Below are 56,643 nucleotides of genomic sequence, written 5' to 3' on the forward strand. Positions count from 1 at the left end.
GCGCTCCACAGGACGTCCAGATAGCGTGACAGGCCTTGGGCTAGATCGGTGGTGGCGTTGTCGTGCAGGCCGAAGATCAGCGCATCGGTCTTATGGCGGGCCTTGTCCAGCAGATAGATGTCCGGGCGCAGGCGCAGCTCTCGCGGCGTCGGCGCAGCGTCGGCGGCGCTTTCCGCCGGGATGTTTTCATAGATCTGGTAGGTAATGAAGCGGTAGGTCTCCACCCGCTGCTGTATTTGCCTGGCCACCGAGGCCAGCATATTCTGCTTGGCGCCGATATAGGCGTTCACATAGTTATAGCCATACAGCAGGTTGCCCAGCAGCAGCAGCAGCAGCAGCAGCAGCAGGAACAGCAGGTAGCTGCGGGTAATGCCGGAAAGGGACATGGTGTGTGAAGTCGGCTCCATAGCGCGCGGGCGATCCTGTCAGTCAAGAAAAACGCTGTGCGCAGTATAGCAAGGGGGACGGTCGCTGGCATCAGCCCCGCGCCGTCCTCAGGCTATCTTACGCCGGAACATGGCATAGGCGGCGCCGCCGGTGGTGATGGTGATCACCAGCAGCGGCCACAGACTGTGCCAGATCACGCTAAAGCCGACGTTTTTGAGGTACAGCTGCTTGGTGATGTCGGTAAAGTGGCGGATCGGGTTAATCCAGGTCACGCGCTGCAGCCAGAGCGGCATGTTCTCCACCGGGGAGACGTAGCCGGACAGCAGGATGGCCGGCATCATGAAGACGAAGACGCCGATAAACGCCTGCTGCTGGGTCGCACACAGCGAGGAGATAAACAGCCCAAAGCCGACCAGCGACAGGCCATACACTAACAGGGTGAAGTAAAACAGCCACAGGGAGCCGGCAAAGGGGATTTGATAACCAAAGATCCCGATCAGCAGCACCAGGGTCGCCTGGAAGGTGGCGACGATCATCGCCGGCACCGCTTTGCCGATGAAGATTTGTCCGGTGTTCAGCGGCGAAACCAGCAGCTGCTCCAGGGTTCCCTGCTCCCGCTCGCGCGCCACCGAAAGCGAGGTGACGATCATCACGCCGATGGTGGCGATCAGGGCGATCAGCGAGGGCACGACGAACCATTTGTAGTCCAGGTTGGGGTTATACCAGTTGCGGACGATCAGCGCGCTGTTGACCAAGGGGGGCTGGCTGCGCGCGCGCATCAGCGTCTGCTGGTAGTCGCTGACGATCTGCTGTACGTAGTTGGCGGCGATCTGGGCGCTGTTGGAGCTGCGGCCATCGAGGATCAGCTGCAGCGCGCTCGGCTTTCCGCTCAGCAGGTCGCGGCTGAAGTTAGCCGGAAAGCGCACCACCAGCAGCGCGCGCTGGTCGTTGATGGTCGGCGCGATCGCCTGCGGGCTGTGCAGCAGGATCACCTGGGAGAAGGCGCTGGCCTTGGCCAGCCGCTGGGTCAGCTCGACGGAGAGTTGGCCGCTGTCTTCGCTGTACACCGCGATGGTGGCGTTGGTGACGTTGAGGGTAGCGGCAAAGGGAAACAGCAGCACCTGCATCAGTACCGGAACCACCAGAATGGTCCGGGTCTGCGGGTCGCGCAGCAGGGACTGCAGCTCTTTGACGATCAGGGTCAGCAGGCGGTGCAGCATAGTCTTCTCCTCCTCAGTCCAGCCGCCGCCGGGTTTTCAGGGCCGTCAGGCCGATGAAAACCAGCGCTGATGCCAGCATAAAGGCCAGGTTAACCATCAGTACGCTGGTGATATTGCCCGCCAAAAACAGGGACTGCAGGGTACTGACGAAGTAGCGTGCCGGAATGACATAGGTCACCGCGCGCACGATGGCCGGCATGCTGTCGATTTCAAACACAAAGCCGGAGAGCATCACCGCCGGCAGGAAGGCCGCGTTAAGGGCGATCATCGCCGCGTTGAACTGATTGCGCGTGACGGTGGAGATCAGCAGTCCCATCCCCAGGGTACTGGCCATAAACAGGCTGGTCATGGCAAACAGAATCGGCAGCGAGCCGCGAAACGGCACGCCCATGATGAAGACCGCCACCACCATGCACAGCCCCATCGCCAGCATGCCCAGCACATAATAGGGCAGCAGCTTGGAGAGCAGCAGCTCGGTGCGGGTGACCTGGGTGGAGAGCAGGGCCTCCATGGTGCCGCGCTCCCATTCGCGAGCGATTACCAGCGACGTGAGGATCGCGCCGATCACGGTCATGATAATGGTGATCGCGCCGGGAATGATAAAGTGCTGGCTGATGGCGGCGGGGTTAAACCAGTAGCGCATTTGTATATCGATGGGCGGCTGGTAAGGCTGACCGCTTGCCAGGGCGTGCTGCTGCAGCCAGATCTGCCAGACCCCTTCGGTGTAGCCGCGGACAAAGTTGGCGGTGTTGGGCTCGCTGCCGTCGGTGATCACCTGGATCGGTGCGACATCCTGAGTGCGTAGCAGGCGCGCGGCGAAGTCGACCGGGATCACCACCGCGATTAGCAGGCTGCTGGGGTCGCGCACGATCTGGGCGCTCTCTTTTCGGCACAGGGCGCGCAGACGGCGCCAGGAGAAGTGGGTGGCGCTGTCAGGCATGGGTATGCTCCCGGTCGTAGGCCTGCACCAGCCCGATGAAGGCCTGCTCCATGGTCGGGTTGGGGTTCTCGTCGCCGGCGATGCGCGCCTTGAGGTCGTCCGGCGATCCGCTGGCGATGATCTGTCCGTGGTAGACTAATGCGATACGGTCGCAGTACTCCGCCTCGTCCATAAAATGGGTGGTGACCATCACGGTTACCCCTTTATCCACCATGCCGTTGATGTGCAGCCAGAATTCACGTCGGGTCAGCGGATCGACGCCGGAGGTGGGCTCATCCAGAAACAGGATATCCGGCTCATGCATCAGGGCGCAGGCGAGCGCTAGACGCTGTTTGAAGCCCAGCGGCAGTGCATCCGGCGTCTGGCTCAGGATCGGCGTGAAGTTGAACGCCCGGGTCATGTCGGCGATTTTGGCACGCTGGCGCCTGCCGCGCAGGCCGTAGACCCCGGAGAAGAAGGTCAGGTTCTGCGCGACGGTCAGATTGCCGTACAGTGAAAATTTTTGGGCCATATAGCCTAGGTGCTGGCGCGCCCGTCCGGAGTCCGTCTTCAGATCCATGTCGAGCACCAGCGCGTGGCCGCTGGTGGGCACCAACAGGCCGCACATCATCTTGAAGGTGGTGGACTTGCCCGCGCCGTTGGGGCCGAGCAGGCCGAAGATCTCACCGCGCCTGACCTGAAAGTCGACGTGGTCGGTGGCGGCGAAGCTGCCGAACTTCTTGGTCAGCGCCTGCGCCTCGATCACCGTCTGCGCGGGGTCGGCGTTGACCTGCGGCATGATGTCGGCCAGCGCCGAAGCCTGGTGCGGCCCGCCGCCCAGCAGATCGATAAAGGCATCCTCAAAGCGCGGCTCGGCCTCCTGCAGCTCGGCCTGAGCGAGGCCGAGCGCCGCGGGGATCTGCCGATGGTCGCAGCCCTCCTGCAGGATCAGGCGCAGATACCGCCCCTGGATCACGCCGTCGCTGACCATCGGCAGGGTGATGGCCCGCTGCAGCAGACGGCGGTGGGAGACGCCGGGCGCGCGCAGCAGGAGCGTACGCCCGGCCATGCGCTGGGTCAGCTGCTGCGGTGCGCCGCTGTACAGCAGGCGTCCTTCGTTGAGCAGGAGTACCTCCCGGCACTGTTCGGCCTCGTCCAGATAGGAGGTGCTCCACAGGATCAGCATTCCGTCGTCGGCCAGGCTGTGTACCATCCGCCATAGCTCTCGGCGCGAGATGGGATCGACCCCGACGCCCGGCTCGTCCAGCAGCAGCACCTGCGGCGATCCTATCAGGGTGCAGGCCAGCCCCAGCTTCTGCTTCATGCCGCCGGAGAGCTTGCCGGCCAGGCGATCCGTGAAGGGGGCCAGCGAGGTGAACGCCAGCAGCCGCTCAAAGGTACGCTGACGCTCGGCGCCGATGACGCCGCGCAGCGAGGCGTACAGGTTCAGATTCTCCATCACCGTTAAATCTTCATACAGGCCAAACTTCTGCGGCATATAGCCCAGGATGGCGTGCAGCTGGCGATCCTGGCGAAGGGGATCGAGCCCGACGACGCTGACGCGGCCAGCGCTGGGCTTCAGCAGCCCGGCCAGGATGCGCATCAGCGTGGTTTTTCCGGCGCCGTCCGGCCCGACCAGCCCCATGACGGCGCCGCTGGCGATGCGGATCGTCAGGCTGGCCACCGCCGGGCGATCCAGCCCGTCAAAGCGTTTCTCCAGCCCCTCCAGCGCGATATAGCGGCTCTCCATGATCGGCTCCGCTAGCGCTGCGTCGGGGCAAAGCGCAGGGTGACCGGCATTCCCTGGCGCAGCGCATCGTCGGCGTCGTTGACGATCACGCGCAGGCGATAGACCAGCGCGGTACGCAGCTCCGGGGTTTCCACGGTTTTGGGCGTAAACTCGGCGGTCGGGGAGACGAACCCGATGGTGCCATGGTAGGGCTGGCGGCGGCCGTCGATATACAGGTCGATTTGGGTGCCGGGAATGGCCTGGTTCAGGTGGGTCTCGTCGACATAGGCGCGTACCCAGACCGGGCGCGTCAGGGCGACGCTGAATACTGTATTTCCGGCGGCCAGCATGGTGCCTGGCTCGACGGCGCGGGTCATTACCGTACCGGCGGAGGGGGCGAATAGCGCGGCGTCGTGCAGGTTCAGCTCGGCCTGGGCCTGGGCGGCCTGGGCCTGCTGCAGCTGAGCCTGGGCCTGTTCTATCTGCTGCGGACGGTTACCGGCCTGGTACTGGGCCAGCTTGTCGCGCGCCTGCTGCAGCTGGGCGCGCGCCTGGTTGCGGTTGGTGCGCGCGTTGTCCAGTTCGTTGGCCGATACGGCGCGGCTGGCCCACAGCCCCTGCTGACGATCGAGGAAGCTCTGGGCATAGCGATAGTTGGCGTCGGCCTGGGCGACGGCCGCCTGAGCCTGGGCTATCTCTTCGCTGCGGTAGCCTGCCTGCAGCAGCGCGAGGTTGGCCTGTGCGGCGGCGGCGTTGGCGCGCGCTTCGTTCAGGGCATTGACATAGGGGGCGTCATCCAGCCGGCCCAGCAGCATACCCGGCTTAACCGCGGCGCCCTCATCGACGCTCAGGGACGCCAGACGGCCGCTGATGCGGAACCCGAGATCGACGGTGCGGATGTCGACGTTGCCGTACAGCGTCAGCGGCTGATCCTGCTGGCTGCGGTAGTAGTAATATCCCGCAGCGGCCAGGGCAATCAGTACGATGCCGGTGACCACGCCTGCGATGCGCCTTTTATTCATGATGGTTTCCTCACATTCCCGACGGCGCCGCGGTGACGCAGCCCGTTCATCAGCAGCTCGGTGTGCAGCTGCACGACCTCATGGATCGCCTGCGCCTGGGCCGGGCCTATCTGGGGCCAGCCGGTGCGGTTCAGTATGGTTTCTCGCGCCATGCGAAAGGCCAGTACCTGGCCGAGCAGCGCATGGGTGTGCAGCGCCGCCGCCGGCTGCGTCGCGTCTAGCCCGGCATAGCCGGCCACCAAACGGGTCATCAGGGTGTGCAGCGGCGAAATAAACTGATCGTGCAGAATGGGCGAGGCGGCGCTGGGCAGCATCTGCTCCCGTGAGATAATCTGGCTCAGGTGCAGGGTCTGCGGCTGGGTCATCAGATGACACAGGTGAGCGATGGCGCGCTGGATCAGCACCAGATAGGCCTGCGGCGTCGCCTCGGCCCGACTCAGAAAGCGTTCGCACTCTGTGCGCAGGGGGTGGAAGCTGGCGTTAAGGGTATCGGCAATCCACTGGGCGACGGCCAGATAGAGACCCTGCTTGGAGTGAAAGTAGTAGGTGATGGCGGCGATGTTCTGCCCAGAGGCCAGCGCGATATCGCGGGTGGTGGCACCCTCCAGCCCCCGCTGTGCAAACAGGGTCAGCCCGGCATCGATCAGGGCCTGACGCGCCTGTTCGCCGCGGGGCGTTGCGCTGGCCAGCGCCGCGTTGCCGCGGGGCGTCTTCATCGCGACCTCGTTAAAAGTCAATCATATGATTGATTAACTTTAGGCGCTTTTTTCGCCGCTGTAAAGCGGATGACGGAAGCGTAATAGGGGGCAGACAGCGCGGGCGCATGCTGTTACACTGTGCGCTAATTATGTACCTGCAGTTTGTGCCTGTCCTCGTGGTAATTCTTGCTTTGCCTCGTCTGATACGCCTGTCCGGAAACTGCATCCCTGTAGCACAGGGAGCGGGCGGGTCTGGAGTTTTTCATGTCTTTTGATTCCCTTGGCCTGTGTGCCGAACTGTTACGCGCTGTGGAAGAGCAGGGCTATCGTGAGCCGACCCCGATCCAGCAGCAGGCCATTCCCCTGGTGCTGCAGCGTCGCGATCTGATGGCCAGCGCCCAGACCGGCACCGGTAAGACCGCCGGCTTTACGCTGCCGCTGCTGCAGCTGCTGCACCAGAACCCCAAAAATGGTAAGGGACGCCGCCCGGTGCGGGCGCTGATCCTGACGCCGACCCGCGAGCTGGCGGCGCAGATCGGTGAAAACGTACGCGAGTACAGCCGTCATCTGCCGCTGCGGTCGCTGGTGGTGTTCGGCGGCGTGAGCATTAATCCGCAGATGATGAAGCTGCGCGGCGGCGTGGATGTGCTGGTGGCGACACCGGGGCGCCTGCTGGATCTGGCCCATCAGAATGCGGTGGATCTGTCTCAGGTCGAGATCCTGGTGCTGGATGAGGCCGACCGGATGCTGGATATGGGCTTTATTCACGACATTCGCCGCGTGCTGGCCCGTCTGCCGGCCAAGCGGCAAAACCTGCTGTTTTCCGCCACCTTCTCCGATGAGATCAAGGCGCTGGCGGCTTCGCTGCTGCATAACCCGGCCGAGGTGGAAGTGGCGCGCCGCAATACCGCGTCAGAGCTGGTGACTCAGCACGTGCATCTGGTGGATAAGAAGCGCAAGCGCGAGCTGCTCTCTTTCCTGATCGGCACCCGGGACTGGCGTCAGGTGTTGGTTTTCACCCGTACCAAGTACGGCGCCAACCACCTAGCGGAGCAGCTGAATAAAGACGGCATCAGCGCGGCGGCGATCCACGGCAACAAGAGCCAGGGCGCGCGTACCCGTGCGCTGGCGGACTTTAAGAGCGGTGATATTCGGGTGCTGGTGGCGACGGATATCGCCGCGCGCGGCCTGGATATCGATCAGCTGCCCTACGTGGTGAACTATGAGCTGCCCAACGTGCCGGAGGACTACGTGCACCGTATCGGCCGCACCGGGCGGGCCCAGGCGACCGGCGAGGCGCTGTCGCTGGTCTGCGTGGATGAGCACAAGCTGCTGCGCGACATCGAACGTCTGCTGAAGCGCCCGATTCCGCGCATGGCCATTGCGGGCTATGAGCCGGATCCGACCATTAAGGCTGAGCCGATTCAGAATGGCCGCCAGGGCGGGCGCCAGAACAGCGGTCGTTCGGAGCGTGCGGGGCAGGGGCGCCGCGCGGAGGGGCCGCGTAGTGCGGCGCCGCGTCAGGGGCAAAATCGCCGCCCGCGCCGTCCGGCCGAGCAGGGTAAGGGGCGTACCGAGGGGCGCTAAGCCATAGGGTATGTCAGGATAGCCCGTTGCGGAGACAGTGGTGAGACTGCGTCTGCGACGGGCCGATCGCCGCCGCCGTTCAGGCGGCGCGATCCAGCGGTTTCCCCGCCGTCACCTCTTTCTTCCATACGCCCGGCGTCACGTCAAAGCGCCGCTTGAAAGAGCGGGTAAAGGAGCGTTGGGAGTCAAAGCCCATCGACAGGGCGACGTCGAGAATCGACCCCTGGCAGACTTTTAGCCGGCGGGCCGACTCATCCAGCTTTTTATTGCGGATATACTCCCCCAGCCGAACGCCGGTGTGCGCTTTAAACATGCGCTGCAGGTGCCATTTGGAGTAACCGGCGCGCGCCGCCACGTCGTCAAGGGATGAGATAGCGGCAACGTTGCTGTCGATCCAGGTGCGCAGTGCGCTGATAAAATCGGTATTGTACATGGCAATCACCTTACTTTTTTGTGCGATGGTCGGTGACACGGCGCGCGCGGGAGTCGCCTGGGGACCTGAATGCGTTGACGTGTCATCACAGTTACGATCGCGGTGACGCTATGGGATACGGCGTCGTTTATCTATTATTTTAACGATCGCTAATTTAATGGTAATTCCGTCGCCGAAGCGGCGTCAATGTTTTTTATTAACGCTTATTAATAAAATTGTTAACTCTATGTTTGTTAACAAAAAGATATTGATGTCCGCGGCGGGCGTCCGCGTCCCTTTTTCCGCCTGCACCCCCGATGCGCCGCGGTTTGCATATTCAGGGGCGGAGGGCTACCTTTAGCGTGAGATCCAGTCAGTGAGGTGTAGGAAAGGGAATGACAACTGAACATACATCCTATAAGCGCGCCGGGCGCGGCCGTCCAAAGGTGTTTGACAGGGAGGTGGCGCTGCGTAAGGCGCTGGAGCTGTTTTGGCGTCAGGGCTATGAGGCCACCTCCCTTGCGGATCTGGTGGAGGCCACCGGTGCCAAGGCGCCGACGCTGTACGCCGAGTTTGAGAACAAAGAGGGGCTGTTCCGTGCCGTGGTGGAGTATTACACCGCCTGTAACGAGGACAAGTACGACCGCCTGCTGTTTAACGTGACGCTGCCGCTGGCCGAGACGATTCACAACTACCTGAGCGTGACGGCGAACTGCTTTACCAGCGGTGATACGCCCAGCGGCTGTTTTATCATCTGCGCCTCTATGGTGCAGACCCGCTGTTCGGATAAGGTCAGCCAGGTGCTGAAGAGCCGTCAGCCGGTACAGGAGGCGATGCTGGCCCGTTTTCTCCAGCTGCGTCAGGCGCAGGGGGAGCTGCCGGCATACAGCGACGCACAGGGGCTGGCACGCTACCTGTGCTGCGTGATCCAGGGGATGTCGGTGCGGGCTCGCGAGGGCGCTGACTGCGCCGATCTGCAGGCGGTTGTGGCCGCCACTATGGCGGTATGGCCTGCGCTGTGCGACGCCTGCCGGCTGCCGGAGCCCGCCGGCGGACACGCTTTGTAATACTCTCTCCCTTGCCATCGTTCGGGAAAACGGGTTAGCTAATCCCGGGTGATGGCGTGCCACCCCTATTCCAACCGCCGTAATCTGATTACGGATGATGACGCCTGATGACAACCGTTCCACGGGAACGGCGGCATCAGTGCTGCTTTTTTTTCTCTGCGCTTGTGCCTGAACTCCCCGTGGTTATTCGATCGTGACGGAGGAGAGATGATCTACGTTTTTGGCCATAAATATCCCGACAGTGACAGCATCTGCAGCGCGCTGGTGACCGCCCAGTGGCTGACGGCGCGCGGCCTGCCCGCGACGGCCTGGCGCCTGGGCGAGATAAACCATGAGACGGCCTATATCCTGCGGCAGGCCGGGTGTGATGCGCCGGCGCCGCTGACGGAGCCGCTGGATGGACGGGATGTTTGGCTGGTCGATTTCAGCGATGCCGAACAGGGGCCAGCGGGGCTGGCGGAGTGTCGCCTGCTGGGGCTAATCGACCACCACCGGCTAGGCTCACTGACCAGCGCCGAGCCGATCGATGCCTGGATCCGCCGGGTGGGCAGTACGGCGACCCTGCTGTGGCAGATCATGACCCAGGAGTACGTCATGGTGCCGGATCGGTGTCAGGCCACGCTGCTGCTGGGCGCCATTCTGAGCGATACCGTCGGCCTGATCTCCGCCACCGCGACCGAGGCGGATCGCCGGGCGGTCGCCGCGCTGAGCCCACTGTGCGGCGTCGATGACGCGGCGTTCCTGGATGGCCTGCTGGTGGCAAAGACCTGCCTGGATAGCTATACCCCCGCGGGACTGCTGGAAAAAGATCTCAAGCGCTTCGCCATCGGCGCCTACACCCTGGAGGTGGCGCAGCTGGAGGTCGCCTCGCCCACGCAGCTTTCCGATCGGCTGGCACCGCTGCTGGCCTGCATGCGACAGCGCTGCCGCGAGCAGGCGCTGGACTACGTGATGCTGGCGGTCAGCGATATCCGTCGCTGCCATACCGACCTTTATCGCGTTGCCCGCGACGGTACGTCGCTTCCCGTACAGGCGCTGCCCGGCATGCTGAGCCGTAAGAAAGAGATCCTTCCCTGGATCGGCGCCCATCTGATGTGAAATGAGGTTTCCCGATGAAGATATATCACCATGTTCTGGTTTTGATTCATGGCCGCCACGACGGCGAGCGGCTGCTGCCGCACGCCTGCCAGGTTGCCCGGCAAAATGATGCCCGGCTGACGCTGGGGCATATCCGCGGTGATCTGGCCGCGCTGCGCGGTATGTTGGATGTCAATCTGACGCGTATGGAGCAGCAAAGCCTTAATGACGCCCGCCAGGTGCTGATGTCACTGGTGCACCAGCAGGACTACCCTATCGATGCCGAGCAGATCGTTTCCATGGATGCGCTGGACGATCTGCGTGAGTTCGTTAGCGCTCAGCAGGTCGACTTATTGATGCTGGGTCACCATAACCGCGCGCTAGCCAAGTTTGTCTCTACCGCGTTTGATTTTATCAATGGCCTTGAGACCGACGTTCTGGTTAAACACCTTTAAGGGCTGGAGTGCAGCATGAGCTTTTTAATCGAGAGTATGGTGGCCCGGGAGATCCTGGATTCACGCGGAAACCCGACGGTAGAAGTGGATGTGACGTCGCAGGGCGGCGCGTGGGCGCGCGCCTCGGTGCCCTCCGGCGCCAGCACCGGATCGCGCGAGGCGGTAGAGCTGCGCGACGGCGATCCGGGACGCTTTGGCGGCCGCGGCGTGCAGCGGGCGATCGCGCACGTTAACGGCCCGATCCGCAGCGCCCTGCAAGGGATTGACGTGCGTGAGCAGGCGGCGCTGGACGCTCGTATGCTGGCGTTGGACGGCAGCGATAACAAATCGGCGCTGGGGGCCAACGCGATTTTGGGCGTCTCCCTGGCCTGCGCGCGCCTGGCGGCCCAGCTGACCCAGCAGCCGCTGTATCGCTATATCGGCGGTCTTGGGGCGACGCTGCTGCCGGTTCCCTGCATGAACATCATCAACGGCGGGGTACACGCGCGCTGGCAGGGGGCAGATTTTCAGGAGTATATGATCGCGCCGTGGGGCGCGTCATCGCTGCGCGAGGCGGTGCGCTGGGGAAGCGAGGTTTACCAGGCGCTGCGTCAGGTTCTGCTGGATGCCGGCCTGAGCATCGGCGTCGGCGATGAGGGTGGATTTGCACCGCACGTCAGCTCGAACCGTGAGCCTCTGGCGCTGATCGTCCAGGCCATTGAGCGCGCCGGCTACCGCCCGGGTGAGGATATTGTGATCTGCATGGATCCGGCGTCCAGCGAGTTCTATCAGGACGGGCGCTACCATCTGCGCAGCGAGGGGCGCCAGCTCGACGCGCAGGAGATGACCGACTATTATGCTGCGCTGCTGGATGCGTTCCCCATCGTGCTGCTGGAGGATGGGCTGGCGGAAAACGACTGGGAGGGGTGGCGTCACCTGAATGCCCGCCTGGGACAGCGGATTGAACTGGTGGGCGACGATCTGTTTGTCACCAACGTACGCTATATCCAGCGCGGTATCGATGAGGCGGCGGCCAACGCGGCGCTGATTAAGCTGAACCAGATCGGCAGCCTGAGTGAGACCATCGCCGCGGTACAGCTGTGCCACAGCCACGGCTGGGGCACCTTCATCTCCCACCGCAGCGGTGAAACAGTGGACAGCTTTATCGCCGACATGACCGTCGGGCTGCGCGCTGGTCACCTGAAAACCGGTGCGCCGTGCCGCGGCGAGCGGATTGAAAAATACAACCAGCTGATGCGCATTGAAGATGCGCTGGGGGCCGCGGCGCAGTTTGCCGGCAAACGCGCCTTTACCCACGCCTAATCGCGTCCCTCTGCGACGGCGTGGCGCCCGTCACGCCGCTTTGGGCCTCCGAGCGCCTTCCCCTCAGTCTCCCCCTTTGCCCAGCGTGGTCACGCCGTCGTGCGCAGATGAAAAGAAGAAGTTGTCAATCTGCGGCTTGCTAACTATAGTTATCATGATAGAGTTTAAGTAAATATATATAATAATTTCAATAGATTAAAAGTGTATCTAACGATTACTCCACCACGAGGCGGCAGGGATGAGGGATCTTTTCGGCGACAGGCGCCTGCGTTCCATGGCGGAATATAGCGATCCGATGCTGCCGCGGCGCGGCTTCACCCGGCTACGGGCGCTGTATCTGCTGTCTCTTGGGCTACTGCTGCTGCTGATCATGCTGCACCTGCTGTATCTGCCGCACTATCCGGTGCAGCGCTTTAATGGTTTTGCCTTTTCGCTGGAGCTGGTGGAGTACCTGACCGTTTTGCTGATGCTGGTCGCGGTGCAGTTTTCTGCGCTGGATCGCCGCTCCTATTGGGTGTTGAACAGCGGCCTGACCCTGTGGATACTGAGCGGGGTGCTGGATGTGCTGGATGAGATAGTGCAGCAGCCGGTGTGGCTCGGTAACCTGGAGGACGTGCTGCGCGCTATCGGCATGGTGATGTGCGCCTGGGGCGGCATCTGTACCCTGCGCTACCTTGCCCGGGTGCGGGGGCGGCTGCGCTACCTGGCGCTGTTTGACGATCTGACCGGGCTACCCAACCGGCGCCATTTTTACACTAGCCTGATGTCGCAGCCGCTGCCGCGCCACTTCTCTCTGTTTATTATCGATCTTGACCACTTTAAGCAGATTAACGATGAGTTTGGGCATGCCGTCGGCGATCGGGTGCTGTGTCAGTTTGGCCGCGTGTTGCACAGTGAGTTCGTCGCCCCGGCCTTTCCGGCCCGCATCGGCGGCGAGGAGTTTGCCGTGATCCTGGAGAGCGAGGATCGGGCCTGGCTAGAGACCCGCGCGGCGCGCTTGCTGCAGCAGGCCAGCATGGTACGGGTGACCGAACAGCGCGGGCTGACCGTAAGCATCGGCGTGGGGAGCTATGCGGCTGGTGAAACGCTGGCGCATTTTGTGGCGCGGGTGGACGGCGCGCTGTATCAGGCGAAAGACGCCGGGCGTAACCGCTATCGCTGGAGCCCGCCGCCGCCGTGAGGCCGCGGCGATGGGGAGCGCCGATCGTTGGGCTATGAACCTAGGGCGGTGCGGCGTGGCCCGGGGGAGGGCGGGAAATCCGGCGGTAGACGCCGCAGCGGATAGACGTGCGCCCGCGGAGGCACAGACGTAAAAAAACCAACCGCGGAGGTTGGTTTTTTTAGGGAATTTTGGTCGGCACGAGAGGATTTGAACCTCCGACCCCTGACACCCCATGACAGTGCGCTACCAGGCTGCGCTACGTGCCGAACTGGTTGTGTATACTACCTTTTTTTCTGACATTTGCAAGCCGTGATCGCACCGTTTGCCGTTGTTTTAGGCAATCGGCCGCCTTTTGTCGTGGTATTGCGCGGCGGCGCGGTATTTTCCCTGCGCTGCGCCCGGCTTGGCACGCATCGATAGCGTCCGGCGCCGCTCGCGCCTTGTTCCAGAGACGCTCACTGCCCGTTACGGACCGCGCCCTAGTTGGCAATAAATCGCTTCACGTCGGTCAATACCTGTAGCAGCAGCGGTAGCTGCAGCCGCTCGCCCGTCAGCTCGCGGCCGTCGCGATCGTAGGCGCGGTAGGTGCCATTACGGTTGAGCACGATGGTTTGCTGTGGCGTAACGATAACCAGATCGCCGCCGCTGCCCAGTGTCAGCCAGTCGTGACGGCGCACGGCGGCAAACAGATCCTCGCCCTGGGTGTAGTTGGCGGCCCGGCTGTCGACGTGCAGCAGGCGCTGCATCAGCGTGGCCATGATATCTTCATGATTGGTCATCTTGGCGATGGACTGCGGCGAGGTGCCCGGCCAGTGGATGATCAGCGGCACCTGTAGCCGGGCGCGGCTGTAGTCGCCGCCGGCGCGATCCTCGCCGTCCAGCGCCACGCCGTGGCTGCCGGTGATCACCACCACGGTGTTTTTCAGCGCCTGGCGCGCGCGGAGGGCGTCGATCATTGCGGCGATCTGACCATCCAGCAGCTGAGCCGAGCGCTGGTAGCGGCTGGCCGACAGCGTTCCGTCGTCGTCCGCGCCGCCGCCGTTCAGATTCACATAGGCAAACCACGGATGGGTGGAGGTTTGGGTATCCAGCCAGGTTTCCCACTGGCGCACCGTGGCGGCATCGCTCTGTTTCTGCGGTGCGGGCAGGGTAAAGTCGCTGAACAGCGCCTGGCGATACAGCGGGGTCTTGAAGCCATCCGATGAGAAAAGGCCAAACTGATAGTGTTGATGCGCCAGCGCGCCGATCAGCGCCGACGACTTACGCCCGGCCAGAATACTGTCCAGGTAGCTGGGCGAGATGCCGTAAAACAGACCAAACAGCCCGCTGTCGACGGCGTTGCCGGTGCTGTAATGATGGGTAAAGCGCAGGTTCTGTGCGCCGAAGGCGGCCAGCGCCGGCATGGTCTGTGGCAGCGAGTCGGCCCGCAGGCCGTCGGCGACCACCACCAGCAGGTTGAGCCCGGCGCCTTTGTCGCTGTAGCTCAGCTCGCCCAGCGGGTACTCAATGGCCAGCGCCTCCGGATTGCCGGTGCGGATCAGCCGCTCCTGATAGGCCTGTGCGTTTAACAGCCCGTGTTTTTCCAGGAAGCGCCGCGCCGTCATCGGGTAGGAGAGCGGCAGATTGGCGCGCTGCATGGTGATGGGACGGTAGAAGTTGGCATCCGCCCAGATGTAGATCAGGTGCGAAGCCAGGAATGAGACGATAAACACCAGCGCCAGCGGCTTGCCAAAGGTTTGTCGGTTGAGGCTGCGCAGCTTTTGCCAACTCCAGGTACCGAACAGCATCTCGATCAGAAACAGCACCGGCACACAGATGAACATCAGCTGCCAGTCGCGGGAGAGCTCCCCCTGCGCGGGGTTGACGACCAGCTCCCAGACCAGCGGATTAAGGTGCAGGTGGAAGCGGGTGAATACCTCGGTGTCGATCAGCAGCAGAGTCAGCCCGGCGGTGGCCAGCGCCGCGGAAAGAAAGCGCAGCAGGCGCTGCGACATCACAATAAAGGTTAACGGAAACAGCGTGAGCAGATAGGTGGCAAACCCCAGGAAGCTGAAGTGGCCGAGCCAGCTGACGATGGCATAGATGCGCCCGGCCAGGGACGCAGGCCAGTCGGCAATAAACAGATAACGGCTGCCCAGCAGCAGCGCCAGCAGAATATTGAACAGGGCGAACCAGTGCCCCCAACTGATCATCTGGGAGACTTTTTCACGATAGCGCTGACGGTTCGTTACCATAAACTCTGTCTGTTTCCGTCGAATCTCTGTACCCGAAGGGTCAGTGGGCTTTATCTTCCCGAATGGAAGCCTGCAGCGCATCGGCAAAGGAGCGAGCGATCATGCTACGCTGCGCCGGCGCGACGCTGGTGTTAATCAGGTTAGTTACCATATTGCCCAGCACCATCAGGGAGAGATCGGTGGGCGCATGCTGCGATTCTAATACGTTAACCAGTTCAGAGAGCAATTGTTCAACGCGCTGATCGCTGTAACGGGATGATTGTGGCATAAAAGTGACCGTCGATGACTTACAAAGTCCATCATATTACCCGATAGGCGCGTGATTTTCTGCTCTTTTATGCAGGGGAAGGCGCGGCGGCGGACAAAGGCGCTTGCGGGTGCTCGGCAACGGTGCTTGAATACGCGCCTGTATCAGGCTGAGGACAACAGGAGCAAACAATGAGTCTGGATCTGGAGAACATCGCACTGCATCAATTGGTTAAACGCGATGAGCAACAGTTGGATGTGGTGCTGCGCGACTCGTTGCTGGAAAAGAGCGCCGCCGTCGATGAGATGATGGCGGAGCTACACCGGGTCTACAGTGCCAAAAGCAAGGCATATGGCACCTTTAACCCGGAGAGCGAGCTGGCGCAGGCGCTGACTCACTATCGCAAGGGAGAGGATAGCTTCCTGGAGTTTAGCCGTGCGGCGACCGGTCGCCTGCGCGATGAGCTGGCCAAATATCCGTTTGCCGAGGGCGGGATCGTGTTGTTCTGTCAGTATCGCTATCTGGCGGTGGATTACCTGCTGGTCGCGGTGCTTAATAACTGCAGCAGCATGCGGGTGAACGAACGGCTGGATCTGAGCACCACCCATTACCTGGACATTATGCATGCCGACATCGTCGCGCGTATCGATATGACCGAATGGGAGACCAATCCGCAGTCCCAGCGCTACCTCTCCTACCTGAAAGGGCGGGTGGGGCGCAAGGTGGCCGATTTCTTTATGGACTTTTTAGGCGCCCAGGCGGGGCTGGATACCAAGGTGCAGAACCGCGGCCTGCTGCAGGCGGTGAGCGATTACTGTAGCGAAGGCCAGCTGGATAAAAATGAGCGCCAGGCCTGCCGCCAGCAGGTGTATGACTACTGTAACGAACAGCTGCAGGCCGGGGAGGATATTGCGCTGGAGGCGCTGTCGCGGGAGATCCCCAGCGTCGGAGAGATGGACTTTCAACAGTTCACCGCCGAGCGCGGCTACGAGCTGGAGGAGAGCTTCCCCGCGGATCGCAGCACGCTGCGTCAGCTGACCAAGTTTGCCGGCAGCGGCGGTGGACTGACGATTAACTTTGATGCTCTGTTGCTGGGGGAACGTATCTTTTGGGATGCGCAGACCGATACCCTGACGATCAAGGGGACGCCGCCTAACCTGCGAGATCAGCTGCAGCGCAACGGCGGCGCGCGTTAACGGCGAAGGGCGCGTACAACGCGCCTTTTCCCCGCGCGAACCATAAAAAAACGCCGCAGAGCGGCGTTTTTTTTATCATCTGACGCGAACGGGCGATTAAGCGCGAACGAAGTCGATATGCGTGATTTTCGGCTTGTACGGATGACGCTGTACTGCCTGAACCTTCACTTTGATCTCTTTGCCGTCAACGGACAGCGTCAGAACGTCGGCGTAGAAACCGTCTTTTTCAGACAGGTTCATGGTGGAGTCGTGGTCCAGGGTAACGGACAGCGCGGCTTCGCTACCACCATAAACGATTGCCGGGAATTTGCCGGCGGTGCGCAGGCGGCGGCTCGCACCCTTACCCTGCTCGTTACGTACTTCAGCGTTGATCGTGAACATTGATCTGTCTCTTTAAAAAAATGAAGCCTGCTACAGGCGACCCAGCAGCAGACGGGATATCGTGCGCCAGTCTTAGGCTGACACCCTCGACAAGGCGGGCGGCATTCTAGCCGATCCGCGCCGGGACGGCAAATAAATTAGCCGCGCAGTTGGTTCGCCTTGCGAAAACGCCCCTGATAGTCAAATACTTTTTGCCGCACCTGCCAGAATTGGCCCCGGCGGCGCGCCACCACGAAGTCGGGCGCGCGCAGGGCCTCCTGCTGCGCCACGATATCGGCAGCCCGCTGCCAGATCAGCTCACAGCCCGGCGCCCGCTGGTGCGGACGGAGAAAGAGCTGGGCAAAGGCGGTGCGCTGGGCCGGGGTGGTCAGGCGGAAGCGCTCGCTGACGTCGGCGCCGTCCTCGTCGTAGTAGGTGATCTGCAGCCACTCGCCCTTGGCATCCTCCCCGTCGCGCAGCTGCATGCCGCCGCAGCGTAGCACCAGCGCATCTTTCAGCCTCAGCGCCGCCTTCAGCATATCGTCAGCGTCGACCAGCAGCGCGGCGCACTGATGACAGCGGCGGGCGGCGATATCGTTTTCTGCATTGCACTGCGGGCAGTTTTTAAAGCGGAAGCGGTAGTCGCACTGCTCGCGCTGTCCTTCGTCGTCCTCGAAATAGCCCTGGCAGCGCCGCCCGTAGTGCTCGACGATACGGCCCTGCTCGTCACACTTGCCCCAGAAGGTATTGGCGAAGCCACAGGCGGGGCAGAACACCTGCACCGGCTGACTGTCGCCGTGGGGCTTGCGGCTGCCGACTTCGGGTGTATAGAGATCATGTGGGTTACCGGCGTAATCGAGGATCAGACAGTCTTGCTTGCCGTCGCACAGGCGCAGGCCGCGCCCGACGATCTGCTGGTATAGGCTGACGGACTCCGTCGGTCGCAGGATAGCGATCAGATCCACGTGCGGCGCGTCAAAGCCGGTGGTGAGCACCGCCACATTGACCAGGTAGCGCAGCCGCTGCGCCTTGAAATCGCGAATGATCGCGTCGCGATCGTCATGGGGCGTCTGCGCGCTGATCAGCGCCGCGCTGCCCGCTGGCAGCAGGCCCAGCACCTCCTGGGCGTGCTCGACGGTGGCGGCGAAGATCATCACGCCGCGCCGGGTGGCCGCATACTCCTCGATCTGGCTGACGATGTGCGGCGTAATGCGCTGCTGATCGCGCAGCTCTCGATTGAGATCCTCGGCACTGAAGAGCCCGGCCTCCGACGGCTGTAGACGGCTGAAATCGTACTGTACCACCGGCATGTCCAGCCGCTCCGGCGGCACCAGAAAACCATGGCGGATCATATAGCGCAGCGGCAGCTCGTAGATGCAGTCCTGAAATAGACACGCCTCGTCGCCGCGTACCATGCCGTGATAGTGGTAGCGATAGATCCAGCCCTTGCCGAGTCGGTAGGGGGTCGCGGTGAGCCCGAGCAGCCGCAGCTGCGGGTTATGGCCGCGCAGGTGCTGCAGTATCTGCTGGTACTGTCCCTCCTCGCTGTCGCCGATGCGGTGACACTCATCGACGATCAGCAGGGAGAAGGCGGCATCGAAGTCGGACAGATTGCGTGCGACCGACTGGACGCTGCCAAAGACCACTTTGGCCTGGCTGCCCTTTTGCTTCAGCCCGGCGGCATAAATGTCGGCCTCGAGCCCCCAGGCCTGATATTTGGCATGGTTTTGGGCCACTAGCTCTTTAACGTGGGCCAGTACCAGGACTCGTCCGCGCGCCAGGCGGGCCAGTTCGGCGATCACCAGGCTTTTCCCGGCGCCGGTCGGCAGCACGATCAACGCCGGCTCCCGGTGGCGCCGGAAGTGGGCCAGCGTGGCATCGACGGCCTCACGCTGGTATGGCCGCAGGGTAAAGGCCATCAGTGGCGGCAGATTTTATCCGCACGGGTGGTAAAGCCACCTGCGGCGGGGACAAACTTACCGCATTTGGCCAGCAGGTCCACCAGCTCGGCGGCGCTGAGATCCTCGGCGGAGCAGGTGTGAAAGCGGGCATCGGCGCCGAAGCGCTGGCCGATGGCGGCGATCAGGGCATCGCGGGTATAGGGCGTCTCGCTGGCAAGCATCATGCGCATGACGTCGTGGCCGTGAATGGATGCGGACATAGTGTAACCTCTGGCTGGAAGGGGAAAATTGGGTGTCCGCGCGGCGGACGGGATCCAGTTTACCCATCGGGCGCGCGAGATCCAGCGTCGCGCGTCGCCTCCTGCGCGGCGATGGCTGGCGGTATGGGCCTTATGGTAGACTGAGCGGTCTACGTTCGCCGCGGCAGCGGGGGATCCCGCGCTCGGGACAGCGCCGCGGACGATATCGGTTTTTATTTCGCCTTGGTTATAACAGAGCAGGTTTCATGAGACTGGACAAATTTATTTCCCAGCAGCTGGGGATCAGCCGCTCACTGGTGATCCGCGAGCTGCGGGCTGCGCGCGTCACCGTCGATGGTGTCGTCTCCCGCAGCGGGTCGCTGCAGGTCACGCCGGATCAGGAGGTCGCCTATGAGGGCAACGTGCTGACGTTTATCACCGGGCCGCGCTACTTCATGTTGCATAAGCCTGAGGGCTACGTCTGCTCGACGGACGATCCGGACCATGCCACCATTCTCTACTTTATCGATGAGCCGATGGCGGAGAAGCTGCATGCCGCCGGGCGTCTGGACCTGGACACCACCGGTCTGGTGCTGCTGACGGACGACGGGCAGTGGTCGCACCGCATCACCTCGCCGCGCCACCACTGTGAGAAGAGCTATCTGGTGACGCTGGAGCAGCCGCTGGCGCCGCAGACCGCGGCGCAGTTTGCCCAGGGGATCATGTTGAACGGTGAAACGGAGCTGACCAAGCCGGCGCAGCTGGAGGCTTTCGACGAGCATCATGTCCGTCTGACCATCAGCGAAGGACGCTATCATCAGGTGAAGCGCATGTTCGCCGCCGTGGGCAACCGGGTGGTGGGGCTGCACCGCGAGCGTATCGGCGCTATTGCGCTGGATGCGGCGCTGGCGCCCGGCGAGTACCGCGCGCTGAGCGACGATGAGGTGGCCAGCGTACTGGCCGCTAGGGCATAAGGAGGCCGGTGTGCAAAGCGGGTCTCACCTGAGGCTTATCCTGATCTTGGGGCTGCTGTCGATGCTGATGCCGCTGGCCATCGACATGTATCTGCCCAGTTTGCCGGTCATCGCCGCGCAGTTTGGCGTATCCGGCGGCGATGTGCAGATGACCCTGAGCGCCTATACGCTGGGCTTTGCCTGCGGTCAGCTGTTTTACGGCCCGCTGGCCGACAGCGTTGGGCGTAAGCCGGTGATCCTGTTTGGCACCCTCCTGTTTGCCCTGACCGGGGCCGCCTGTGCGCTGGCGCACAGCATCGATCAGCTGATTGCCCTGCGCCTGCTGCATGGGCTGGCGGCGGCGGCCGCCAGCGTGGTGATCAACGCCCTGATGCGCGATATGTTCAGTAAGGATGAATTTTCGCGCATGATGTCGTTTGTGGTGCTGGTCATGACCATAGCCCCGCTGCTGGCGCCGTTGCTGGGCGGCGCGCTGATGCTGTGGTTTAGCTGGCACGCCATTTTCTGGGTGATGGCAGCAGCGGCGCTGCTGGCGACGCTGCTGGTGGCCTTGTTTATCCGCGAGACGTTGCCGCGAGCGCGGCGTCAGCCGTTCCGGCTGTATGCCACCCTGACCAATTTCGTCGCGCTGTTCCGCCACCGTCGCGTGCTGTGCTACATGCTGGCCAGCTGGTTCTCCTTCTCCGGGATGTTTTCGTTTTTCAGCGCCGGCCCCTTCGTCTATATCGACCTGCACGGCGTCTCGCCGCAGCATTTCGGCTACTATTTTGCCCTGAATATTCTGTTTCTGTTCCTGATGACCCTGATTAACAGCCGTAACGTGCGTCGCTACGGCGCGCAGGCGATGCTGCGCGTTGGGCTGCTGGTGCAGTTTGTGATGGGCGCTTGGCTGGTGGCCTGTGTGCTGCTGGCGCTAGGATTTTGGCCGCTGGTGTTCGGGGTGGCGGCCTATGTCGGCTGTATTTCCATGGTGACCTCCAACGCGATGGCGGTGATCTTGGATAGCTTTCCCCATATGGCGGGGACGGCGGCCTCGCTGGCCGGCACCCTGCGCTTTGGCCTCAGCGCGCTGATCGGCGCGCTGCTGGCGCAGCTGCCGATCGTCTCGGCCTGGCCGCTGGTCGGGTCGATGGCGCTGTGTAGTACCCTGGCCATGGCGCTCTTTCTGTACGCGGCGCGCGGCGTTCGGTGTCCGCTGGCCTGACGGCGGCGGGGCTCCCCCCGTCGCCGTGGCGGTGAAAATACCGACAATGTTGATGGTATGTAATCAATTCTAACGAAATTAATCGCTGTCAATCGGTTATTTGTACGAATTTACGCGATTCAGCATTTACGGTGTGAGTTTTTTGTGAAAAAATTGTGCCGTGTTTATCATCAGGGTATTAACGTGAACAATCCCCAGCTGTCGATAGTTCATCGGTTGCCGCGGCGCTACCGCTGGGCGTCTGGGCGCACCGGCGTCCAGGTCGAACCGATTCCGGATCCGGAGGCGCAGGGCGCGGCCGACCGGCTGATCGGCCTGACGCTGTTGAGCCAGCGCGGCGAGAGTGCCTGGCAGGTGATGCGCGACATGTATCTCTCCCTGCAGGAGATGCCCGTCGCCTGCGCTATCGTCGCGCTTGACGGCGAGCCCTGTCTGTTTGTCGATCCCGAGGATGAGAGTACGGTGATGTGCCGCCTGAAGAATGACGGGGTGGCGATCGCGGAGCCTATCGCGGCGCACGCGTTTCTGTGACACCACCGGCCCCGGCGTTCCCCTGAGGCGGCAGACGCGCCGCACGATTCACGTCATACCACCAATAATCCAATCCCAGCCCGTAGCGCGGCCGCTGCGCCGGCATCGTAAACCGGTTCCAATAGGCGAGATGCCGGTGGTCGGAATACCACAGCGGCAGCATAAACGCATTCCACGTTAAGACCCTGTCCAGCGCCCGGCCCAACGCCCGCAGCGCATCGGGCGAGCGCTGCTGCGCCGCGATGTGGGCCAGCAGCGCGTCGACCGCGCTATTGCGGACGTTGGCGATATTGCCGCGGCCATCGGCGTAGCGGGATCCCCAGCGCGTCAGCAGCGCCGGCGAGGGAAAGGGGGTCGCCGGGTAGATCAGCGGGATCATGCCGAAGGCATGGCGGCGGGCCAGGCGGCTGAACTGGCCGCGCGGCGCCTCGCGGATCTGCATGTCGATCCCCAGACGGGCCAGGCTGTCACGCAGGGGGCCGACGTAGTGCAGCCGGCTGCCGTACGGCAGCAGCAGCGTGAAGGCAAAGCGCCGCCCGTCCGCCTGATTGACCAGCCATGGGCCGTGGCGTTGCCAGCCGGCCTGCCTTAGCAGCGCCTGCGCCCGCCGCGGGTCGGCCAGGGCACCTTCTCCGTTCGGTCGGTAGCGCCGCAGGAAGACGGCGGACGGTACCTCGCCTTGAAGGGGGGCGAGCCAGAGCAGCTCCGCGGCGCTGGGGTAGCCGTGCGCCGCGTAGGGGGTATTCTGGAAATAGCTGTCGGCGCGCCGGTAGTCGCCGTGGTAGAGGCGGCGGTTGAGCGTCGGAAAGTCGAAGGCCAGCGAGATGGCTTCCCGTACCCGTCGGTCGCGGAACAGGGGAAGCTGGTTATTGAACGCCAGCCAGCGGGTTGCCTGGGCTGCGTGGCTGAGAATATCGGCCTTGACGATCTCGCCGCGGGCTACGCGGCGCTCGGGGTATTGGTTCGCCCAGCGGGCCGGGGAGGTCTCCAGCCACACATCGATCCTATCGTGCAGAAAGGCCGCCTGCGCCGCCCGTTGGCTGGGGTAGTAGACATAGTGCAGGGTATCAATGTTATAGCGTCCGCGGTTGATCGGCAGATTGGCCGCCCAATAGTCGGCTAGTCGCTGATAGGTGACGCTGTGGCCCAGGCGGTAGCGGACGATGCGATAGGGGCCGCTGCCGATGGGCGGCTGGCGCAGAGGATGACGCAGCGATCGCCGATGCCAGGCGTGCTGCGGCAGGATCGGCAGCTGGGTCAGCAGCGCCAGAATGCGCGCCTTGTCGGGGGATGGCTGCTCAATGCGTATGGTCAACGGCGAGAGGGGGCGCAGGGTGACGCCCTGAAAACGCTGACGAAAGGCCGCGGGGCCCTGGGTCATCAGCGCGTGAAAGCTGAACACGACGTCCCGGGCGGCGATCGGCGTGCGGTCCTGAAAGCGGGCGTCGGGGTTGATAGCCACCTCGGCCCAGCGGAAACGGCGATCGTAGCGGATCGAGGCGCCGATCAGTGGATAGGCGCTGTCGAGCTCATCGGCGGAGGGGCTGAACAGGGTATCGAACAGCCGCGCGCTGCGGATGGCCGGGGTGCCGTATGCGGCGTAGGGGTTAAAGTTGTCATAGCTGCCGATCGCAGCCAGGCGCAGGCTGCCCCCCTTGGGCGCGGCGGGGTTGGCATAGTTAACGTGGCTAAAGCCCGCGGCGTATTTGGCCTCGCCCCGGAGGGCGATGGCGTAGCGTTCGTCGATGGTGTCCGGCTGCGCTGCTGCACAGAGCAGGGGCAGCATAAGTCCCAGTATCGAACCGAGCAGGGCGGGTAAGCGCATGGGAAACGGGCTCCATAACCGGTGAGCGCAGGCGATCGCCGCGGGCGGGATCGACGCGGTCACTCTCCGTGCGCGCAGTATACGCCACCCCGCGACGGGTTGCAGAAGGAAAGCGCAGGAGGGTAGGTGTCCGGCGCTGAAATGGGTATACTTGCCGCCCTGTTTGAGCGACTCCCCCGAAGTGAATCATGAACCATAAGCCAGTCACGCCGCCGGATCGGCGCCAGAAAGCGGGTCTGCACCCGCGTAACCGCCACCATGGCCGCTACGACATGGCGGCGCTGTGCCGGATCTCTCCCGCGCTGGGAGACTTTGTTCGAGCGATGCCGGGCGGCGGCGAAAGCATCGACTTCGCCGATCCGCAGGCGGTTCGGGCGCTCAACCGGGCGCTGCTGGCGCAGGACTATGGCATTACGCACTGGGATATTCCTGCGCAGTTTCTCTGCCCGCCGATCCCGGGCCGGGCCGACTACCTGCACTATCTGGCCGATCTGCTGGCCAGCACCCGCTCTGACGGTGCCATTCCGCGCGGCGCGCAGACCTGCGTGCTGGATATCGGCACCGGCGCCAACTGCATCTACCCGCTGCTGGGGCAGGCCGAATACGGCTGGCGCTTTACCGGCAGCGATATTTCGGCGCAGGCGCTGGCGGCCGCGGCGGCCATCATCCGGGCCAATCCGGCACTGGGCACGCGGATTCGCCTGCGTCGTCAGCGTCAGCCGCAGGCGATTTTTCAGGGGATTATCAAGGCCGGAGAGTACTACGCCGCGACGATGTGCAATCCGCCCTTTCACCGCAGCGCGGCGGAGGCCGCCGCGGGTAGCCAGAGAAAGCTGACCAACCTGGGGCTGCGACCGCCGCAGGCGGCGCGACTGAACTTTGGCGGCAGGGCGGATGAGCTGTGGTGCGACGGCGGTGAGCAGGCGTTTATTCTGCGGATGATCGCGGAGAGCCGCGCGTTTGCGACGCAGGTGGGGTGGTTTACCTCGCTGGTGTCCCGACGGGAGACGCTGCCGGCGCTGCGCAGAGCGCTGCGCGCAATCCCGGTGAAGGAGATGCGTGAGGTGACGATGGCGCAGGGGCAGAAGGTGAGCCGCTTTATCGCCTGGCGATTCTGAGATCGCGCCGGGGCCGCCTGCGCGGGCGGTCCCCGACGGACGATCACGCGACGTGCTGCAGGAACTCGCGCAGACGCTCGTTGGGCGGCGTATGGATCAGCTGCTGCGGGCTGCCGTCGGCGCTGATACGCCCTTTATCGACGAAGATCAGCCGCGACGCCACCTTTTCGGCAAAGCCGATCTCATGGGTGACGATGACCATGGTCATGCCCTCCTCGGCCAAGTCTTTCATCACCGTCAGCACCTCATGGCGCAGCTCGGGATCTAGCGCGGATGTCGGCTCATCAAACAGCATCAGCTTGGGCTTGACCGCCAGCGCACGGGCGATCGCCACCCGCTGCTGCTGCCCGCCGGAGAGCTCCGACGGATAGTGGTGGGCGCGCTCGGAGAGCCCCACTTTGGCCAGCAGGGTGCGCGCGCGCTGCTCGGCATCGGCCCGGCCCATGCCGCGCACCCGGATGGGGCCGAACATGACGTTTTCCAGCGCGGTCAGGTGGGGGAACAGATAAAATTGCTGGAATACCATCCCCGCCTCCTGGCGGATCAGGCGTTCATCCACCTTAGGATCGTTGACGTCCATCCCGTCCACCAGCAGTTGACCGCGGCTGATGACCTCCAGCTTGTTGATGCAGCGCAGCAGGGTCGACTTCCCTGAGCCGGAGGGGCCGATGATCACGACCACCTCACCCGGCTGAATACGCAGGTTGATATCGTGCAGAACGGCGGTCTGTCCGAAGCTTTTATCGACGTTTTTAAATTCAATCATATGATTTTCAATCTTTTTTCAAGACGGCGTAGGACAAAGCTCAGGGCCAGTGTCATGATCAGGTAGATCACGGCGACGGCGCTCCAGATTTCCATGGCGCGGAAGTTTCCGGCGATGATCTCCTGCCCCTGGCGGGTCAGTTCGGCCACGCCGATGACGATGAACAGCGAGGTGTCCTTGATGCTGACGATCCACTGGTTCCCCAGCGGGGGCAGCATGCGGCGCAGCGCCAGCGGCATGATCACATAGCGCAGAGTATCGCGGCGAGAGAGGCCCAGAGCCAGCCCCGCCTCGCGGAAGCCGCTGTGAATGGAGAGCACCGCGCCGCGGGTGATTTCGGCGATATAGGCGCCGGAGTTGATCATGATCGTGATAACGGCGGCGCTGAAAGGGTCGATGCGCAGCGGCATCATCATCGGCAGGGCGAAGTAGATGAACATCACCTGCACCACGATGGGGGTGCCGCGGATAAGCTCGATAAACACCAGGGCGATGTGGTTGCTCAGCCAACCGCCGAAGGCGCGCGCAAAGCCGGCGGCCAGGCCGATGATCAGGCCGCCGAGCAGCCCCAGCACCGAGATCCAGAGGGTGAGTTTGGCGCCTTCCAGCAGCAGCGGGATGGCATCCCAGATGGCGCTCCAGTCAAACTGCATGTCGATTCTCCTGGTAAAACCGTATGTGTTACCGTGCAACGCCCGCGAGGGCAAAGGGGCGCCCAGCGGGCGCCCAAAGCATTACTTCGGTTCGACGCCGAACCATTTTTTATAGATAACCGCGTAGGTCCCATTCGCCTTCAGGGTCTTCAGCGCGCCGTTGACCTGCTCGCGCAGCGCATCGCTGCCCTTCGGGAAGGCGATGCCGTAGGCCTGAGCCTCCAGCGAGTCGCCGACGGCCTTAAACTGACCGTTGCCCGCGGTCTTAATAAAGTAAAGGATGTTGGGGGTATCGTGCAGGACGGCGTCGGCGCGGCCGGTCGCCAGCTCCAGATAGGCGTTATCGATATTAGGGAACTGACGCAGATCTTGGCTCTTTACGTGCGCCTTTGCATAGTCTACGCCGGCCGTGCCGCTCTTCACGGCCAGCACTTTGCCGTCCAGATCCTTCACTCCGTGGATCTGTGCGTTATCGCTCTTCACCATGACCATCAGGCCGCTGTTGTAGTAGCCGTCGGAGAAATCGATGGCTTTCTTGCGCTCTTCGGTAATGCTGATGCCGGCCAGCGCCAGATCCACGTTACGGGTCTGCAGCGCGGGGATGATCCCGCTGAAGTCCATCGGTTTCAGCGTATAGCTTAGGTGCAGCTGCTTGGCTATGGCATCCCACAGGTCGATATCGAAACCGACATATTTATCGCCCTTTTTAAATTCGAATGGGACGAACGCCGTATCTGTGGCGACGATCAGCGGTTTTTCCGCCGCCTGAGCGCTGACGGCGAAGGCCAGCGCCAGGGCTGCCACGGAGGCTTTCAACATTGCTTTCATCGTAATGGTTCCTTGTCTTTGCGATAAGCCGCTTGTGTTTGCTCGGGATATAATGAAAAAAACGTGCCAACTATTTATTTATATTTATTATCAAGTGGTTATATTTATCACTGGCATAAATACGCAGCGCTGAGGCAGGCGCGGGGTGAGGGGGTGCACTATTTAAGTGCATTGTGGTCGATATTGGTGCGATGGCGGCTTATACGTTAACTGTTTTGGTGCAGTAGCGGATAAGGGTGGTGCGAGAGAAGATTATCTTACTCATATTGCTTTATTTTTGTTCAGCGTGGGGAGTGCACTGGAGCGGTGCGGTTTTGACCGCACCGCAGCGTCGCTACGCCGGCGTAGCGCAATAGGCCTGCTGGGTGAGCCACAGCTGAACGCCCTGCTGACAGGCGTCGAAGCAAGGCTGCGGCAGCTGACGCGGATCGCACCATTGCCAGCGTTCACATTTATCCGGCTCACAGCGTTGGGGGGCCGCCGCTGCCGGTGCGCTGACCTGCATAATGATAGAGACGTTATGCACCCCTTCGTCACGCCAGGTTCGCAGGTTATTGGTCACGCCGACGAAGCGCGGCGTATCGATGTGCAGCCCACACTCCTCGGCCACTTCACGTATCGCCGTCTGTTCAAAGGTTTCCCCCTGTTCTACGTGGCCGCCGGGGATCGACCAATAAGGCGCGTGGCTGCCGCAGCGTTTTCCGAGTAAAATCTGGCCGGCGGCGTTCACGATAATCACGCCGACCCCCACCTTTACCGTCATGTCTGTTTCTCCATCAGCAAATTTCAGCGCGTATTGTCGCACGTCAGCAGCGCTGATAACAAACTTCAGCAAAAATGTGCTGAAGGTCTAAAATCTGTACAGATGCGGCGGGAAGTCCTTGCGTAACGACGCGCGTCGGACCACACTCACAAAAACGATTCAGCGTGGTGAATCACGGCGATCTCGCGGTAACGCCGGTTTTTTTATCCCGCAACGCTGAAACGATTCAATGCGCCGGCGGCGCACGCGGTATGACGGACGAGGAGCATCTATGTTTCATCTGACTCTACAGGATATCCATCTGGCAGCCGAGGCTGACAGTAAAGAGCAGGCCATCAGGCAGGTGGCGGCGGCGCTGGTCGCGGCGGGCTACGTTGGCGAGGGCTATGTACAGGGCATGCTGCAGCGCGAAAAGCAGACGCCGACCTACCTGGGGAACGGTATCGCGATTCCCCATGGCACGACGGATACCCGGGATCAGGTGCTGAACACCGGGGTTCAGGTGTTTCAGTTTCCGCAGGGGGTGGCGTGGGGCGAGGGACAGCGGGCCTATGTGGTGATCGGCATCGCCGCCAAGTCCGATGAGCATCTGACGCTGCTGCGTCAGCTGACCCACGTGCTGAGCGACGACGGCGTAAGCCGGGAGCTGGCGCAGACCACGTCGGCGGAGACGCTGCGCAGCCTGCTGCTGGGTGAGCGCAGCGTAGCTGAATTCCGCTTTGATATCAGCATGGTGACGCTGGGAGTGGAGACCGACAGCCTGATGACGCTACAGGCGCTGAACGCCGGGCGCCTGCAGCAGGTGGAGGCGGTCGGCGGCGAGTTTGTCAGCGATGTCATCCGTCGCGCGCCGCTGTGTCTGGGGCAGGGCATTTGGCTCTGCGACAGCGCGCTGGGTGTTCAGGCCAGCGCGGCGGCGCTGGCGCGTCCGCGTCAGCCCTTTACCCTAGATGGGGAGCCGGTGGCGCTGCTGCTGACCGTTGCGATGGCCGATGCGCAGCCAGAGGGGATGCTGGACTACCTGAGCCGTCTGCTGCAGCGTCAGCAGGCTGAACGTTTGCTGACGGCGCAGACCCCGGCAGAGATCGTCGCGCTGCTGACCAGCGAGCTGACGGAGAGCGATGAGTCTCTGAGCGCCGAGTTTACCGTTCGTAATGAGCATGGCCTGCACGCCCGACCGGGCGCGCAGTTGGTGAATACCATTAAGCAGTTTGCAAGCCAGATAACCGTTGCCAACCTTGATGGCAGCGGGGTTCCGGTCAATGGCCGCAGTCTGATGAAGGTTGTCGCACTGGGGGTTAAAAAAGGCCATCGTCTGCGTTTTACTGCCAGCGGCAGTGATGCGCAGCAGGCATTGGACGTTATTGGTCAGGCCATCGCGAATGGCCTTGGCGAGGAAATATCATGAGTAGACGAGTTGCAACCATCACCTTAAACCCAGCCTACGATCTGGTTGGCTACTGTGCGGAGATTGAGCGCGGTGAGGTTAACCGGGTACAAACCGCCGGGCTGCACGCCGCGGGTAAGGGGATTAACGTTGCCAAGGTGCTGAAGGATCTCGGCATCGATGTGACCGTGGGCGGATTCCTGGGCAAGGATAACCAGGATGGATTTCAGCAGCTGTTCAGCGAGCTGGGCATCGCCAACCGTTTTCAGGTAGTCCCGGGGCGCACCCGTATCAACGTAAAGCTGACCGAGAAGGATGGGGCGGTCACCGACTTTAACTTCTCCGGCTTCGACGTCAGCAAGAGCGACTGGGATCGCTTCGTGAATGACTCCCTGAGTTGGCTCGGGCAGTTTGATATGGTGTGCGTCAGCGGCAGCCTGCCGGCCGGCGTCGCGGCGGATGATTTTACCGACTGGATGCGCCGCCTGCGCAGTCAGTGCCCGTGCATCATTTTTGATAGCAGCCGCGAGGCGCTGGTCGCCGGGCTGAAGGCGGCCCCCTGGCTGGTGAAGCCCAACCGCCGCGAGCTGGAAATCTGGGCTGGCCGGGCGCTGCCGACGCTGGAGGACGTCGTCGGTGCCGCCCACGCGCTGCGCGATCAGGGGATTGCCCACGTGGTGATTTCGCTGGGCGCAGAGGGGGCGCTGTGGGTCAACGCCTCTGGTGCCTGGCTGGCTAAGCCTCCTGAGGTGGACGTTATCAGCACCGTCGGTGCCGGTGACTCGATGGTCGGCGGGCTGATCTATGGCCTGATGATGCGGGAGTCCAGTGAACACACGCTGCGGCTGGCTACGGCGGTTTCTGCCCTGGCGGTCAGTCAGAGCAATGTCGGCATCAGCGACCGCACGCAGCTGGCGGCGATGATGGCACGCGTGGAGCTCGATCCTTTTAACTGATTGCGGAAGGCCATATGAATACCCTACTGATTACGGAAGGTGCGCAGGGCGAGGCCCGTTGTTTCCTTGCCAGGCGTATGCTGGAGGCTGCCGCCGCCCAGCAGCAGATTACCTGGGTTACCCGCCCGCAGGATGCGGCGCTGGTGCTGTTTATCGGTGACGATACCCCGCAGGATGCCGCGCTGGAGGGGAAACCGCTGTACCGGGGCTCGGTAGGCGAGGCTATTCGCCAGCCGGCGGAGCTGCTGGCCCGCGCGCTGCGCGATGCCTCACCCTATCACCATGCGGCGCCGCGCCAGGATCGATCGCAATGCCTGCGGCTGGTCGCGGTCACCGCCTGTCCGACGGGCGTCGCGCATACCTTCATGGCGGCGGAGGCGCTGGAGGCAGAGGCACGCCGTCGCGGCTGGCAGGTAAAAGTGGAGACGCGGGGATCGGTAGGGGCGGGCAACGCCATTACGCCGCAGGAGGTCGCGGAGGCCGATCTGGTGGTGGTGGCGGCAGATATTGAGGTGGATCTGGCGAAGTTCGCCGGTAAACCGATGTACCGTACCAGCACCGGGCTGGCGCTGAAGAAGACGGCTCAGGAGCTGGACAGGGCGCTGCAGGAAGCAGAGATCTACCGCCCTCAGACGTCTGCGCCGTCCGGGGCCGTGGCTTCGGGGAGCCGGAAAGAGGCGGGCGGTGCGTACCGTCACCTGCTGACCGGGGTCTCCTACATGCTGCCGATGGTGGTGGCCGGCGGCCTGTGTATCGCGCTTTCGTTCGTCTTTGGTATTCAGGCCTTCAAGGAGCCCGGCACGCTGGCGGCCGCGCTGATGCAGATTGGCGGCGGCACCGCCTTTGCGCTGATGGTGCCGGTGCTGGCGGGCTATATCGCCTTCTCCATCGCCGATCGTCCTGGCCTGACGCCGGGGCTGATCGGCGGGATGCTGGCGGTTAGCCTGGGGTCGGGGTTTATCGGCGGGATCATCGCCGGCTTTCTCGCCGGCTACGTCGCCCGGGCCATCAGCGGCAGGCTGACGCTGCCAGCGAGCATGGAGGCGTTGAAGCCGATCCTGATCATTCCACTGCTGTCGAGCCTGATCGTCGGCCTGGCGATGATTTACATCATCGGCACGCCGGTGGCGAAGATCCTGGCCTGGCTGACCCACTGGCTGCAGACCATGGGCACGGCCAATGCGGTGATCCTGGGGGCGGTGCTCGGCGCGATGATGTGTACCGACATGGGCGGACCGGTGAACAAGGCGGCCTATGCCTTCGGCGTCGGCCTGCTCAGTACCCAGACCTACGGGCCGATGGCGGCGATCATGGCCGCCGGGATGGTTCCGCCGCTGGCGATGGGGCTGGCGACGCTGGTTGCGCGCCGCAAGTTTGCCCAGAGCGAGCGCGAGGGCGGTAAGGCGGCGGTGGTGCTGGGGCTGTGCTTCATCACCGAAGGGGCGATCCCCTTTGCCGCGCGGGATCCGATGCGGGTGCTGCCGTGCTGCATTCTCGGCGGGGCGCTGACCGGGGCGCTGTCGATGCTGTTTGGCGCGAAGCTGATGGCGCCGCACGGCGGACTGTTTGTACTGCTGATCCCCGGCGCGATCACCCCGGTGCTGCCTTATCTGCTGGCGATCTTGGCCGGGACGCTGCTGAGCGGACTGCTGTATGCGCTGCTCAAGCGGCCAGACGGCGCGCCGCAGAGCCAGGCGAGCAAAACGGCGTAGTCGCGTAAGCGATACCGAGCGGGGGTGTCGAGAGATGCCCCCGTTTTTTTTATCTGTTGACCCTCTGCTAGGCAGGGGGGCTGTTTTAGGCGGCCTCGTCGCGGGAAAGCGCTGAGGGACGCTGGGTGAAGCGCCAGCCGATGGCCAGCGCGATAAACCACAGCGGCGTGACCATCAGCGCCTGGCGCGTATCGGTCTCCAGCGTGAGCAGGATCAGTACGCCAAACAGAAAGGCGAGGCAGATCCAGCACATAACGCTGCCCAGCGGCATCTTATAGCCCGAGGCAGCGTGTCGCTGCGGATAGCGGCGGCGATAGACCAGATAGCTACACAGAATGATAGACCAGACGAACATAAACAGCACGGCCGAGACGGTGGTGATCAGGGTAAAGACGGTGATCACGTTGGGGATCAGATAGAGCAGTACGACGCCTCCCAGCAGACACAGGCAGGAGAAGAACAGCCCGGCGGCGGGCACCGACTGACGAGAGAGGCGGGCGAAGCGGGCCGGGGCCAGACCGCTTTGCGCCAGTCCATAAAGCATGCGGCTGGTGGAAAAAATGCCGCTGTTGGCGGAGGAGGCCGCCGAGGTCAGCACCACAAAGTTGACGATCCCCGCTGCGGCCGGCAGCCCGGCCAGAATAAACAGCTCCACAAAGGGGCTCTTGTCGGGCACCACCTGCTGCCACGGGGTGACGATCATGATGGTGCACAGGGCCAGTACATAGAACATGATAATACGCAGCGGTATCGCGTTGATCGCTCTGGGGAGGACTCGCTGCGGATCGCGGGTTTCCGCCGCCGTGGTGCCCACCAGCTCAATGCCGACAAAGGCGAAGACCGCGATCTGAAATCCGGCGAAGAAGCCACCGATCCCGTGGGGAAAGAGGCCGCCGTGCCACAGGTTGCTGAAGGCCGCCTGCTCGCCGGAGGGGGCGCGAAAGCCGCCGATGGCCATACCCAGTCCGATCAGGATCAGGGCGATAATGGCGACGATTTTAATCATCGCAAACCAAAATTCAGTTTCGCCGAACATTTTGACCGTGACCAGATTGAGCGAAAGCAGCAGCACGACGCAGGAGAGCGAAATAATCCAGTCTGCCAGGTGGGGGAACCAGAAGTGGGCGTAGGCGGTAATGGCGACCACGTCGGCCATGCCGGTGACGACCCAGCAGAACCAGTAGGTCCATCCGGTAAAATAACCGGCGCGGGCGCCGAGCAGATCGGTCGCGAAATCGCTGAAGGATTTATACTCCAGGTTGGAGAGCAGTAGCTCGCCCATGGCCCGCATGACAAAAAACAGCATGAATCCGATAATCATATAAACAAAAACAATAGATGGTCCGGCCAGGCTGATAGTTTTCCCGGAGCCCATAAACAGGCCGGTGCCGATAGCGCCGCCGATGGCAATGAGCTGGATATGACGATTATTCAGATTACGCTGCAGATGTCCGTCGGACGCCGCCTCGCGTTGCTCTGCCGCCGCTGTGAGTCGTTTCCCCATGTCTGCTCTCCCCGAGTGGGCTGTTCTGTTCGAAATGCGCGGATCCGACGGTTCGCCTCCTGCGGCAGTCACTCCCGATGGCCGTCCTCCGCTAACGATAGTAGAAAAGAACGACGGTTTTGAATATGGGGAGTTTAATAAAATGTTAAAATATAGTGTTTATTCGCGGGTTGTGGGGAGAGCCTGCCGTGCTATCGCTACGGAGTAGCGCTTTATTTTGGTTATCATATTTATAGTAATAAAAAACGCTGCCGTAGCAGCGTTTTTTAGGACAGGGGGAGACCGCGGGACGGCTTAGCTGTGGGTATCAGCCTGCGCCAGCTGAGTGCCGGAGAGTACCCGGCGCGCTTCACGGTAGCGCTTGTTCCAGTAGGTGTCGTTCAGGTTGGAGATCGTGACGCCGCTGCTGGTGGAGGCGTGAACAAACTGATCGTTGCCCAGATAGATGCCGACGTGACGGCCCGTAGAGCCGGCGCGGAACAGCACCAGATCGCCGATGCGCAGCTTAGAGCGCTTGATGGCGTGGCCGGTGCCCTCCTGCTGTGAGGTTGAGCGCGGCAGCTCCAGACCAAACTGTTCGCGGAAAGTACGCTGAACAAACGCGGAGCAGTCGATGCCGCGCTTGCTGTCGCCGCCCAGGCGATAACGTACGCCCTTCCAGCTGGCGTACTGATCCATCATCTTGGATTTAACATCCAGATTGCGCACCATCTCCTCAAACTCATCCTGAGACGCCTGTAGTAATAGATTGTCTTTGTTGTTGACTACATGCGTATCAGTTTGTGCGTAGCGATCGGAGGGTGTCGTAGTACATGCCGAAAGCAACACTGCGGCGGCGATGGCGGGCGCCAGGCGCAGAATGTATCTCAGAACTGGTTGAGACTTGACCATTATAAACCGTTTCCCTTGTTGTCCTTAACGACCTGTTGTGTCGCTATCTGAAAATTACCCTTCCAGAGACTAATTTCCGCGTGGGGTACTGACAATCGCGCTGAGGCAGAATTGTGCAGCAGAACACACTTTTTGTCCCGATTTCCGCTATTCGCAGCGCAGACGCTCTGCGACCGGAGGGACATGGCCGGATTAAACCGTGCGCCATCGCGTATCCTGCCCAGATATTCAGTAGAAGCCACTGTGCTAATCACATGTAAAACAAGTCAATTATATGACCTATTTTCTAGATTATGCGCCCCTCTATTATATTGAGGAAAAAGATAAACGGGGAGAGATATCTTATCCAAAGGTAAGCAATGGTTTAATTTGACACACTTGGTAATATATTTGGCGCGAACTTGTCCGCGTCGGCGTGTCCGGCGCGCCGGAAAGGCGGGGGCGCCCCGGCCAGGCTATGGCGCGGACGCCTCCGGTCGACGGGTGCGTAGCGCTAACAGGGCGCTTTGCAGCGCGTTCCAGTCGGCTTCGGCATCATGGATCACTTCGATGCGGCTGTCCGGCGGCGGCGCTTGGCGGGTCTCTATCTGTAAATCCGCCCCCTGGCGATTAATACAGAGGGTGCCCTCGGCTACCCGTACGGCGCCCTTAATACGGAGCAGCGGGGTTAAACGTACCCATTCCAGTAGGCCGATGGTGTCAAAGACGCTCTCTGCGCTGAAGACCCAGCCGCAGCTAAAGTAGCCTTGGCCCTGGTTGAGCGCTCGTCGCCAGCCCTGCCCGGGCCGTAGCCGCAGCGCGGCGATGCCCGATGCCGGGGCGGGCGGCGCGTGATGATGGCGTGCGTCGGGCAACGCTGCCGTACGGGTGCGCGGGCGATCTAGCCAGGCGGGATCGATCTGTCCGCGCTGGGTTTCGAGCAGCGTCCGCCCATCGCCCAGGGCCCGTTGCCAGCGACGCAGCGTGTCGCGGGCGCCGTCGTCATAGGTATCTATTTTATTGGCGACGATAATATCTGCCGCCGCCAGCTGATCGCGAAAGTTCTCATTATCCTGCAGTCGCGCATCGTTGAGCTGGCGGGCATCCAGCAGACACAGCGTTGCCTGCAGCATCAGCCAGGCGCTGTAGACGTCGCTTTCCAGCAGGCGCAGGATCTGCGTGGGGTGACCGAGCCCTGTCGGCTCGATCAGCAGTCGGTCAGGCTGCGTTTTCAGCAGCATGTTCAACCCTATCTGCATCGGCAACCCGTTGACGCAGCACATACAGCCGCCGGGGATCTCTTTCAGCTGGGCGCCGCTGTCGGCGAGCAGCGCGCCATCGATCCCTATCTCACCAAACTCATTGACCAATATCGCCCAGCGCTCCCGGGCGGGCTTATTTGCCAGCAGGTGGCGCAGGGTGGTGGTTTTTCCGCTGCCCAAAAAACCGGTGATTATATTTACGCGGGTCATGCGCAGTTCCCTTGTTATTAGAGGCCATTGAGAGCGCCGCTGGTTTTGTGAGAGATCAGACATTCTTAGGAAAAATGTGCGCGGAAACAACCCTATTTTTTAAGAGTTTTCTCACCGCTGGCAACCTATTCGCGACGTTACCGGTAAAGAAATGGGGAGTAATTGGTTGTTTATGCTAATCACTTGTTTTTTATTGGTTTGTAATTCTGTTTTTACCTTTTGAAAAGAAATAACTGAAGTTTTGATCTGCATTGCCGTTAGTAATCAACGAGTTCTGCTATTTTTTAGGAGAGGTGTTAACAGGGAATGTCACCGTTTTTTCATCCGCGATCGACGTTTGGCGAGATGAAAAGACGCAGTAACTTGACGACGGGAGTGATATATGAGGCGTGAATGCTTATCACTGGTGAAGATTGTCGTTATGGGGATGTTGCTGGGGGCCGGATTGGCCGATACCCCTGCCCAGGCCGCTGGCTCGGGCGTGGTACAGTTTGGTGGTATGATTGTGGAGGATGGTTGTCAGTTTAAAATAGTGAATGATCAGATCCATTCCGAATGTTATCGGGACGGTAAAGCCCAGACGGCTACGCGCAGCGTTGAGCGGGCGCAGCAGGGGGCCATGGCCCTACCGGCCCAGGTTGGCGAGAGCCATCTGACCTGGCTGGATGATGCACATGCGCAGGCGTTGCTCACCGTCTCTTATCGCTAAGAATGTTCTGCCTGGAACGCCCCTGCCAGCGCAGGGGCGTTCTTCATCGTCATGCTAAGCATTATCTGCCCGCGCGCCCGCGTCGTCCTTTTTCTTAATGAATTCATGCTGTGATACAATCAGAGCCACTATAGCGGCACGCTAGTATTAACAATTGGTCTGTCCAATTGGTGCTTTTACTCCGCAGATGCGGCACAGCCAGAGGGGCACGTCATGAGATTGTATCAGGAAGTCGGCAATACGCTGCGCACTGCCATCGCGCGCGGCGACTATCCCATCGGAGATCGTCTGCCGCCGGAGCGCGATATTGCCGAACATTTTGACGTGAGCCGCAGCGTCGTGCGCGAGGCGCTGATCATGCTGGAGCTGGAGCATCTGATCGATGTTCGTAAAGGCTCTGGGGTATACGTCGTCGCTTTACCGCAGAATGTATCCTCCCCGCGGGTGCGGAACCTGGATGAGAACACCTTTGGCCCCTTTGAGCTGCTGCAAGCGCGCCAGCTGCTGGAGAGCGAGGTCGCGGCCTTTGCCGCGACGCAGGCTACCAAGTCCGATATTCTGAAGATGCGCCAGGCGATTGAGCAGGAGCGCCTGGCGCTGAACGCAGGGTGTGCTGATGAGAGCGCGGATGAGCAGTTTCACTGCCTGCTGGCGCAGTCGACGCAGAACAGCGTACTGGCCGGTATGGTGGAGGATGCCTGGCGCGCGCGCAAGCATAATCCGCTGTGGGCGGGACTGCATGGTCATACCCAGGATTTCAGCTACCGCTGGGACTGGCTGGAGGATCATCAGCGGATCCTGCAGGCGGTGCTGCGGCGCGACGCGCGCGACGCTAAACAGGCGATGTGGCAGCATTTGGAGAATGTTAAGGCTAAGCTATTAGAGATCTCCAATCCAGACGATCCGGGATTTGACGGCTATCTGTTTGACTCTACGCCGGTGGCGCTGGGCGGCATGGCGCCATAGCACGTCGCCGGTCTTCTGCATACGCCGGCGGGGTCAGGAGCGCTGCCGCAGCGTGGAGAGCGGGTTTGACCCTTATCGCAGCGCCTGCGTGCGGGGCAGCCTATGCGCAGCTATCTGCGCCCGCTGCTGTCTGCGGGCGCGGTGGGCATGGTGCTGCTGCTGGCTACCGTCACCATCTCCTGGCAGGCCTCGCGGGGATTGGCCGAGTCGGCCAAACAGCGGCTGACGCTGGCCATCTGGCAGATCGATGAGGCGCTGGACAACGCCCAGACGGCGGCCGATGCTGTCCGGCGTTACGCCGGACAGCCCTGCGATACGGTGTTGCATAATATGCTGGCGCTTCAGGCGACGACGGTACCCGACGTGCGTTCGGTCAGCCTGGCACGGGCGAGCGCTATCTACTGCTCCTCTCTCTACGGCGCCTTTCATGCCGAAGTCGGCTATGACCACTACACCAAGAGCCGCTTGACCCTGATGTCTGGCAACCGGATTACGCCTCACCGCTCGCTGGTGGTGTTTCGTGAGCCCGGGCAGGGGGATACCAGCGTGCTGGTGGGGATAGACGGTTACTACCTGCGGAATATTCTGCGCTCGCTCAGTACCCCGACGCCGCTGTATCTGCATATCGGTGCGGGCTGGATGGATCCTCTGGGTAAGGTCGTCGATGCGCCGCCGTCGGTGGACGGACACCGCTTTGTCCGCAGTTCGTCGCGCTACCCGATCTCGGTCGCCACGGTCGTTCCGATCGACAGCCACTGGACATATATGCTGGACTACTCCCGCGGGAGTCTGGTGCTGTTCCTGGTGCTGGCCATCGTTTTCGGGGTTGGCACCTACCGCCTGGCGGGGCAGGTAAACTCGCCGGTCTCCTACCTGCGCGAGGCGCTGCGGCGTCATCAGTTTATCCCCTATATTCAGCCGGTGGTCAACGGCGCGGATGAGTCGCTGAGCGGCTGCGAGATCCTGATGCGCTGGCAGCATCCCCAGATGGGACTGATCCCGCCGAATAACTTTATCCCACTGGCGGAGGACAGCGGCCTTATCGTTCCGATGACGCGCGATATTATGCAGCAGGTCAGCGACTATTTTGCGCCGCGCTGCCATAGCCTGCCGGCGCATTTTCACTTTGGTTTTAATATCAGCGCCAGCCATTTTAACGATCTGAGCCTGGTTGAGGAGTGCCGACGCTTTATCGATGCCTTTGCCGCCAACCCGATTCGGCTGGTGCTGGAGCTGACCGAGCGCCAGCGGGTGCCGGACGGCGAGCTGACGGATCAAGTCTTTCACGAGCTGTGGGCGCTGGGGGGGCTGCTGGCGCTGGACGATTTTGGCACCGGACACTCCAGCCTGGCCTATCTACAGCGTTATCATTTCGACATCATCAAGATCGATCAAAGCTTCGTGCGGATGATCGGCAGCGATATGCTGTCGGGCCACATCGTGGATACGGTGATCGCGCTGGCCAAGCGGCTGGATATGGTCACCCTGGCGGAAGGGGTTGAGACCGAGGCGCAGCTGCAGCATCTGCGCGCCTATCGGCTGGATTACCTGCAGGGATATCTGTTTGGCCGTCCGCTACCGCTGCCGGACTTTACCCGGGAGTGGTTGACGCGCGTGGTTAGGCAGGCGCGTCAGCCGCGCTAGGGGGGCCCCGCGCGGGGCCCGGGGGCTCTCCTCTGCCCGATGGGGGTACAGGATATTTGTATAATTTATGCCCGGTTATTTCTATTAAAAAAATGATAAAGAAACAGGAGACCTAGCCGATAATCTTTAACACTTGAGTGCAAATGACAAGAGAATATCGGTCACATGTTTTCTAAAATCAAAATAGCCAGACTGCTTCCTATCATAATCGTTGCAATTTTTTCAATCCAGGCGGTTTCATTTATATTCTTTTACGATGTTATTAATAGCGACGCTGGACATATTCAGGAAAACTATCAATCACGGCGTAACGTCATGTTTTTTAGCGACGCATGGATCAACCTGGTTCAGGCGCGCTCCACGCTGAGAGAGGCTCAGAATCAGGCCGTTGCGGCGACGGTCGACCGGGAGCGGATGCAGGGACTCTTCTCCCGCGCCGATCGGCGGATCGCCGAAGCGCGCAGTAATTACGTGGCCTATAAAGATATTCCCGACGTTGACGGGCTGGATGTGAACGTAGTCAATCGGGTTAATAATGACTTCACGAAATATCTTTCGACGGTGTCTAAAATAGCTGAACTGCTTAAGCAGAACGATATTCAGCGCGCGGTGGAGCTGAACCAGCAGCTTATTTCACTGAATATTGAAACACAGCATGCATATAATTTATGGCAGGAGGAGCATGACCGACTGATGGAGGTCGGGGTGCAGAAAAGTCAGCACGCCAGCCAGATCATGAAGTGGGTGCTGCTGCTGCTGGCGCTGCTGTCGATTCTGTGCCTGCTGCTGTGCTGGGTATCGGTTAAGCAGGCGATGCTGATACCGCTGCAGCGCATCATCCGCAGCGTACAGCGTATCGCTCAGGGGGATCTGACGCAGCGTTTTCAGCGTCATGGCAAGAGTGAAATGGGGATCCTGGCCGCGCATATCGATGACATGCAGCGGGCGCTGCGGGAGATCGTCGACTCGGTTCGCCACAGCGCCGGCGCCATCTACTCAGGCGCCGGTGAGATTGCCTCGGGGAGCAGCAATCTGGCCTCACGCACCGAGGAGCAGGCCGCTGCGCTGGAGGAGACCGCCGCGAGCATGGAACAAATGACCTCCATTGTCGATCAGAATACCGACAGCTCACGCCACGTGGCGCAGCTGGCCGGCGAGGCAACCCACACGGCGGAGTCCGGCGGACAGGCCATCGCAGAGGTGGTGAAGACCATGGAGGAGATCGCCGGCAACTCTAAGCATATCGCCTCAATTACCAACGTCATCGATAGCATTGCTTTCCAGACCAATATACTGGCGCTTAACGCCGCGGTGGAGGCGGCGCGGGCCGGCGATCAGGGACGCGGTTTTGCCGTCGTGGCCAGTGAGGTGCGTAGTCTGGCGCAGCGCAGCGCCCAGGCGGCGAAAGAGATCAATACGCTGATCGCCTCATCGGTCGAGCGGGTCAATCAGGGCAGCGCCAATGTGTCGGCGGCCGGCGCCACCATGGCAAATATCATTAGCGCCATTACGCATTTATCCGGTCTGATCGGGGAGATATCGTCGAGCGCAGAGGAGCAGAGCCGTGGGATTGCCCAGATCAATCAGGCCATCAACCAGATGGATACGGTGACGCAGCATAACGCCACGCTGGTGGAGGAGTCCACGGCGGCATCCCATGCGCTGGAGGGGCAGGCCAAGGCGTTGACCGAGATCGTGGCGGCATTCAACGTCAGCGAGGCGGCGGCGCTATCGCCCGCGGTAGCTTAGGCTTCTTGATGGAAGGACGCACAGTCTGCCGCCGCCGGGCGGCAGACTGCGTTGGGGCGGAATTACGCCTGGCTTGCCAGCGTAGCGCAGGTGCGGGCCGCGCCCTGCTGCATCAGTGAGAGGTAGGCGACGGTCACCGCCTCGACAAAACGGGGCTCCTGCGGCAGTGCGTCGCCGAAGACCGCGCTGACGCCCAGCAGCGCCTGGACACGCTCTGCGCCGTCGGCGCTGTTGGCTACGCACTGCTTCAGGGTTTCCGCCATCGGATCGCGGACATCGATGGCCTGGCCTGCGTCATCGGTACCGCCGACATAGCGCATCCAGCCCGCGACGCCCAGCGCCAGGCAGGGGAAGGCGCTGCCGTGGGCCAGATGCCAGCGAATGGAGTCCAGCATGCGCTGCGGCAGCTTCTGGGTACCGTCCATGGCGATCTGCCAGGTGCGGTGCTTCAGCGACGGGTTGCTGTAGCGTTCGATCAGCTGCGCGGCATAGCGCGCCAGATCGACGCCGCTGACGCTCAGGGTCGGCGCCTGCTCCTGCAGCATCAGGCGATGGGCATCCTGGCGGTAGGCGGCATCCTCCATGCAGTCATTGATGTGCTCATAACCCGCCAGATAGCCCAGGTAGGCTAGGAAAGAGTGGCTGCCGTTGAGCATACGCAGCTTCATCTCCTCATAGGGCAGTACGTCGCTGACCAGTTCGGCGCCGACGGCTTCCCACTCGGGACGTCCGGCGACGAAGTTGTCCTCGACCACCCACTGAATAAAGGGCTCGCAGGCGATGCCGCACGGGTCGTCGACGCCGAGGGCGGCGCCGATCTGGCTCAGGCTCTCCTCGGTGACCGCCGGTACGATGCGATCGACCATGGTGCTGGGGAAGGTGACGCTGTCGGCGATCCACGCCGCCAGCTGCGGATCGCGCGCCTGCGCCAGATCCAGCACCGCATTTTTCACCACGTGGCCATTTTCCGGGATATTGTCGCAGGAGAGCACCGTAAAGGGAGGCAGGCCGCGCTCGCGGCGCAGACGCAGGGCCTCTACGATCGCGCCGGGGGCGGACGCCGGCTGCTGCGGGTGCGCTAGATCGGCCTTAATCAGCGGGTTGCTGAGATCCAGACGACCGCTGCCCGGCTCGATGCAGTAGCCTTTTTCGGTGACCGTCAGGGAGACGATGGCGACCTGCGGCTCGGCCATCTTTTCGACCACCGCGTCGATACCGTCGAGGGCGGCGTGCAGCGACTCATGTACCGCGCCGATGACGATGGCCTGGTTATGGCTGGCGCCCCTCTCCAGCACGCTGTACAGGTGATCCTGCTGGCGCAGCTGTTCGATCAGCGTTTCGCCGCCGATCAGGTTGATCTCACAGTAACCCCAGTCGCCGCCCAGCGTATTCAGTACGCGGTCGGTAAGCAGCGCCTGATGCGCGCGGTGAAACGCGCCAAATCCCAGGTGCACGAGGCGGGATTTCAGGGCGCTGCGATCGTAGGAGGGGCGCTGTACGTCGGCCGGTAAGGTATAGTTGGCGAGGTTGTTCATTCGTAACTCCATCTGATGGATGACGGAAGCAGCGCCGCCCTCGGCGGCCTGTTTCGTTGCTATAGCCATAAAAGGTGTTAGACCACTTGCTGATGGCACTCAGCGGCATGGCGCCTGCTTTTCCCAGCGTCGTCGGTTTGGTCTGACAGCATCACACAGGCTTGCAGTCTAAATTGATATGATAGAAAATCAAATTGGTTAGTCCAAAATTACCCGATAATCGTGAGGCGGATCAACCAATCACACTTTCGCTTTTGACAGCTGCACCCGGATGCGTCAGGGTAAAGCTGAGTGATATCTGTGTCGATTTGGTATGACAGATTATGCCGGCGGAGGCCGTGAAGCGTAAAACCTGTCTGACCCGTCACAGGAAGACCCGTTAACACACCGCAGAAGGTAACAGTAGATGGAACAAACTTGGCGTTGGTATGGCCCGAACGATCCGGTTTCCCTTGATGATGTCCGCCAGGCTGGCGCCACCGGCGTAGTGACGGCGTTGCACCATATTCCAAACGGCGAAGTCTGGAGCGTGGAAGAGATTGAAAAACGCAAAGCGCTGTTGGCCGAGAAGGGATTGACCTGGTCGGTGGTGGAGAGCGTTCCGGTCCATGAGGAGATTAAAACCCAGACCGGCAACTACCAGCGCCATATCGACAACTACAAGCAGAGCCTGCGCAATTTGGCAGCCTGCGGGATCGATACCGTCTGCTATAACTTCATGCCGGTGCTGGACTGGACGCGTACCGATCTGGAGTTCCAGCTGCCGGACGGCTCCAAGGCGCTACGCTTCGACCAGATCGCCTTTGCCGCCTTTGAGCTGCATATCCTGAAGCGCCCGGGCGCCGCAGAGGATTACAGCACAGAAGAGCAGGCGCAGGCCAAGGCCTACTTCGACGCGATGAGCGAGGCCGAGGTGGCCAAGCTGACCGCCAATATCATCGCCGGTCTGCCGGGGGCGGAGGAGGGCTACACCCTGGATCAGTTCCGCGCCCGCCTGGCGGAGTATGATGGGATTGATAAAGCGGCGCTGCGTGAGCATATGGCCCACTTCCTGCGTGAAATCGTACCGGTGGCGGAGGCCTGCGGCCTGCGTCTGGCGGTGCATCCGGACGATCCGCCGCGTCCGATTCTGGGTCTGCCGCGCATCGTCTCTACCGTCGAGGATATGCAGTGGCTGAAAGAGGCCGTCGATAGCGTCTACAACGGTTTTACCATGTGCACCGGGTCGTACGGCGTACGCGCCGACAATGACCTGGTGGCGATGATCGAGCGCTTCGGCGATCGCATTCACTTTACCCACCTGCGCGCCACCTGCCGGGAGGCCAACCCGAAGAGCTTCCACGAGGGGGCTCACCTGCAGGGTGATGTCGATATGTTTGCGGTGGTCAAGGCGATCCTGACGGAGGAGTCCCGTCGTCAGCAGGCCGGCGACATGCGTCCGATTCCGATGCGTCCGGACCACGGTCACCAGATGCTGGACGACCTGAAGAAGAAAACCAACCCGGGCTACTCCGCCATTGGCCGTCTGAAAGGGCTGGCCGAGGTGCGCGGCGTCGAGCTGGCCATCAAGCGGGTCTATTTCCCGCAGATGAAGTAACGGCGCGGGCGATGGCCTAAAAATAAGGGGGGACGCATGGGCGTCCCCCCTTTCGTTTGCGTTAGGCGTCGGGCTTAGTCGGCGCGTCCCATAAAGCGGCGCTCTTCGACGTGAATACGGATCTTCTCGCCGCTGCTCAGGTATTCTGGCACCTGCACTACCAGGCCCGTTGACATGGTGGCCGGTTTGGTGCGCGCGCTGGCGGAGGCGCCCTTGATGCTCGGCGTGGTCTCGACGATCTCCATATCAACGGTCTGCGGCAGCTCCAGTGCCAGCACCTGGCCCTCCATCGTTAGCACCTGCATGCCCGGGATGCCGCCTTCCGGAATAAACAGCAGTTCGTCTTCGATCTGCTCTTTCTTGAAGGTGTACGGGGTGTAGTCCTCGTCATCCATAAACACATACTCGTCGCCGTCAATGTAGGAAAAGGTGACGGGGCGGCGGCTTAAGGTGATGGTTTCCAGCAGATCGTCGCCTTTAAAACGTTCTTCGACCTTCAGCCCGGTACGCACGTCGGAAAAGCGCATTTTGTACAGGGTTGCCGCGCCGCGCGCGCTGGGGGACTGGATATCAATATCGCGGACCAACAGCAGTTTACCGTTGTAGTTTACCGCCATACCGCGTTTGATCTCGTTAGCTCTGGCCATGATTGCAATACCTTAAAAAAACAGCGGGGTTATTCGGCCGCGCGCCCGCCCGGCAGGAGTGCCTCTGGCGGGACGCGGTCAGGTGGCGACACACTACCCGCCCGCTGCGGTTCAGGCAAGGGGAGGCGGTGTAAAAAGTCGGATCGGCGGGGGAAAAGCGCCCCCCGCAGGAGAGGGCGCCCGGACGCTAGCGGTAAATCGGTAACAGATTGAACAGAGAGAGAATATGGGCCGCGGCGCTGATCAGGCCAAAGGCGATAACCAGGATGATGACCGCCGTCCCGCCGGGGACGCGATAGCTCGCCCGGGGAAAGCGACGCCGGCTGGCGCGCGCCATCAGCGCCGGGACGATCACCGCCCAGATCGTCGCGGCCAGACCGGCAAAGCCGATGGCGTACAGAAAGCCATTAGGGAACAGCAGGGCGCCGATCGCCGGCGGGACAAAGGTGATCAGCGCGCTTTTGGCCCGTCCGCTCGGGGTATCCGCAAAGCGCAGCATATCCGCGATGTAGTCGAACAGACCCAGCGAGACGCCGAGGAACGAGCTGGCCAGCGCCATATAGGAGAAGGCGTTCAGCAACTGTGTGACCAATGGGCCGCTGGCGACGCTGCCCATCTGCTTGAGCAGGCTGCCGATATTGCCACCTTCGGCGATGATCTGGCGGAAGGCGGCGCGGCTGATATTGCCCTGAATCACGTACTGCCAAAAGATGTAGATCACCAGGGCGATCAGGGTGCCGTACAGCAGGCTGCGTACCACGGCGCGGCTGTCTTTGTTGTAGTACTTGACCAGCCCCGGCACGTTGCCGTGGTAGCCGAACGACGTCAGCAGGTAGGGCAGCGCCGCCAGCGCGTAGGGCAGGTAGTTCGCCTGGGTATCCGCGCTGTCAAACAAGATCGCGCGGTCGACGTGAGTAAACATATCGCCGGTTGACAGCAGGAAGGTGATCACCATTCCGCCGATCAGTATGGTGCTCAGGCGATCGACCGCGCGGGTTGACAGCCAGACGATAAAGCCAACCAGCAGGGCGAAGACTCCGCCGGCCAGCGGCTGCCCTACCTCGGCCAGCGGCGCCAGGGTATGGGTGATGATGGAGCCGCCGGCGGAGATGTAGGCGTAGGTCAAAATATACAGCACGAAGGCGATCGACAGCCCGTTGACGCTGTTCCATCCCTTCCCCAGCAGATCGCCGACCATGGTGTGAAAGCTGGCGCCCGCCGGGTAGTGCAGGTTGCTCTCCAGGATCATCAGACCGGACAGATACATGCAGGCCCAGGTGACGATCAGCAGCGCGACGGAGAGGCTAAACCAGACGCCGGCGGTGACGACGGGGATCGAAAACATACCGGCGCCAACGGCGGTGCCGGCGATGATCATCGCGCCGCCCAGAATAGAGGGGCGCTGCAGCGAGTGGGTCAAAGTCTGCTCCATGGTCATGTGACGTTACTCCTGGAAAAAATTCTTGTGTACTAGCTCAATAGTACGATGCCGCGCGCGGAAAGTAAACCGGTTACGCAGCGGCGGAATAAGAAAAAGGGCGAATGGCGAATGTTCACCGGCGCGCGGGGCGGGAGGGGGTATCCACGACTGCTGCATTTCACCGGCGGTGGGGGTAGCGGCGGCGGCGGCGCTCTGGTAGGGTATGCGCCCGGCGCGCGGGGCGGCGTTTTTTTATCCACCCGCGCGCATCAGTGACCGCCCTCAGGCGGCAAGGAGAGAGTGATGGAGTGTCGTAGCGACTGCGGTGCCTGCTGTATTGCCCCGTCGATATCCAGCCCGATTCCGGGGCTACCGCAGGGCAAACCGGCGGGGATCCCCTGTCCGCAGCTGGATGAGATGATGCGCTGCCGCCTGTTTCATAGCCCCGCGCGCCCGGCGGTGTGCGGACAGCTGAAGCCCTGCGCTGAGATGTGCGGACAGAGCCGCGAGGCGGCCCTGGGCTATCTGCGGCACCTGGAGCAGGCGACGGCGCCGGAGGCGTAGCCCCCTTACGGCGCCGCGGCCGGGCGATCTGGTCTCATCTGCAGCAGGCAGGCGAGGGCGATGAGCAGCATCGCCAGCGCCACCGGGAATACGGATGCGTAGCTCCAGATCTCTGCCAGCGTGCCGGCGACGGAGCCGGCGATGATCCAGCCGATGCGCCCGCTGGTGGTGAACAGCGTCGTGGCCGATCCCGCCTGTCCCGGCATCAGATCCTGAAAGTAGAGCATGCCGATCCCGGCCAGAATACCGATAAATACCGCGTTGAGCAGCTGCAGGGCCAGCAGCGCCCACGGGTGGGTGATCCACAGTAGCCCGCCGTAAAACAGCAGACCGGCCACCAGCGCCAGAAGCATCAGCCGCCGTTTTCCCAGCCGCGCAGCATAGACGCCGGCGATCAGCATCGTCGGGATCTCCAACCCGGCCGCGGTTCCCATCATCAGTCCCGCCAGGCGCTCCGGCAGCTGCAGCTGGTGGCTGACGTACAGCGGCATGTTGATCAGGTACATGCTGTTGCAGGTCCACATCAGCGTGGCGCAGGCCAGCAGCAGCAGAGTTTGGCGCCGATTGCGCCGCGGTGCCTGCGCGCCGCCGCGCGGCGTCTCTGCCGTCCGCGGCATGGACGGTAGCCAGCGCCAGACAATGGCGGCGCACAGCAGAAAGGTGAGAGTGGCGGCCAGATACATAAAGGTAAAGCCCCAGCCCAGCGCCAGGGCGAAGGCCAGCGGCGGGCCGATCACCCAGGCCAGGGAGATTTGCGCGCGCAGTACGGAGCTGAACATCACCGCCTCTTTGCCGCAGCGATCGGCGTACTCGCGCGCCAGGGCAAACATCTGCGGGTTGGCGGTGGAGCCGAAGCTGGTCAGGCAGACGCCGACGATCAGCAGAAGATAGTAGTTACGGTTGTAGGCGAACAGCAGGCAGCCCACCGCGCCTAGCAGGCAGCACAGCAGGATCAGCTGCTTACGATCGCCGCGCCGATCGGAGAGGCTGGCGAGCCACTGGCTGACGATGATGCCGATGACCGCGCTGCCGGTATAAAACAGGCCGACCATCAGCGGGCTGCCGGTAACCTGGCTGGAGAGAAACAGGCTTAGCGTCGGGGTCTGCAGCGCCCCGGCGATCCCGGTAAGAAACGCGACGATCAGGAAGGCGCAGCCGGTGCGATCGGGTAAGCGGCGGGCGAGGGTGCGGGCAAAAGTCAGCATGAGAAAACCGGTATCGGGTCAGGGCGTCAGGGGATAGGCGTTGCGCATGTTACCGGCCATTGGTGAAAATGAAAAGGGATTTCAATATTCCATCACGCAGGGAGAGGCGGCCAGGTTTCCCCAGCCGCATAAGGGGTTAGGCTCCGCGCGGTACGTCGTGCGCGGTGTTGGCCGGTGGCGTGCCGCGGAACCTCTCGATCTCCAGCTGCGCCATATGGCCGCAGTTGCCCTGGGCCAGATTCGAGGAGCCGATGTCGAAGGTCAGACAGTTCACATTGCCGTTCTTGCACAGCGAGCCGGGCTGTGCCGGATCGGCCGGATCGAACCAGGCACCTTCGCTGATCCGCACGACGCCGGCGCGAATGTCCTCGGTGACGATGGCGCCGACCAGGATTTGCCCGCGATCGTTCCAGGCCCGCACCACATCCCCGTTGGCAATCCCGCGCGCCTTGGCGTCCTGCGGGTGGATCAGGATCGCCTCGCGATCGGCGACCGCATACTTTTCACGCAGCGGGGTGTTGTCCAGCTGGGAGTGCAGGCGGTTGACGGCGTGGGCGGTGCTCAGGGAGAGCGGGAAGCGCTGGGCGACCTCGCTCTGATACCACTCATAGGGGGGAGCCAGCTGGGCAGGCCCCGACAGTCGCTGTAGTGCATGGCGGCGATGGTATCGGAGTAGATCTCGATCTTGCCAGAGGGGGTCCCGAGCGGATTCAGCAGCGGGTTCTCGCGGAAGTCGGCGTAGCGCACCCACTCCTTGTTGGCCGGCGGGATCGGGAAGCGGATGTAGTTGTTGGATGCCCAGAACATATCGAACGGCGGCAGCGCGACGCGCGCGTTGCGTGCCTGGGCCGCCATGCCATCGTACATTCCCTTCAGCCACTGGGCCTCATCCTTACCCTCGCTAAAGGCGTCCAGCACCCCCAGCTTTTCGGCCAGCCCGGCGAAGATGGCGAAGTCGTTGCGCGCCTCATGCTGCGGGGGAACGCATTGGTGCATCGGGAAGACATACAGCTGCGAATAGTCTCCGCCCATCTCCAGATCGTTACGCTCATAGCTGGTGGTGGCCGGCAGGACGATATCGGCATACTTGGCGGTGGCGGTCCAGTAGGGCTCGTTGACCACGATGGTCTCCGGGCGGCGCCAGGCGTCGATCAGATTATTGGTGTTCTGATGGTGCCCAAAGGGGTTACCGCCGGCGACGTAGACCATCTTCACATCGGGGTAGGTGACCTTACCGCCGTTAAAGTCGATGGTTTTCCCTGGGTTGGCCAGGCAGTCGGCGATACGCGCCACCGGGATCGGCGTGGGGCTGTTTTGCGGGGCATTGCCGGCAGAGATGCCGGAGATAATACCGCCGCGCGCGGTCGGGCTACCGCCGGAGGAGTAGTGGTAGCTAAAGCCAAAGCCGCCGCCGGGCAGGCCGATTTGCCCCAGCATGGCCGCCACGGTGACCAGCAGCCAGTGGGGCTGTTCACCGTGGTGCTGACGCTGAATGCCCCAGCCAGCCATGATCATGGTGCGGTGGTGCGCCATATCCCGCGCCAGGCTGCGCAAGGCGTCGGCGTCGACGCCGCTGATGGCGGCCGCCCAGGCGGCGTCCTTGACCACGCCGTCATCCTTGCCGTTGAGGTAGTCGGCAAAGCGATCGAAGCCCACGGTATAGGTGGTGAGGAAGTCGCTGTCGTGCAGTTTTTCGCTCAGCAGAGTATGGGCGATACCGAGCAGTATGGCCGAATCGGTGTAGGGGTGCGGGGCGATCCACTCGGCGTTGAGCTGGGTGGTACTGGCGCTGCGCACCGGATCGATGCTGACGATGCGGGTGCCTTTTTTCTTCAGCGCCTCGAAGCCGGTCTGGCCGACGTGGTCCGGCATATTCCAGCTGTTCTCAAGAGTGAGCATGGGGTTACAGCCCCACAGGACGATCAGCTCACTGTGCTCGATGACGTTGGGCCAGGCGGTCTGCTGTTCATAGACCTCCATGGAGCCGACCACGTGGGTCATGATCACCTGGGCCGCGCCGGTGGAGTAGTCACCGGCGTAGCCGAGGAAGCCCCCGCTCAGGTTCATCAGCCGCTGCAGCAGGGTGCGGCTGTTGTGCAGCATGCCGACGCTTTTCCAGCCGTAGGAGCCGGCGTGGATGGACTGCGGCCCGTACTGTTTCTGCAGGCGGGCAATCTGCCCGCTGACCAGGGTCAGGGCCTGATCCCAGCTTACGCGCACCCACTCATCGCACCCGCGCAGCTCGGGGCGGCCGTGCTCTGCGCCGCCCTCCAGCCAGCTCTTGCGCACCATGGGATACTTGATCCGGTTGGCGGCGTGCACCTGGTAAGGCGCCATGGTGATCAGATCGTTGGGATAGGGATCGTCGCTGACCGGCTGCACGCCGACCATGCGTCCCGATTCGACGATGGCCTCAAAGGCGCCCCAGTGGGCGCCGGTCAGGATCCCCTTCTGCGCCGGCTGCAGGGCGGTAAACTGGGGTAGCGCCTGGCTAATCGCCTGCGCCAGCGCCGATTTCGGCCACAGTCCGGCCAGCAGGGGAGCGCCGAGCAGAGCCGCACCACCGGCGATAAAGCGGCGGCGGGATACGCACAGCGGCGCAGCGGGCAGGGATGTTGTTTTGCTCATCACTTGGGCTCCTTGGTGTTATCTGCACCGTTAGCGGACATATCGCTGGCGTGTTTCTGGACATACTGGGTCAGCAGGCGCAGCTGCTCTTCATTCAGCGAGGTGCGCGATGCCATGCCTTTCACCACGCCGATCCATTGGTTGGCGTTGAAGCGATCCAATGCGGTCAGGCCGTGGCAGCCGGTGCAGTTGGCCGACATCATATCGGCGGCATAGCGCCAGATGGGCTGTTCACTGCCGATGAGATTGGCCTTGGGCAGCCAGATGGACAGCGTTACCCGGTGCCATACCAGCCCGGTCGCGGCGTCGGTGTCGCTGGACTGCACCTTCACCTGTTTGCGGGCCGCCTCGCCCAGCAGCGCGGAGAGGATACGCTTGCCCTGCGCCGCATAGATCACCTGGTTAACGCCATTCTGCTGCCAGCCGCTCAGCTCACCCTCCACCATGTCCCCGCGGCGCTGCAGCACCCGGATCTCCGTCGATGGCATCAGGCTGCCGTCGCTGTGTGCCCCGGCCTGCGGCGCCAGGAAGAAGGGCTGAGTGGATATGGCGTAGAGCGTACGGGCACCGTCAGGGGTTTTCGCGGCGGCGGCGGCCAGCTCGCTAGCGCCGGCGGCGCTCAGGGCGCTCATATCCGGCAGAATATGGGCGACCCCCTTATGACAGTCGATACAGGTTTCCCCGTCCTTGATGGCGACGGGGTGCTGTTTGCGGGCTTCCGCGCTCTGATCGATGATATCCATGGCCTGGTAGCTATGGCAGGAGCGACAGGTGGCGGAGTCGTTGGCTTTCATGGTGTTCCAGACGCTCTGCGCCATGGCCAGCTTGTGGGCCTGGTATTTCTCCGGCGTGTCTATTTTACCGGTTAGCTCGCCGTAGACATCCTTCAGCGCCAGTACCTTGGTCTTCAGGAAGTCGAGGGGCTGCTGTGGAATATGGCAGTCGGCGCAGTCGGCCCGGATCCCCGGCTTATTCTGGAAGTGGACGCTGCCCTGATATTCGGCCAGAGGCTGTTGCATGGTATGGCAGGAGACACAAAACTCGGTGCCGCTGGTTTTGTGCAGGACGGTGAAGGTCGCAGCCAGCAGGGCAATGCCGAGGATGATCCCCAGCAGCACCAGCCACGGCCAACGCCGGCGTCGCCCGGGGGCGGCGTAACGATTGCTCATAATGATGACCTTATTATTATTGGAGAGAGTTTTTACTTGCCATTGTTGTTGGGAGCATCACCGCGCGCCGGGCCGGGCCGCTCGGTGCATTACTCCTCGGTAAATCATATTACTATTTCCGCTAGCTAACCCATTTTGCGTAGGAGGCAAAGGCATTTTCGTGAGCGGGTAGACGCTTTTGCGCGCCGGGATTAACCCGACGCTACAGGCTGGTCACACTTTGGCTACCCCGGCAGGGCGGGGAAGGGGGAAGGCGCCGCCGCGTTGGCAGGCGGCGGCGGCCGGGTCAAGCCTGGCGGTGGCGGGTTTGTAGACAGTCGATGACATCGCCCAGCGACAGCCGCTGATCCTGTAACAGCACCAGCAGATGGTAGAGCAGATCGGCAGACTCGTTGATCAGCTCATCGCGGTCATGCACGGCGGCCGCCAGCGCCGTTTCTACGCCCTCCTCGCCGACTTTCTGGGCGATACGCTTGGTCCCGCTGGCGTACAGCCGAGCGGTATACGAGCTTTGTGGATCGGCCGTTTTCCGTGCGGCCAGCAGCTGCTCCAGGTGATACAGAAACGGCCACTGCGCGCGGGCCGGGGCAAAGCAGCTGTCGCTGCCGAGATGGCAGGTCGGCCCCTGGGGATCGGCCAGAATCAGCAGCGTATCGCGGTCGCAGTCCGGGGTCATGCTGACCACGTTCAGGGTGTGACCGGAGCTTTCGCCCTTGGTCCACAGCCGCTGCTTGGTGCGGGAATAGAAGGTGACCTTACCGCAGCGCTCGGTATGATCCAGCGCCTCTGGCGTCATATAGCCCAGCATCAGGACATCGCCCGAGCCGGCGTGCTGCACGATCGCCGGCATCATGCCGTCCACTTTGTTCCAGTCCAGACGCTCTTTTTGCTGTTGCGAAAGAAAACCTTGAGTTAGCACAGTCGAATCTCCACACCGTTGAGCGCCAGATAGCGCTTGAGTTCACCGATTTGAATAATCTGTTTATGAAAGACCGAGGCCGCCAGCGCGCCGTCCACGTCGGCCTGGCTGAAGGCCGCCAGAAAGTGTTCGGGGGCACCGGCGCCGCCGGAGGCGATCAGCGGGACGTGGCAGACGGCGCGGATCTGCTCTAGCTGGCGCAGATCGTAGCCGCTGCGCACGCCGTCCTGGTTCATCATGTTCAGCACGATCTCCCCGGCGCCGCGCCGCTGCACCTCCTGCACCCAGTCCGCCGTCTGCCAGGCGGTGGCGCGGGTGCGCGCCTCATCGCCGGTGAATTGGTAGACCCGGTCGCTGTCGCTGGCGGCGTCGTGCCAGGTATCGATACCGACCACCACGCACTGCACGCCGAAGCGATCCGCCAGACGGGTGATCAGCGCCGGATCGGCCAGCGCCGGCGAGTTAATGGAGATCTTGTCCGCGCCGTAGCTCAGAAGCAGCCCGGCCTCCTCGACGCTGCGGATCCCGCCGGCGACGCAGAAGGGAATATCGATCGCCGCGGCGACCCGAGCCACCCAGCTTTTATCGACCACGCGACCGTCGGCGGAGGCGGTAATGTCATAGAACACCAGTTCATCGGCGCCCTCATCGGCGTAGCGTTGGGCCAGCGGAACGATGTCGCCGATGATCTCGTGATTGCGAAACTGAACGCCTTTGACGACCTGGCCGTCGCGAACGTCCAGACAGGGAATTATGCGTTTTGCCAGCATGCGATGGCCTCCTTCACGCTGAATTTACCTTCCAGCAGGGCGCGGCCGACGATGACGCCCTGCACGCCGCTGCCGCGCAGGGCGGCGATGTCCTGCAGCGCGCCGATGCCGCCGGAGGATTGAAATGCGATCTGCGGATAGCGCGGGCAGATCTGGCGGTACAGCGCCACGTTGGCGCCGCCCAGGGTGCCGTCGCAGGCGATATCGGTACACAGTACGTGCCGCAGTCCCAGCGGCAGAAAATGCGCTACCGTCTGCTCCAGGGTCACGCCGGAGTCCTCTTGCCAGCCGCTGACGGCCACGCGCTTATCGCCATTGGCGGCGATGCGCACGTCCAGCGCCAGTACCAGGCGATCGGCGCCGAAGCGCGTAAACCAGCGGGCGACCTCCTGCGGCTGGCGGATCGCCGTTGAGCCGACCACCACCCGCGTCGCACCGGCGTCGAGCAGCGTGGCCACGTCCTCTGCGCTGCGCACGCCGCCGCCGACCTGTACCGGAACGCTCAGCGCGCGCAGCAGGCGGGTCAGCATGGGGAGCTGACGACGGGCGGGATCGCGCGCGCCGCTCAGGTCGACCAGGTGCAGCTGCGCTGCGCCCTGACGCTGATACTCCAGCAGCCGCGTCAGCGCATCGCCGTCATAGTCGCGCTGGCGGCCATAGTCCCCCTGATGCAGGCGAACGACGCTGCCGTCGATAAAGTCCAGTGCCGGAATGATCATGACGGCATCTCCAGAAAGTTTTTCAGCAGGCGGGCGCCGGCCTTGCCGGAGCGTTCGGGGTGAAACTGCACACCGTAGAAGTTATCGCGGCGCACCGCGGCGCTAAAGGTATAGCCGTAGTCGCACTGTGCCAGGGTGTCGGCGCACAGGGGATAGGCGTAGCTGTGTACAAAATAGAAGTAGCTGCCGTCGGGAATCCCGCGAAACAGGGGATTACCGGCCAGAGAGGTAACCTGATTCCAGCCGGTGTGCGGCAGCGGCAGGCCGGTGTCGGTCATCCGTTCGACCGGGGTGTCGACCAGACGGAGGCAGGGGACATCCCCTTCGGCGCTGCGGCTGGCCAGCAGCTGCATTCCCAGACAGATGCCGAGTACCGGCTGGGTACAGGCCCTGATCAGATCGATAAGATCGCGCTGGCGCAGCTGCTCCATGGCCGCGGCGGCGTTGCCGACGCCGGGCAGCAGCAGCTTGTCAGCCGCCAGCACCGCCCGCGCATCGCGGCTGACGGTCGGACGGCAGCCCAGGCGCTCCAGGGCATAGCGCACCGAGGCCAGGTTGGCGCAGCCGGTATCCAGAATCACCACGTTGCACGCTGTGGCCATCACAACACTCCTTTTGAGCTGGGTAAGCGGTCGTCTTCGATGCGGATCGCCTGACGCAGGGTGCGGCCAAAGGCCTTAAACAGGCTCTCTACGCGGTGGTGGTCGTTCTTGCCTTTGGTTTTCAGGTGCAGGGTCACCCCCATCGCGTAGGCGAGGGAGTGGAAGAAGTGTTCGACCATTTCGGTGCTGAGATCCCCGACGCGCTGGTGGCTGAATTCGGCCTTGAAGGAGAGGTAGGGGCGGCCCGAGATATCCAGGGCACAGCGGGCCAGGCACTCGTCCATCGGCAGGACAAAGCCAAAGCGGGCGATGCCGCGCTTGTCTCCCAGCGCGATGCGCAGGGCTTCGCCGAGCGCCAGCGCGGTGTCTTCGACGGTGTGATGATCATCGATATGCAGATCGCCTTTGGCCTCTATATGCAGGCGCAGGCCGGCGTGAGTGGCTATCTGATCCAGCATATGGTCAAAGAAGCCGATACCGGTACGGATGTGGCTCTCGCCCTGGCGATCCAGCCATACCTCCGCCAGCAGCGCGGTCTCACGGGTGACGCGCTCCACCTGGGCATGACGATCGCGGCGGGTCAGGCGTTCGGCGATCTGCGGCCAGTCCAGACTGACGCCATCGGTTGGGGTCGCGGCGTAGCGCAGCCCGTTGATCCCCATGTTGTGCGCCAGCTGCAGATCGCTGTCACGGTCGCCTATCACCCACGCGTTGGCCGTATCCAGCACGCCGGGCTGCAGATAGTCGTCGACCAGTCCGGTGGCGGGTTTGCGGCAGCGGCAGCCCTCCTGCGGCAGGTGTGGGCAGATCAGCACCCGCTCGAACAGGATGCCCTGCGAGGTCAGTATCTGCATCAGTAGATTGTGCGGCGCATCGAAGTCGGCCTGCGGAAAGCGTTCGCTGCCCAGTCCGTCCTGATTACTGACCATCACCAGATGATAGCCGGCCTGCTGTAGCCGCAGTAGCGCCGGAATGACCCCGGGCATCAGCGCCAGCTTGTCCAGACGATCTACCTGAAAGTCCTGCGGCGGCTCGGCGATCAGGGTACCGTCGCGATCGATAAACAGATATTTCTTCATTTACGCCTCTCCTTCCTGGCTAAAACGGCGCAGTACCGCGAGAACCCGCTCATGCTCCGCGGCGCTGCCGATGGTGATGCGCAGGCAGTTGTTTAGCGAGGGCTGACGGCGCTGATCGCGCAGGATGACGCCCTGCTGCCACAGAGCCTGAAAGATCGACTCTGCGCGGTCACTGCGAAAGATTAGATAGTTCCCCTGAGAAGGATAGACCTCTTGAATGCAGTCGCAGCGCAATAACTGTGCGATCAGCGCCTGGCGCTGTTCAATCACGTAGGCAACCCGTGTCCGCATGGCGGCGATCCCGGCGGGCGAGGTGGCCTGGGCGGCGATGTCGGCGACCGGTGATGCCAAAGGATAAGGGGCGATGGTTTTCTGCAGCAGTGCGATCACCTCGGCGCTGCCCAGCGTGAAGCCGCAGCGCAGCCCGGCCAGGGCAAAGGCCTTCGAGAGGGTGCGCAGCACCACCAGATGGGGGTAGTCGGCGAGCCAGGAGACCACGCTGGCGTCGGGGGCAAACTCAATGTAGGCCTCATCGACGACGACCAGCGTCCGCCCGGCGGTCAGCGTGAGCAGCGTGCGCAGATCATCGGGATTGAGCAGGTTGCCGGTCGGGTTGTTGGGGCTGCAGACAAACACCAGCTTGACGCCGTCGAGGGCGGCAGCGATGGCCGGCACGTCCAGCTGCCAGTCGGCGCGCAGCGCGACGCAGCGCCGTTCGACGCCGCTGGTCTCCGCGCTGACGGCGTACATGCCGTAGGTGGGCGGACAGTAGATCATGGCGTCGCGCCCCGGTTCGCAAAAGGTGCGGATCAGCAGCTCGATGCCCTCATCGGCGCCGCGGCTGGCCAGCACCTGCTGCGTTGTGACGCCGGCATAGGCAGCGTAGTTGGCGATAAGCTCGGCGGGCTGGCATTCCGGGTAGCGGTTAAAGGCCTCGCTGCGCA

Annotated in this window: 51 protein-coding genes, 1 tRNA gene, 1 pseudogene and 1 riboswitch (2 of these 54 running past the window's edge); of the genes and pseudogenes, 20 read left to right on the forward strand and 33 right to left on the reverse strand. The window is 62.4% G+C overall.

Annotated features, from left to right (window positions below; all coding sequences use genetic code 11):
* From rcsD to cecR, 6 genes are all read right to left on the reverse strand, one after another.
* Positions 1–407 carry the start of a phosphotransferase RcsD gene (gene rcsD / locus QY76_RS08670; protein ID WP_045424303.1) on the reverse strand. The gene continues 2,308 nt to the left of window position 1, outside the view, so 407 of the gene's 2,715 nt are visible here — the first part of the coding sequence; its start codon is at positions 405–407; its stop codon lies beyond the left edge, outside the window.
* Positions 408–494: 87 nt separating this feature from the next.
* On the reverse strand, positions 495–1,607 hold the full coding sequence (locus QY76_RS08675) for an ABC transporter permease (protein WP_034162585.1): 1,113 nt from the start codon (positions 1,605–1,607) through the stop codon (positions 495–497).
* A gap of 13 nt (positions 1,608–1,620) precedes the next feature.
* Positions 1,621–2,547 carry an ABC transporter permease gene (locus tag QY76_RS08680; RefSeq protein WP_045424306.1) on the reverse strand — a complete coding sequence of 309 codons (927 nt, stop codon included), beginning with the start codon at positions 2,545–2,547 and terminating at the stop codon, positions 1,621–1,623.
* A complete protein-coding gene (locus tag QY76_RS08685) occupies positions 2,540–4,276 on the reverse strand; it encodes an ATP-binding cassette domain-containing protein (protein WP_034162583.1) in 1,737 nt (578 codons plus the stop codon). The genes QY76_RS08680 and QY76_RS08685 overlap by 8 nt, the downstream gene beginning before the upstream one ends.
* A gap of 11 nt (positions 4,277–4,287) precedes the next feature.
* Positions 4,288–5,277 (reverse strand): secretion protein HlyD, encoded by a 990-nt coding sequence (gene hlyD, locus QY76_RS08690; protein ID WP_034162582.1) that lies wholly within the window; start codon positions 5,275–5,277, stop codon positions 4,288–4,290.
* Complete coding sequence (cecR, locus tag QY76_RS08695; protein WP_045424309.1) at positions 5,274–5,993, reverse strand: transcriptional regulator CecR; 720 nt, start codon at positions 5,991–5,993, stop codon at positions 5,274–5,276. Before cecR ends, hlyD begins: the two co-directional genes overlap by 4 nt.
* A gap of 246 nt (positions 5,994–6,239) precedes the next feature.
* Here cecR and rhlE point away from each other — a divergent pair, with 246 nt between their 5' ends.
* A complete protein-coding gene (gene rhlE, locus QY76_RS08700) occupies positions 6,240–7,562 on the forward strand; it encodes an ATP-dependent RNA helicase RhlE (protein ID WP_045424312.1) in 1,323 nt (440 codons plus the stop codon).
* A gap of 79 nt (positions 7,563–7,641) precedes the next feature.
* Here the strand turns inward: rhlE and QY76_RS08705 are convergent, their stop codons facing one another.
* On the reverse strand, positions 7,642–7,995 hold the full coding sequence (locus QY76_RS08705) for a helix-turn-helix domain-containing protein (protein WP_034162580.1): 354 nt from the start codon (positions 7,993–7,995) through the stop codon (positions 7,642–7,644).
* A gap of 374 nt (positions 7,996–8,369) precedes the next feature.
* Here QY76_RS08705 and QY76_RS08710 point away from each other — a divergent pair, with 374 nt between their 5' ends.
* The 5 genes from QY76_RS08710 to QY76_RS08730 all read left to right on the forward strand — a co-directional run bounded on the left by QY76_RS08710 (position 8,370) and on the right by QY76_RS08730 (position 13,055).
* Complete coding sequence (locus QY76_RS08710; RefSeq protein ID WP_034162579.1) at positions 8,370–9,041, forward strand: TetR/AcrR family transcriptional regulator; 672 nt, start codon at positions 8,370–8,372, stop codon at positions 9,039–9,041.
* A gap of 38 nt (positions 9,042–9,079) precedes the next feature.
* Positions 9,080–9,155, forward strand: a riboswitch (Fluoride riboswitch).
* A gap of 93 nt (positions 9,156–9,248) precedes the next feature.
* Positions 9,249–10,139: a DHHA2 domain-containing protein gene (locus QY76_RS08715; protein ID WP_045424315.1), complete on the forward strand. Its 891-nt coding sequence runs from the start codon at positions 9,249–9,251 to the stop codon at positions 10,137–10,139.
* Between the two features lie 14 nt (positions 10,140–10,153).
* Positions 10,154–10,573 carry a universal stress protein gene (locus tag QY76_RS08720; protein WP_045424318.1) on the forward strand — a complete coding sequence of 140 codons (420 nt, stop codon included), beginning with the start codon at positions 10,154–10,156 and terminating at the stop codon, positions 10,571–10,573.
* Positions 10,574–10,588: 15 nt separating this feature from the next.
* Complete coding sequence (gene eno / locus QY76_RS08725) at positions 10,589–11,875, forward strand: phosphopyruvate hydratase (RefSeq protein ID WP_034162576.1); 1,287 nt, start codon at positions 10,589–10,591, stop codon at positions 11,873–11,875.
* A 238-nt stretch (positions 11,876–12,113) separates the two neighbouring features.
* A complete protein-coding gene (locus QY76_RS08730; RefSeq protein ID WP_235439469.1) occupies positions 12,114–13,055 on the forward strand; it encodes a diguanylate cyclase in 942 nt (313 codons plus the stop codon).
* A 171-nt stretch (positions 13,056–13,226) separates the two neighbouring features.
* Here the strand turns inward: QY76_RS08730 and QY76_RS08735 are convergent.
* From QY76_RS08735 to QY76_RS08745, 3 genes are all read right to left on the reverse strand, one after another.
* Positions 13,227–13,303: transfer RNA gene (locus tag QY76_RS08735), tRNA-Pro, on the reverse strand.
* A gap of 213 nt (positions 13,304–13,516) precedes the next feature.
* Positions 13,517–15,271, reverse strand: coding sequence for an LPS biosynthesis-modulating metalloenzyme YejM (gene yejM, locus QY76_RS08740; protein WP_045424324.1), 1,755 nt, complete (start codon positions 15,269–15,271; stop codon positions 13,517–13,519).
* Between the two features lie 40 nt (positions 15,272–15,311).
* A complete protein-coding gene (locus QY76_RS08745) occupies positions 15,312–15,539 on the reverse strand; it encodes a YejL family protein (protein WP_012849148.1) in 228 nt (75 codons plus the stop codon).
* A gap of 170 nt (positions 15,540–15,709) precedes the next feature.
* Here QY76_RS08745 and yejK point away from each other — a divergent pair, with 170 nt between their 5' ends.
* Positions 15,710–16,714 (forward strand): nucleoid-associated protein YejK, encoded by a 1,005-nt coding sequence (yejK, locus tag QY76_RS08750; protein ID WP_034162573.1) that lies wholly within the window; start codon positions 15,710–15,712, stop codon positions 16,712–16,714.
* A gap of 96 nt (positions 16,715–16,810) precedes the next feature.
* Here the strand turns inward: yejK and rplY are convergent, their stop codons facing one another.
* The 3 genes from rplY to QY76_RS08765 form a co-directional block, all read right to left on the reverse strand.
* Entirely contained in the window at positions 16,811–17,095 is a 285-nt protein-coding gene (gene rplY, locus QY76_RS08755) for a 50S ribosomal protein L25 (protein ID WP_034162572.1), read from the reverse strand.
* 137 nt (positions 17,096–17,232) lie between these two features.
* Positions 17,233–18,993 carry a DEAD/DEAH box helicase gene (locus QY76_RS08760; protein ID WP_034162571.1) on the reverse strand — a complete coding sequence of 587 codons (1,761 nt, stop codon included), beginning with the start codon at positions 18,991–18,993 and terminating at the stop codon, positions 17,233–17,235.
* Complete coding sequence (locus tag QY76_RS08765) at positions 18,993–19,235, reverse strand: YecH family metal-binding protein (protein ID WP_045424327.1); 243 nt, start codon at positions 19,233–19,235, stop codon at positions 18,993–18,995. The genes QY76_RS08760 and QY76_RS08765 overlap by 1 nt, the downstream gene beginning before the upstream one ends.
* 245 nt (positions 19,236–19,480) lie before the next feature.
* On the opposite strand from QY76_RS08765, the gene rsuA reads away from it, so the two are divergent.
* The 3 genes from rsuA to QY76_RS08780 all read left to right on the forward strand — a co-directional run bounded on the left by rsuA (position 19,481) and on the right by QY76_RS08780 (position 21,923).
* Entirely contained in the window at positions 19,481–20,188 is a 708-nt protein-coding gene (rsuA, locus tag QY76_RS08770; protein WP_034162569.1) for a 16S rRNA pseudouridine(516) synthase RsuA, read from the forward strand.
* On the forward strand, positions 20,154–21,392 hold the full coding sequence (locus tag QY76_RS08775; protein ID WP_045424330.1) for a Bcr/CflA family multidrug efflux MFS transporter: 1,239 nt from the start codon (positions 20,154–20,156) through the stop codon (positions 21,390–21,392). Before rsuA ends, QY76_RS08775 begins: the two co-directional genes overlap by 35 nt.
* Before the next feature lie 183 nt (positions 21,393–21,575).
* Positions 21,576–21,923, forward strand: coding sequence for a YejG family protein (locus QY76_RS08780; RefSeq protein ID WP_034162718.1), 348 nt, complete (start codon positions 21,576–21,578; stop codon positions 21,921–21,923).
* Here the strand turns inward: QY76_RS08780 and QY76_RS08785 are convergent.
* Positions 21,898–23,748, reverse strand: a complete 1,851-nt coding sequence (locus QY76_RS08785; RefSeq protein WP_081854050.1) for an extracellular solute-binding protein — start codon at positions 23,746–23,748, stop codon at positions 21,898–21,900. The genes QY76_RS08780 and QY76_RS08785 overlap by 26 nt on opposite strands.
* Before the next feature lie 188 nt (positions 23,749–23,936).
* On the opposite strand from QY76_RS08785, the gene rlmF reads away from it, so the two are divergent.
* Entirely contained in the window at positions 23,937–24,866 is a 930-nt protein-coding gene (gene rlmF, locus QY76_RS08790; RefSeq protein WP_034162567.1) for a 23S rRNA (adenine(1618)-N(6))-methyltransferase RlmF, read from the forward strand.
* A gap of 43 nt (positions 24,867–24,909) precedes the next feature.
* On the opposite strand, the gene glnQ is transcribed toward rlmF, so the two are convergent.
* The 4 genes from glnQ to QY76_RS08810 form a co-directional block, all read right to left on the reverse strand.
* Complete coding sequence (gene glnQ / locus QY76_RS08795; RefSeq protein ID WP_034162566.1) at positions 24,910–25,632, reverse strand: glutamine ABC transporter ATP-binding protein GlnQ; 723 nt, start codon at positions 25,630–25,632, stop codon at positions 24,910–24,912.
* Positions 25,629–26,285 (reverse strand): glutamine ABC transporter permease GlnP, encoded by a 657-nt coding sequence (gene glnP, locus QY76_RS08800; RefSeq protein WP_012849138.1) that lies wholly within the window; start codon positions 26,283–26,285, stop codon positions 25,629–25,631. Before glnP ends, glnQ begins: the two co-directional genes overlap by 4 nt.
* 81 nt (positions 26,286–26,366) lie before the next feature.
* Positions 26,367–27,113 carry a glutamine ABC transporter substrate-binding protein GlnH gene (glnH, locus tag QY76_RS08805; protein WP_034162565.1) on the reverse strand — a complete coding sequence of 249 codons (747 nt, stop codon included), beginning with the start codon at positions 27,111–27,113 and terminating at the stop codon, positions 26,367–26,369.
* A 334-nt stretch (positions 27,114–27,447) separates the two neighbouring features.
* Complete coding sequence (locus QY76_RS08810) at positions 27,448–27,876, reverse strand: NUDIX hydrolase (RefSeq protein ID WP_034162564.1); 429 nt, start codon at positions 27,874–27,876, stop codon at positions 27,448–27,450.
* A gap of 271 nt (positions 27,877–28,147) precedes the next feature.
* On the opposite strand from QY76_RS08810, the gene fruB reads away from it, so the two are divergent.
* The 3 genes from fruB to fruA are packed head-to-tail and all read left to right on the forward strand — an operon-like array spanning position 28,148 to position 31,931.
* Complete coding sequence (gene fruB, locus QY76_RS08815; RefSeq protein ID WP_034162563.1) at positions 28,148–29,284, forward strand: fused PTS fructose transporter subunit IIA/HPr protein; 1,137 nt, start codon at positions 28,148–28,150, stop codon at positions 29,282–29,284.
* Positions 29,281–30,219, forward strand: a complete 939-nt coding sequence (gene fruK, locus QY76_RS08820) for a 1-phosphofructokinase (protein ID WP_012849132.1) — start codon at positions 29,281–29,283, stop codon at positions 30,217–30,219. Before fruB ends, fruK begins: the two co-directional genes overlap by 4 nt.
* Before the next feature lie 14 nt (positions 30,220–30,233).
* Entirely contained in the window at positions 30,234–31,931 is a 1,698-nt protein-coding gene (fruA, locus tag QY76_RS08825) for a PTS fructose transporter subunit IIBC (protein WP_034162562.1), read from the forward strand.
* Positions 31,932–32,016: 85 nt separating this feature from the next.
* On the opposite strand, the gene cycA is transcribed toward fruA, so the two are convergent.
* From cycA to QY76_RS08840, 3 genes are all read right to left on the reverse strand, one after another.
* A complete protein-coding gene (gene cycA, locus QY76_RS08830) occupies positions 32,017–33,435 on the reverse strand; it encodes a D-serine/D-alanine/glycine transporter (RefSeq protein WP_034162561.1) in 1,419 nt (472 codons plus the stop codon).
* Positions 33,436–33,729: 294 nt separating this feature from the next.
* Positions 33,730–34,326, reverse strand: a complete 597-nt coding sequence (gene mepS, locus QY76_RS08835) for a bifunctional murein DD-endopeptidase/murein LD-carboxypeptidase (RefSeq protein ID WP_045424336.1) — start codon at positions 34,324–34,326, stop codon at positions 33,730–33,732.
* 455 nt (positions 34,327–34,781) lie between these two features.
* Entirely contained in the window at positions 34,782–35,777 is a 996-nt protein-coding gene (locus QY76_RS08840) for a GTP-binding protein (protein ID WP_045424338.1), read from the reverse strand.
* A 382-nt stretch (positions 35,778–36,159) separates the two neighbouring features.
* Here QY76_RS08840 and QY76_RS08845 point away from each other — a divergent pair, with 382 nt between their 5' ends.
* From QY76_RS08845 to QY76_RS08860, 4 genes are all read left to right on the forward strand, one after another.
* Positions 36,160–36,486 carry a hypothetical protein gene (locus tag QY76_RS08845; RefSeq protein ID WP_225865095.1) on the forward strand — a complete coding sequence of 109 codons (327 nt, stop codon included), beginning with the start codon at positions 36,160–36,162 and terminating at the stop codon, positions 36,484–36,486.
* Between the two features lie 213 nt (positions 36,487–36,699).
* On the forward strand, positions 36,700–37,452 hold the full coding sequence (locus QY76_RS08850) for an FCD domain-containing protein (protein ID WP_034162557.1): 753 nt from the start codon (positions 36,700–36,702) through the stop codon (positions 37,450–37,452).
* Between the two features lie 102 nt (positions 37,453–37,554).
* Positions 37,555–39,096 (forward strand): EAL domain-containing protein, encoded by a 1,542-nt coding sequence (locus QY76_RS08855; protein WP_045424341.1) that lies wholly within the window; start codon positions 37,555–37,557, stop codon positions 39,094–39,096.
* A gap of 165 nt (positions 39,097–39,261) precedes the next feature.
* Positions 39,262–40,845, forward strand: a complete 1,584-nt coding sequence (locus QY76_RS08860) for a methyl-accepting chemotaxis protein (protein WP_034162555.1) — start codon at positions 39,262–39,264, stop codon at positions 40,843–40,845.
* A gap of 62 nt (positions 40,846–40,907) precedes the next feature.
* Here QY76_RS08860 and QY76_RS08865 read toward each other — a convergent pair whose 3' ends face one another.
* Complete coding sequence (locus QY76_RS08865) at positions 40,908–42,380, reverse strand: mannitol dehydrogenase family protein (protein ID WP_034162554.1); 1,473 nt, start codon at positions 42,378–42,380, stop codon at positions 40,908–40,910.
* A 406-nt stretch (positions 42,381–42,786) separates the two neighbouring features.
* Here QY76_RS08865 and uxuA point away from each other — a divergent pair, with 406 nt between their 5' ends.
* Positions 42,787–43,977, forward strand: a complete 1,191-nt coding sequence (uxuA, locus tag QY76_RS08870) for a mannonate dehydratase (protein WP_034162553.1) — start codon at positions 42,787–42,789, stop codon at positions 43,975–43,977.
* A 74-nt stretch (positions 43,978–44,051) separates the two neighbouring features.
* Here uxuA and yeiP read toward each other — a convergent pair whose 3' ends face one another.
* The gene (gene yeiP, locus QY76_RS08875) at positions 44,052–44,624 is read right to left on the reverse strand and encodes an elongation factor P-like protein YeiP (RefSeq protein WP_045424344.1); all 573 of its coding nucleotides are present in this window, start codon (positions 44,622–44,624) and stop codon (positions 44,052–44,054) included.
* A 187-nt stretch (positions 44,625–44,811) separates the two neighbouring features.
* Positions 44,812–46,062, reverse strand: a complete 1,251-nt coding sequence (gene mtr / locus QY76_RS08880) for a tryptophan permease (protein ID WP_034162552.1) — start codon at positions 46,060–46,062, stop codon at positions 44,812–44,814.
* 285 nt (positions 46,063–46,347) lie between these two features.
* Between mtr and QY76_RS08890 the strand changes: the two genes are divergently transcribed.
* Positions 46,348–46,608 (forward strand): YkgJ family cysteine cluster protein, encoded by a 261-nt coding sequence (locus QY76_RS08890; RefSeq protein WP_045424350.1) that lies wholly within the window; start codon positions 46,348–46,350, stop codon positions 46,606–46,608.
* A gap of 5 nt (positions 46,609–46,613) precedes the next feature.
* Here QY76_RS08890 and QY76_RS08895 read toward each other — a convergent pair whose 3' ends face one another.
* The 9 genes and pseudogenes from QY76_RS08895 to hisC all read right to left on the reverse strand — a co-directional run.
* On the reverse strand, positions 46,614–47,813 hold the full coding sequence (locus QY76_RS08895; protein ID WP_034162550.1) for a sugar efflux transporter: 1,200 nt from the start codon (positions 47,811–47,813) through the stop codon (positions 46,614–46,616).
* Positions 47,814–47,949: 136 nt separating this feature from the next.
* Positions 47,950–50,441 (reverse strand): annotated as a pseudogene (gene torA / locus QY76_RS08900) (trimethylamine-N-oxide reductase TorA).
* On the reverse strand, positions 50,441–51,610 hold the full coding sequence (locus QY76_RS08905; RefSeq protein ID WP_045424356.1) for a NapC/NirT family cytochrome c: 1,170 nt from the start codon (positions 51,608–51,610) through the stop codon (positions 50,441–50,443). Before QY76_RS08905 ends, torA begins: the two are co-directional and overlap by 1 nt.
* 286 nt (positions 51,611–51,896) lie before the next feature.
* Entirely contained in the window at positions 51,897–52,529 is a 633-nt protein-coding gene (gene hisIE / locus QY76_RS08910; protein ID WP_045424359.1) for a bifunctional phosphoribosyl-AMP cyclohydrolase/phosphoribosyl-ATP diphosphatase HisIE, read from the reverse strand.
* Positions 52,523–53,299 carry an imidazole glycerol phosphate synthase subunit HisF gene (gene hisF, locus QY76_RS08915; protein WP_012849111.1) on the reverse strand — a complete coding sequence of 259 codons (777 nt, stop codon included), beginning with the start codon at positions 53,297–53,299 and terminating at the stop codon, positions 52,523–52,525. Before hisF ends, hisIE begins: the two co-directional genes overlap by 7 nt.
* Positions 53,281–54,018, reverse strand: a complete 738-nt coding sequence (gene hisA / locus QY76_RS08920) for a 1-(5-phosphoribosyl)-5-[(5-phosphoribosylamino)methylideneamino]imidazole-4-carboxamide isomerase (protein WP_034162546.1) — start codon at positions 54,016–54,018, stop codon at positions 53,281–53,283. The genes hisF and hisA overlap by 19 nt, the downstream gene beginning before the upstream one ends.
* Entirely contained in the window at positions 54,015–54,620 is a 606-nt protein-coding gene (gene hisH, locus QY76_RS08925) for an imidazole glycerol phosphate synthase subunit HisH (protein WP_012849109.1), read from the reverse strand. The genes hisA and hisH overlap by 4 nt, the downstream gene beginning before the upstream one ends.
* On the reverse strand, positions 54,620–55,699 hold the full coding sequence (hisB, locus tag QY76_RS08930; protein WP_034162545.1) for a bifunctional histidinol-phosphatase/imidazoleglycerol-phosphate dehydratase HisB: 1,080 nt from the start codon (positions 55,697–55,699) through the stop codon (positions 54,620–54,622). The genes hisH and hisB overlap by 1 nt, the downstream gene beginning before the upstream one ends.
* Positions 55,700–56,643, reverse strand: the 3' portion of a protein-coding gene (gene hisC, locus QY76_RS08935; protein WP_045424363.1) for a histidinol-phosphate transaminase. It continues 133 nt past the right edge of the window; the window shows 944 of its 1,077 coding nt (coding positions 134–1,077); its start codon lies beyond the right edge, outside the window; its stop codon occupies positions 55,700–55,702.

It is taken from the genome of Edwardsiella sp. EA181011 (genome assembly GCF_000800725.1).
Taxonomy (GTDB): Bacteria; Pseudomonadota; Gammaproteobacteria; order Enterobacterales; family Enterobacteriaceae; genus Edwardsiella; species Edwardsiella anguillarum.

Coding starts and splice junctions, on each gene's coding strand:
- hisB (WP_034162545.1), bottom strand. CDS start 55,699: ATGAAGAAATATCTGTTTATCGATCGCGACGGTACCCTGATCGCCGAG.
- QY76_RS08745 (WP_012849148.1), bottom strand. CDS start 15,539: ATGCCACAATCATCCCGTTACAGCGATCAGCGCGTTGAACAATTGCTC.
- QY76_RS08895 (WP_034162550.1), bottom strand. CDS start 47,813: ATGCTGACTTTTGCCCGCACCCTCGCCCGCCGCTTACCCGATCGCACC.
- QY76_RS08905 (WP_045424356.1), bottom strand. CDS start 51,610: ATGAGCAATCGTTACGCCGCCCCCGGGCGACGCCGGCGTTGGCCGTGG.
- QY76_RS08680 (WP_045424306.1), bottom strand. CDS start 2,547: ATGCCTGACAGCGCCACCCACTTCTCCTGGCGCCGTCTGCGCGCCCTG.
- fruK (WP_012849132.1), top strand. CDS start 29,281: ATGAGTAGACGAGTTGCAACCATCACCTTAAACCCAGCCTACGATCTG.
- QY76_RS08760 (WP_034162571.1), bottom strand. CDS start 18,993: ATGGCCTTTACCCTGCGGCCATACCAGCGTGAGGCCGTCGATGCCACG.
- QY76_RS08710 (WP_034162579.1), top strand. CDS start 8,370: ATGACAACTGAACATACATCCTATAAGCGCGCCGGGCGCGGCCGTCCA.
- cycA (WP_034162561.1), bottom strand. CDS start 33,435: ATGGGGAAACGACTCACAGCGGCGGCAGAGCAACGCGAGGCGGCGTCC.
- fruA (WP_034162562.1), top strand. CDS start 30,234: ATGAATACCCTACTGATTACGGAAGGTGCGCAGGGCGAGGCCCGTTGT.
- glnQ (WP_034162566.1), bottom strand. CDS start 25,632: ATGATTGAATTTAAAAACGTCGATAAAAGCTTCGGACAGACCGCCGTT.
- yejK (WP_034162573.1), top strand. CDS start 15,710: ATGAGTCTGGATCTGGAGAACATCGCACTGCATCAATTGGTTAAACGC.
- fruB (WP_034162563.1), top strand. CDS start 28,148: ATGTTTCATCTGACTCTACAGGATATCCATCTGGCAGCCGAGGCTGAC.
- hisF (WP_012849111.1), bottom strand. CDS start 53,299: ATGCTGGCAAAACGCATAATTCCCTGTCTGGACGTTCGCGACGGCCAG.
- QY76_RS08705 (WP_034162580.1), bottom strand. CDS start 7,995: ATGTACAATACCGATTTTATCAGCGCACTGCGCACCTGGATCGACAGC.
- QY76_RS08765 (WP_045424327.1), bottom strand. CDS start 19,235: ATGTCCGCATCCATTCACGGCCACGACGTCATGCGCATGATGCTTGCC.
- glnP (WP_012849138.1), bottom strand. CDS start 26,285: ATGCAGTTTGACTGGAGCGCCATCTGGGATGCCATCCCGCTGCTGCTG.
- uxuA (WP_034162553.1), top strand. CDS start 42,787: ATGGAACAAACTTGGCGTTGGTATGGCCCGAACGATCCGGTTTCCCTT.
- QY76_RS08720 (WP_045424318.1), top strand. CDS start 10,154: ATGAAGATATATCACCATGTTCTGGTTTTGATTCATGGCCGCCACGAC.
- QY76_RS08715 (WP_045424315.1), top strand. CDS start 9,249: ATGATCTACGTTTTTGGCCATAAATATCCCGACAGTGACAGCATCTGC.
- QY76_RS08890 (WP_045424350.1), top strand. CDS start 46,348: ATGGAGTGTCGTAGCGACTGCGGTGCCTGCTGTATTGCCCCGTCGATA.
- QY76_RS08730 (WP_235439469.1), top strand. CDS start 12,114: ATGAGGGATCTTTTCGGCGACAGGCGCCTGCGTTCCATGGCGGAATAT.
- QY76_RS08855 (WP_045424341.1), top strand. CDS start 37,555: ATGCGCAGCTATCTGCGCCCGCTGCTGTCTGCGGGCGCGGTGGGCATG.
- yeiP (WP_045424344.1), bottom strand. CDS start 44,624: ATGGCCAGAGCTAACGAGATCAAACGCGGTATGGCGGTAAACTACAAC.
- mepS (WP_045424336.1), bottom strand. CDS start 34,326: ATGGTCAAGTCTCAACCAGTTCTGAGATACATTCTGCGCCTGGCGCCC.
- QY76_RS08865 (WP_034162554.1), bottom strand. CDS start 42,380: ATGAACAACCTCGCCAACTATACCTTACCGGCCGACGTACAGCGCCCC.
- QY76_RS08785 (WP_081854050.1), bottom strand. CDS start 23,748: ATGCGCTTACCCGCCCTGCTCGGTTCGATACTGGGACTTATGCTGCCC.
- cecR (WP_045424309.1), bottom strand. CDS start 5,993: ATGAAGACGCCCCGCGGCAACGCGGCGCTGGCCAGCGCAACGCCCCGC.
- hlyD (WP_034162582.1), bottom strand. CDS start 5,277: ATGAATAAAAGGCGCATCGCAGGCGTGGTCACCGGCATCGTACTGATT.
- rsuA (WP_034162569.1), top strand. CDS start 19,481: ATGAGACTGGACAAATTTATTTCCCAGCAGCTGGGGATCAGCCGCTCA.
- rhlE (WP_045424312.1), top strand. CDS start 6,240: ATGTCTTTTGATTCCCTTGGCCTGTGTGCCGAACTGTTACGCGCTGTG.
- rlmF (WP_034162567.1), top strand. CDS start 23,937: ATGAACCATAAGCCAGTCACGCCGCCGGATCGGCGCCAGAAAGCGGGT.
- QY76_RS08685 (WP_034162583.1), bottom strand. CDS start 4,276: ATGGAGAGCCGCTATATCGCGCTGGAGGGGCTGGAGAAACGCTTTGAC.
- hisH (WP_012849109.1), bottom strand. CDS start 54,620: ATGGCCACAGCGTGCAACGTGGTGATTCTGGATACCGGCTGCGCCAAC.
- QY76_RS08810 (WP_034162564.1), bottom strand. CDS start 27,876: ATGACGGTAAAGGTGGGGGTCGGCGTGATTATCGTGAACGCCGCCGGC.
- rplY (WP_034162572.1), bottom strand. CDS start 17,095: ATGTTCACGATCAACGCTGAAGTACGTAACGAGCAGGGTAAGGGTGCG.
- QY76_RS08840 (WP_045424338.1), bottom strand. CDS start 35,777: ATGACCCGCGTAAATATAATCACCGGTTTTTTGGGCAGCGGAAAAACC.
- QY76_RS08675 (WP_034162585.1), bottom strand. CDS start 1,607: ATGCTGCACCGCCTGCTGACCCTGATCGTCAAAGAGCTGCAGTCCCTG.
- QY76_RS08860 (WP_034162555.1), top strand. CDS start 39,262: ATGTTTTCTAAAATCAAAATAGCCAGACTGCTTCCTATCATAATCGTT.
- hisA (WP_034162546.1), bottom strand. CDS start 54,018: ATGATCATTCCGGCACTGGACTTTATCGACGGCAGCGTCGTTCGCCTG.
- mtr (WP_034162552.1), bottom strand. CDS start 46,062: ATGACCATGGAGCAGACTTTGACCCACTCGCTGCAGCGCCCCTCTATT.
- QY76_RS08850 (WP_034162557.1), top strand. CDS start 36,700: ATGAGATTGTATCAGGAAGTCGGCAATACGCTGCGCACTGCCATCGCG.
- eno (WP_034162576.1), top strand. CDS start 10,589: ATGAGCTTTTTAATCGAGAGTATGGTGGCCCGGGAGATCCTGGATTCA.
- QY76_RS08845 (WP_225865095.1), top strand. CDS start 36,160: ATGAGGCGTGAATGCTTATCACTGGTGAAGATTGTCGTTATGGGGATG.
- yejM (WP_045424324.1), bottom strand. CDS start 15,271: ATGGTAACGAACCGTCAGCGCTATCGTGAAAAAGTCTCCCAGATGATC.
- QY76_RS08775 (WP_045424330.1), top strand. CDS start 20,154: ATGAGGTGGCCAGCGTACTGGCCGCTAGGGCATAAGGAGGCCGGTGTG.
- glnH (WP_034162565.1), bottom strand. CDS start 27,113: ATGAAAGCAATGTTGAAAGCCTCCGTGGCAGCCCTGGCGCTGGCCTTC.